Source organism: Marinobacter albus, assembly GCF_030238305.1.
Lineage (GTDB): Bacteria > Pseudomonadota > Gammaproteobacteria > Pseudomonadales > Oleiphilaceae > Marinobacter > Marinobacter albus.
Genome location: NZ_JASSQD010000002.1, coordinates 115,344 through 172,754, shown reverse-complemented (window position 1 = coordinate 172,754; position 57,411 = coordinate 115,344). Strand labels below are relative to the sequence as shown.

The following is a 57,411-nucleotide window of genomic DNA, read 5'->3' as shown; positions in this document are numbered from 1 at the left end:
AGTCGGCGAACGACAGCTTGTGGATGGCATCAATGTGCTGGATGCCGGCGTTGGCCAGGGCAATGTCGAGTCCGCCCCATTTGTCCACGATGGCAGCCACGCCCTCATCCACGGCCTTTTCGTCGGTGACATCCATGGCCAGCGCCATGGCGGTGCCGCCGGCCTGCTCAATGGCTGCCACGGTGTCCTGTGCCGCCTCGAGTGTCAGGTCAGCCACGGCGACCTTGGCGCCTTCGCGGCCATAGGCCTCGGCAATGGCCCGGCCGATGCCACGGCCGGCACCAGTAATCAGTGCAATCCGGTTTTCCAGACGCATGGTTATTGTCTCCTTAATCGTAAGCCACGCTGGGCAGCCAGGTCGCGATTTCCGGTACCACGAACACAATGGCCAGTGCTGCCAGCTGGATAATGATGAACGGAATAACGCCACGATAAATATCGGTGACCTTGATCTCCGGCGGGGCCACGCCCTTGATGTAAAACAGTGCAAATCCAACCGGCGGCGTCAGGAAAGAGGTCTGCAGGCACATGGCGAACAGGATGGTGAACCAGACCAGGTCGAAACCGAGGCTTTGCACAACCGGCGCGACCAGGGGCAGGATGATCAGGGTAATTTCCACCCAGTCCAGGAAGAAGCCGAGCAGGAATACGCCGAACAGAATGGTCAGAACGACGCCATAAGGACCAAACGGCAGACCCAAAAGCGCGTCTTCGATCACCTGGTCGCCGCCAAGCCCCCGCAGGACCACGGAGAACGCGGTCGCGCCCAGGAAGATGGCAAAGATGAACGCAGCCGTTCGGGTGGTCTGCTGCATGGAGGAATTGAGCACTTTCAGGTTCAATCGGCCAGCCATCAGTGCCAACAGCAGAGCACCCAAAGCGCCAACACCGGAAGCCTCCGTTGGGGTCGCAATGCCGGCAAAGATGGAACCGAGCACACCCAGGATGAGCGCGGCCGTCGGAACAACGGCTTTCGCCACTTCCCAGACGATGGCCCAGCTCACTTTTTCGGTGCCCGCCGGTACCGGCGCAATGTGGGGTTGCAGCATGGGTCGGATAATGGCGTAGGCCACGTACATGGCACCCAGCATGAGGCCGGGGAAGAAGGCGCCCATGAACAGATCGCCGACCGACGCTTCCGGAACGGCCAGCCGGTCCGCCATCAGCACGAGCATGATGGACGGGGGAATCAGGATACCCAGGGTCCCGGTGGCACAGGCCGTGCCCACCGCAAAGCCCTTGTCGTACTTGTTCTCCATCATCACCGGCAGGGACAACATGCCGAGCAGCACGACAGAAGCACCGATGATACCCGTGGTCGCGGCCAGCAGTACGCCGATGACAATAACGGTAACCGCATAGCCGCCACGGACGGCGCCAAAGAGTTTGACCATACTGTTCATCAGGCGTTCGGCAACACCGGACTGATCAAGCATAATGCCCATGAAGATAAACATGGGCAGGGCAACAAGGGTCTCGCTACTGACCACCTTCCAGATTCGTTCGGGGACCAGCCCCATGGAGGAGGAGTAGTCGAACCACAGATTGGCACCAAAATTCTCGACGGCGATGACACCAACAACGGTCCAGATGACCGCGGTGCCACCCAACACCCACGCAACCGGATAACCGGTCATCAGCAGCGCCCCGAACGTGAGGAACATGCCGATTACGAAAAGGGTTTCAAGCTCCATCAGGACGCATCCTCTTTCTTGTTGTCACAGGACTCGACCCGGATTGGCTTCGGGAAGCCGAAAAGCAGGGCAGCAACTTTCATCAGACGGGACAGGGCAGCGATTATCAGGAGCACAAAAGACAGTGCCAGAACGCCCTTGAGGATCCAGCGGTAAGGCAGGCCCGCCGGCGCCTGGCTGGTCTCACCCTGTTCCCAGGAGCTCACGGCATAGGGAATCATTTCGTAGACCGCCAGCACCAGAAACGGCAACAGCAGAAACACCAAACCCAACAGTTCAATCCACGCCTGGCCTTTGAGCGAAAGGCGTTCATGGATGACGTCCACCCTGACATGGTCATCGGTCACCAGGGTATAGCCCAACCCCAACAACCAGCCGGCACCGGCCAGATGCCACTGGACTTCTTCAAGAGTTACCGAACCCTGGCCAAAGGCATAGCGCCCCACTACCGCGTAGATGATCACGCCGGTAACCACAATCCAGAGCCAGGAGGCACTCTTGCCTATCGCAGAAATCACACCGTCCAGGACCTCGCTCAGCCGGGTGGTCGGAAACTCGGTGTGATGATGAATAAATTGACCGGCATCCGACGCCGATGCATGGACATCGGACGAAGAGCCCTTATCAGACACTGTCATACAACAGTTCCTCGTTCAGAAAGCCTGCCGTGAAACAAGGATGGCCCCGCAGGGCCATCCAGACTAAATCAGAGGGCACCGGCATAAGCTCCGGTGCCCCTTTTGGTCAGCCCCGAACCTTAGAGGTCCGCTGGAACATAGGCGCGGGTGTCCCACACCTTGTAGGATTCCATGAACTCCTGCTGACTCTCGTAAACACGCTTGAAGTCGGCATCCTTGGACGCTTCTTCCTCAAGCACTTCCTGAGTGACTTCCCTCAGCTTGAGCAGAACGTCGCGGGGGATCTGATCAGCCTGAACGCCCTTTTCCTGGAACTCGGCCAGAACCTTGCCGTTCTTGTACTCGCCCTCAGCCAGACCACGGGTGGTAGCCGCAGTACAGGAAGCCTCAACCAGCGCCTTCTGAGCCTCAGTGGCGCGTGCCCACTCATCCTTGTTGATCAGCATGTACTGGGCTGTGAATTGCTGGTGCCAGCCCGGGAACAGGTTGTACTTGACCACCTGGTTAAATCCGAGGATCTGGTCGATGGCGGGCATGGAAAACTCGGTGGCATCGATGGTGCCCTTTTCCAGTGCCTGGTAAAGCTCGCCGCCGGGCATCATGGTTACAGAGGCGCCCAGTTTTTCGAGAACCTTACCACCGAGACCAGCGAAGCGGATCTTCAGGCCCTTGTAGTCTTCCAGTGTTTCGATGGGCTCGGAATACCAACCCGCTGTTTCTGGCCCAATGATGCCGCACAGCTGGGCGTGAACATTGAAGCCCTTGTTGGCATAGGTTTCCTGCAGCATTTCATGACCGCCACCGAAGTAATACCAACCGATGTAGGCCGGTGGCTTCATTCCAAAGGGGACAGCGGCAAACAGGGGAATTGCAGGCACTTTGCCCTGGTCATACCCGATCCAGGTGTAGCCCGCCGATACCTTGCCGTCAGAAACGGACTGAAGAATGTCGAATGGCGGCACCAGCTTGCCCGGCTCATAAACCCGGACCTGGATGCTGCCATCAGAAGCGGTGGTGAGGTTGTCTGCAACCCAGGCTGCGGGAGAACCGAGGCCAGGCAGATTGGTGGCGAAAGCAACAGGCATTTTCCAGCGCAGATCGTCTGCGAAAGCGGAACCCGTCGTCAGGGCAATCGCACCGGCGATACCGGTGATGGCCTTCAAGAGTTTCATTGGCAAGTCTCCTAGCATTGTTGTTGTATACGGCCTGGCGGTCGCAAATCTGACAGGCCTGGTCTGAGTATAGCCAGACATCGCAGAAAACAGACCGACCTGGGTAATTTGGGGGTCCAACAATAAGCGTCAGTCTTGTTTTCTGCGTTGTTCTGACGTTCTGCATCCCGGTACTTGCAGACAACGTGCCAACCAAACTTTCACCTGTTTTTTCATAAAGATAGAGTGATCTGCTGGAAACAAGGCAGACGAAAATCGTCCGGATAACCGGACACATTTAGACATCAGTCGTAAGGGTTTGTACGGATTACAGGACATCTGTCCTGATTTCAGGACAGTTTTGCCAGCTTCTCGTAAAGTACGGACCGGGAAATGCCAAGCAACTTGGCGGCGCGGGTCCGGTTACCGCGGCTGGCCACCAGCGCCTCTTCAATCGCCTGGGCTTCGGCCTCCGCCAGGGTCCGGGCCAGGGGGCGCACGGGCTGTGGCGTCAGCGACGACACCAGGCGCTTGCCAGTTCGAGGCAGCACCTTGAAGACCGCATCGGCATCGAGCAGGCCACCTTCCTCCCCCATCGTCAGGGCCCGCTCCAGAACATTACGCAGCTCCCGGATATTGCCTGGCCAGTCATAGCTGCCCAGCGCAGACACCCCGGCATCGGTAATTTCGCCACGCAGCTCGAGCCCTTCACAGATCTCGCCCAGCAGAGCCTCGCACAGCACGCCCAGATCCGCGAGCCGGTCCCGCAACGGCGGAATGGGAATTTCGAGCACGTTGAGCCGGTAATAAAGATCCGAGCGGAAACTGCCTTCGGCGATCATGGCCTCGAGGTTACGGCTGGTTGCCGCGATCACCCGGACGTCCACCTGCTCGACCTTATTCGAACCCAAGGGCTCGATTTCGCCCTCCTGCAGGGCCCGCAACAGCTTGGCCTGCAAGGGTAACGGCATGTCACCAACCTCATCCAGGAACAGCGTGCCGCCGTTGGCAAGCTGGAACTTTCCCTCCCGGGTGCGCCGGTCGGCACCGGTGTAAGCGCCCGGTGCCACACCAAAGAACTCCGCTTCCAACAGGTTGTCTGGGATGGCCGCCACGTTGACCCCAACGAACGGCTTCTCGGCCCGGGTAGAGACCGAGTGGATGGCCTGGGCCAGAACTTCCTTGCCCGTACCGGTTTCACCCAACAGCAGCACCGGCATCTCACGACCGGCCGCCAGGCGGGCACGGCGTTTTACTTCCAGCGCCGCGGGACTGGCCCCGACAAAGTCCCCGAGACTGTAACGCGTCCCACGAACCTTCTTCGCCAACGCCTTTCGAGCGGCGGCCAGATCCTGATGCAGACGTCGGTATTTGGCCACCAGAGGGGTCAGAGGCTGCAGATCGTCATACAGCACGAACGCCACAGCGCCCACGATCCGGCCTTCCTCGTCATAAAACGGCAGGCGGGTGACCACCAGCTGCTGCTCGTTGTGCTCCATGATGTCCAGCAGCAGCGGCTTGCCACTCTCTACCACTTCCGGCATTCGGGTCTGGGGTATCACCTGGCGCACCGGTTTGCCCACCACCCGCGACGGGTCGCCCAGTCCCAGCAGATGGGAATAACTGCTGTTAATCCAGGTGATCCGGCTGTCCTTGTCCACCGCGATGGCACCGGCGCTTGCGGCCTCGAACATCGGGAACAGGGCTTCGATCAGATCACGGGTCAGCCCGCTCTTGTTGTTCTCGGTAAACAGCTGTGTCATGTACCCTGCACCACCACCGGCCTGGATATCGTTCATGGTAAAACCCCACGCACCCGGCAGTCCCGGATGCAGTCACGGAAGTATATGGGCCCCCTGAGGCGGGGGCAAACGGAGCCGCCCCGAAACTGAACAGGGCGGCGGTGGGCCGGAGCCTTACTCCGGAATGCGCAGCTGGTTATCCACGAAGCGGATACGGTCGGTCGCTGCGGGGTCGGCACTGATCGCAGGGAGGTTGGCCTCGGTCAGTGGCGTGGTGATGGCACCACGGGGTACCGTCCGGACCACCTGGCTCGGCGGCAAGGGCTGCCGGTCCGTCAGCTTCGCCCACACCAGGTCCAGCGCCTGGAAGTAGTAGTGGTGCAGGGGCACATAGCGGTCTGCGAACCCGGGAAACCCGTTCAACACATCCAGGTGGTGGGCGTTGAGGATTTCGTAGTAGCGCAGGTTGCTTTTCTGGCCCTCAACCCGCTGGTTCAATCCGAAGTACGGACGCGAGGTGTGGTTGATGGGCAGGATCGCATCCGCCCGCCCGGTCACAAACACCGCCGGTTTGCCGTGCAGGTCACCGGACGCCCGCACCTCCGAGATGCCCATGGCGATGGCATCCGCCAGGGCTGCGGCATCGCCACTGAGTGCGCCACCGGTGACCGCATCACTGCCCTGGGCCAGGCTTCTCAGGCAAAGCAACGCGTCCAGGCCGTAATCCAGCTGACTGGAACTGGGTGAGGCACTGGCGGCAAGATGGGTGGGCTGCCCGAGGGCACCGTCGTAGACCAGGTTAACGCCCGCTGTCGGCGGAATACCGTTGCTGGCGGAGAACAGTGCCGCCTCGGCCGCCGGGGCCAGAGGCGTCACGGCGCCGGAAGCATCGGTTGCCGCCATACTGAGGCCGCACACCCGATCCTCCACACCGGCCCGGCCGTAGGCGTTGGCGTAAGTCATGGAAATGCTCTGAGCCACCGCCAGGCCGAAGTGCACCGGCGCCAGCAGGTTCTGCTCCGGCTGGATACCGAAGTTCTCATTGAGAATCCGCAGCGCGTCGGTGGCCCGCTCATCCAGGGTGGCCCCGGTAACCAGCCCCTTGTTCGCCAGGGAATTGCAGATGTTCTCATCCACAACCGGTGAGTTGAACACGGCATTCAAGGGTGCGGTATCGCGTATCGCCGGCGCCAGGTTGGCGCAGCCCTGATACACCGCCAGCGCTGTGGTGTAATCCAGCAGACTCCGGCTGTGCTCGGTGATCACCGGCCCGTCGCCCTGGCGAATGGTAAAGCTGGTATCCACCCGGGGGTTCACGTTCGGCTCCGATACCGCGACCCCGTCAATCAGGCCTCGGTGATCCTGCTCCGCCGCCCGGACCGAGGAACCACCCCCGTTGGAAACGCTGGACGCGATGACCACCGTGTTTTCCGGCTTGATGGTAATCAGGGTTTCACCATTGGGCAGTGGCCGCCCGAATCGCTCATTGAGCACGTAAAAGCCAAATTCGATGGACTGCAGCACGTGCTGGCCCCAATCCGCCTCCGGGTTGACCTTGGAATGGGCGTGCTTGAAGGCAAACCGGTCCGGCCAGAGCGCGCTGAAATCTCCGCGGGCGGTATCCGACAAATCCGCACGGAACTGCACGGGCTCATCCGCATCGGTCAGCGTGCCATTGCGGCGTTGGGCCGAATCGGTTTCCAGGTTATGGGAGCCGGTTCCGGTGCCCTTGTCCGTGTAAACCACCGCACAGCCCTTTTTCAGGCCCCACTCGCCGGACGTGCCGATGGCCCCGTAGATGCCCCGCGAGCCGGAAGAGGGCGCGGTCACCATACAGGCGTTAGCGGGATCGAAGCTGTCCGGCACCTGGGCCATCACAATCACCGGCACGTCGCTGCCCGGCACGGTCATGTAGGCAAGGTATTCCTCGCCTGAAATCAAGCCTTCACCCGCCGCGCCGACACCGGGCCCGAAAAAGGTGCCGTAGCCACCACCCGGCACGGTATCGACCAGCGCCCGGTAATTGTTGTAGATCGCCAAACGCCGGAGTTCAGCAGGGGTTGGCGCGAGCACATCGTTGAACACCGGAGCGGGACCGGCGAGGCCGGAAGCACCGAGCCCTGCCGTCAGCAGGTCGTCGGTGATACCATCATATGCGGTCTGTGCGATTTCGCCCTGGATAAACCCGGGCAATGTGTTGAGGGCGGGATTGTTGGTCGCCCAGGCACTTGAGGCAAACACGGAGACACCGATGACGGTGCCCAGCATTATTCGTTTCATGGTCGTTCCTTGTTTGTTGTTTTTGACGAACAGGCACCGACCCCCGGGCCGAGCCCTGCGGAACTCCCCATGCGTATCCTGTGCCAATTGCCCAAGACACTGTTTTCTATAGGAAACCAGAAACCCTGCTCGAAAACCGTACAAATTAATCCGGGTTTCCGGACACCCCCCCCGGCAGGTGAGGCCCGGAAACCGGCACCACCCGGTTTTCAACCAGGCCGTCCTGCCTTCCGGACACTGTACTGAAACCCGGACAAGTCCGCCCCCGATGTGCCCCATACCCTCTCCGCATCCGCCAGGCGCCAATGATCGTACAATCGACCAACGGTCTCGAACGACAGACAGGAGAGGGCAAGCGGTGACGAACCGGTTCAGATGGTTACAGCAGGTGACGGAAGGGTTGCTGGTCGGTGCCGTACTGGCGTTGACTGGCTGTGCCAGTCATCAGAACGCCCCCAGTGGGGACGCGAGCGTTGAGCGAGCCCAGTTTTCCGTAGAGCGGAACCTGCAGTTTTCCCCGCCCGACTGGCCGCAGGCACTGTTTGCCGACCTCTACCTGCCGGATCGGACGGTGTCGCCGGTGGTGCTTCTGGTGCATGGCGGTGGCTGGGAGCGGCGGTCCCGGGACGACATGGACTGGATCGCCGAGGAACTGGCCATTCACGGTTTCGCGGTTATGAACATCGACTACCGGTTTGCGCCGGACCATACCTTCCCGGCGCAACTCCACGACCTGCAAATCGCGCGGTCGTGGCTGAACCGCAACGCGGACCGGTACCAACTGGATGCCTCAGCGGTCAGTGGCTTCGGGTTCTCTTCGGGAGCTCATCTGGTGACCTTGCTGGCTGTGGTGGCCAGCTCTGACAGTGAACTGAACCAGCCCTTCGGCGGGCCGGACACCCGGCTCCGGGCCGTCGTTGCCGGCGGGCTGCCCGCCGACCTGACGGCGTTTGACTCAGGCCCGCTGCTGCGCCAGTTCCTCGGGGGCGAGCAGCAGGAGATTCCCGGGGTTTACCGGGACGCCTCCCCGATAACCCACGTCACCCGTCAGACCCCGCCGGTCTTTCTGTTTCACGGCGCCATGGACGCACTGGTGCCCTTCAGCCAGGCGGAGCGGTTCCAGCAGGCCCTGGCAGCCCATGACATCGACAACGAACTGTTCAAGATGCACCTAAGGGGCCACATCACCAGTTTTCTGACCGCCGGTGACGCCGTGGATGAGGCCATTCAGTTTCTGGTGAGACAGGGCACAAGGGAGGGAACCGGCGCTAGCCGATCCGAAGGAAGGGCAGGAGGCTGATGCCGGCGATCACAACCACCGCCACCACCGCGGCCAGTGTGCGCACGGGACGCCGCCGGATCATTGACCAGATACCACTGCCTTCGCCGGCTGCCAGGCGTTCCCGGAACGCCTGACGCTGGGTCTCAAGACGCTGTTGCTGATACTCATTGAGCAATGCCCGGGCCCGGGCCGCCTCGTCATCGTCGTGAACCCAGAACCCTCCCATGCTGACCCCCCACCGGCTCGGCGGGGTCTCGTAGTAACGCACGTCGTGGGCCTCGAACAGTGCGCGGATCTCCTCCGCTTCATCATCGGGGACATGGCGCAGGTTCATCAGGTGGTGGGGCATGGGAGCTCGTTATCTGGTATCGGTAGCCGGAATCCCTATATCCTAGCATCAAAGGACAAGACACCGAATTCACCACCGGGATACTGCATGACCGAAAGCCCCCTCCACCTGTTGCTGGAGTTCGACGCCCGCAGCCAGCGGGACCAGGATCAGCCACCGGCCTTCCTCCATCGCCGGGACCGCAAGTTTGCCCTGAGTTGCGAGCAGCGGGGCGAAATCCCGGATGCCCGGCTCTGGCTCGAGCACATGGCGCGGCTGAGCGGTCCTGGCAATCACCCGTCCATCGCGGACACCACTGGCCGGCTCTGGAGCCGGATCAATGCCGGCTTTGCCACCGCTGGCGTTCTGCTGGGCATGCTGACGATGCTCGGCCTGCTGTTCTACGACGGCGGACAGCGCATCAACATCACGGTCTTTCTGGCCTTTGTGGTCCTTCAGCTGTTTCTGGCGCTGTTTACCACGGCCCAGGCACTGGTGGGCTGGCAACCCTGGCGGTGGCTGGCGCACCGGATTATCCCACGGGGCAGAACCGGGATGGTCAGCCGCCTGAACCCGGTTCTTATGGCCCGGGCGGCGCACTTCGGTGGGCTCGGTTTCGCGCTGACCGGACTGCTGACCCTGCTGGTCATGGTGGTGGTTCAGGATCTGGCGTTCGGGTGGAGCACCACCCTGGAAACCAGCGCACCCGGCTATCACCGGCTTGTGGTGGCGATAGCCACCCCCTGGGGCTGGCTGTGGCCGGCGGCGGTACCCGAGCTGGCCCTGGTTGAAGCAACGCGGTTCTTCCGGGCGGACATCGGGGCCGGCGCGATCGAACCCCAGCGTTGGGGCCAGTGGTGGCCCTTCGTCACCATGCTCTGGACAACCTGGGTCCTTCTGCCGAGAGGCCTGCTGACCCTGGTCTCGGTGGCACTCGTACGTCGCCGCGCGCGGCAGCTGCTGGCAGACCATCCCGGCATGCATGCGCTGATGTACCGGATGGAAACCCCGAGCCTTGACACCGGCAGTCAGCATAATGATGCCGCAGATATGCCGGACACCGGAACCCGGACGAACGTGCAGCCACTTCCGGACAGCGACATCCTGCTGTGCTGGGCCGGCGCCGGTGAACCCGAACTGCCGCGGACCCTCACCGGCGCGACCACGCGGATGCTTCAGGCCGGCGGGGCGGCGAGTCTGGAGGACGATCAGAAAGCGCTGAACCAGATCGAAGAATGGCTCCGGCAAGGTCCGGACCAGGCGGTCCTTGTCGTCACCCGCAGTTGGGAGCCTCCGACCGGAGAGCTGCAGGACTTCCTCACCGCCGCCCGAGAGCTCTGGCCCCGGGGCACCCGGGTAGCCCTCGTACCCCTGGGTCTGGACGCCCGGAAAGAACCGGAAGCCCACCAGCTTCGGCAGTGGCTGCGCTTCGCAGACCGCGTCGGTGAGGACTTTGTCGGTGTCAGCGTACCCAGCCTCGAGTGGCGCCCCCCCTATGCCGACCAGGGAGACCTGGTATGAACTCCGCCCCCGTGTTTGCCGTGGTCGGCCACCCCAACAAGGGCAAATCCAGCGTTGTGGCAACCCTGTCCCAGAACGATGCCATAGCCATTGCCCTCGAGCCGGGCACCACCCGCCAGCGACAGGCGTATCCACTGAGCGTCGACGGTCGGGCCCTGTACACACTGGTGGACACCCCGGGCTTCCAGCGCCCGCGCCGGGTACTCGAGTGGCTTCAGGCCCACAGCGTGTCCGCCTCCGATCATGCCGAAACCGTCCGGGTCTTTGTCACCCAACACCAGGGCGACGGACGGTTCACCGATGAGTGCGAACTCCTGGCGCCACTGGTCGACGGTGCCGGCATCATCTATGTGGTGGACGGCTCGGTGCCCTACAGCGCCGAACACGAAGCAGAGATGACCATCCTGCGATGGACCGGACGCCCCAGTCTCGCCCTGATCAACAGCATTGGCACCGATGACCACAGTGACACCTGGCAGGCGGCACTCGGCCAGTTCTTTCAGGTTGTAAGGAAGTTCGACGCAGTTCGTGCCCCGTTCGAGCAACATCTCAGCCTGTTGCGGGCGTTTGGCCAGCTTGAACCCACCTGGGAACACCCCCTGGCGCAGGCCACGGAGTTTCTTTCCGACCAGCGCCGGAAACGCCGGCAACAGTCAGCGGCACTGATTGCCAGGGCCCTGGAAGACATGATGGCGTACCGGGAGAAACGCACCCTGACCCTCGACCAAGTCGCCGGAACCAACGACGCGGACCTCGCCGGGCAGCTGCGCCAACGCTGGTACCGGCACCAGCGACAACGGGAACAGACCCTGCGCATCAACATCGAACACCTGTACCAGCATCAGCGCATTCAGCGCCAGGAGGCCGAGCTGCAGTGGCACAGTGACCATGACCTGTTTTCCGAGGACAGCCGCAAGCACTGGGCCGTGGGCAAGCGCTACCTGGCCACCGCCGGATTCGGTGCCGGCGCGGTCAGCGGTGCCGGTATCGATGCGCTGACCCTGGGCCATTCCCTGGGTGCCGGTGCCCTGGTCGGCGGTCTGATCGGTGCCGCCGGCAGCTATCTCTACGGTGACCGGCTGGCACTGCCGGCGTTGAACATCGGAGTCCTGCAGGATGGATTGAAAACTGCCACCTTCGGCCCTGTACAGGACAGCCAGTTCGGCTATGTTGTACTAGGGAGGGCCGTGGATCACTGGTGGCATATCAGCCAACGCAACCACGCCGGACGGGACCTTCTGGACCTGGAACCGGCAGATCACCACTGGCTCGAAAGCCTCGACAGAAAGTGCCGGCAGGATATCCAGCAGGCCTTCGACAAACGCCGAAAGGGCCGGCCGCTTGATGACCGGCAGCGTCAGAAATTCATCGCTGCCATCGAGCAGGGCATGGTCGCTTACGAGGATTGGCGGTTGAACCGGACCTGAAAGGGATGTTTATACTGTATGGCTATTCCATCACACAATGAGGAATGCTAATGAAGATTGTACGAGTGCAAGACATCATCGGTACCGAGCGGGAAGTGACGGGTCCGGGCTGGACCAGTCGCCGGATGCTGCTGAAGAAGGACGGCATGGGATTCTCGTTTCACGAGACCATCATCCCGGCAGGCGCCGAACTGAACCTCTGGTACAAGCATCACCTGGAAGCCGTCTATTGCGTTGCCGGCAACGGCAAAATTCTGGACAAGGCGACCGGTGAAACCCACGAGATTACAGACGGTACGCTGTACGCACTCGACAAGCACGATCAGCACACCTTGTACGGTGGCACCGAAGACATGCGACTGATCTGTGCATTCAATCCGCCGGTCACCGGCCGCGAAGTCCACGACGAAGACGGCGCTTACCTTCCGGATACCGGCGAAGACTGATCCTCGCCCGTGGCTGAAACCGGAGCCGCACCCGCACCGCCACCGCCAGCCCGACTGCTGCCGGTGGCGGTCTTGCTTTGGCTGGCCGGTGTGTATCTCCGGATTCCGATCCTGGTGGCGCCACCCCTGGCGCCCTTCATCAGCGATGAACTGGCCCTGTCCCAGGCCCTGACCGGGGCCCTGACGACCTTACCGATCCTGATGCTCGCCGTGGGCTCCATGCCCGGCTCCCTGTCGATAGCCCGCCTCGGGCCACGCAATACCCTGGCCCTGGCCCTGGTCATCATGGTGATCGGCTCCGCCGGCCGCGGCCTGGTCCCCGATACCCTGACCCTGATGGTGGCCAGTGCCGTGATGGGGCTTGGCGTGTCCATGATGCAACCGGCCCTGCCGGCCTTGCTGCCCCGGTGGCTGGAGCCACATCACCTGGCGCTGGGTACGGCGATCTACATGAACGGCATGCTCATGGGCGAGTTCATTGGCGCCGGCATCACCCTGCCGGTGCTCATGCCGTTGCTGGACAACAGCTGGCGCGCAACGCTGCTGGCCTGGTCCCTGCCGGCATTGCTGGTGGCCGGGGCGCTGTTCCTGCCCAAGCGGGACCGGGCTCGGCCCGTGCGCGACGTGGCCTGGCTGCCGGACTGGAACAATCCCCTGACCCTCCGAGTCGGCCTGTTGCTCGGACTGTCCGGCTCCCTGTTCTTCGGCCTTAACGCCTACATGGGCAACCTGCTGCAGTACCAGGGCCAGTTCGAACGACTCCCGGATGCCCTGTTCTGGTACAACCTGGCCCAGGTTTTCGCCTCCCTGACCATGCTGAAAATGGCCCGCTACTGGGTCGGCCGCCCCGGAGTCATCGCCACCCTGGCCAGCGTCGCCATTCTCGGCGCGATCGTTGCCGTCCTATCCAGCGGCTGGTGGTCGATCGTAAGCGCCACCCTCATGAGCCTGGTCGCCGGCATGCTGCTGATCCTGCTCGTGGCCATACCGCCCCTGGTCGTCTCCCCCGCTGAAACCGGCCGACTGTCCGCCGGCACCTTCCTGGTGGGCTACACCGTTGCCTTCACCGTGCCCATGCTCGGCGGCGTCCTGGCCGACTGGACCGGCGACGCCCGGCACGCCCTGATGGTGATGATCGCCTACGCCCTGCTGGTGCTACCCCTGGCCTTCACCCTCGACCTGGAACGAAAAAAGGGCCAACCCGAAAGCTGACCCTTTCAAAGGGACGCCCCACCCAAGCCAGCAAGCCGTGGGGGGCTCATTTCCCGCCAGAAATGGATGTCTGAGCGCAGCGAGTTCCATTTCCAATGGAAATGAGTCCCCGCCACGCGGCCACCTCTGGTTTCAGACGTAATAGTCCCTCAACGGAGGAAACCCGTTGAACTCCACCGCACTGTAGGTGGTGGTATAAGCGCCGGTGGACAGCCAGTACATCCGGTCCCCGATCGCCAGATTCAGCGGCAGCGGGTACTTGTGATGCTCGTACATGATGTCCGCACTGTCGCAGGTCGGCCCCGCAATCACACAGTCCTCGCCTTCACCCACCTTGTCCGTCCAGATCGGAAACTTGATGGCTTCGTCCAGGGTCTCGATCAGCCCGGAAAACTTGCCAACATCCGTGAACACCCAACGGTGCAGCGCTGTCCGCGACTTGCGGGAAATCAGTACCACCTCGCTCACCAGCACACCAGCATTGGAGATCAGCGAGCGGCCCGGTTCAATGATGATCTCCGGCAGATCGGCGCCAAAATCCTCGTGCAGGAAGCGCGAAATTTCCTCGGCGTACACCTTCAGCTCGTTGGTACGGGTGATGTAGTTGGCCGGGAAACCGCCGCCCATATTGATCATCTTCAGCTCAATGCCGTCTTCTTGCTTCAGGCGTTCGAAAATGACCTTCACCTTGCTCAGCGCAGCATCCCAGGCGCCGATCTCACGCTGCTGGGAACCCACGTGGAACGACACACCGTAGGGCACCAGGCCCAGGTCGCGGGCCAGGATCAGCAGATCCATGGCCATATCAGTCTGGCAGCCAAACTTGCGCGACAGCGGCCAGTCAGCCGTCAGCGTGCCTTCGGTGAGGATCCGGACGTACACCTTTGAGCCTGGCGCGGCCTTGGCAATGTTGCGCAGGTCCGCTTCGGAGTCGGTGGCGAACAGGCGCACGCCCTTCTCGTAGAAGGTGCGGATATCCTTCGCCTTCTTGATGGTGTTGCCGTAGCTGACCCGGTCGCCGGTCACGCCCAGAGCCAGCACCTTGTCGAGCTCGTACACCGAGGCGATATCGAAATTCGCGCCCTTGTCCCGCAACATGGTCAGAATCTGCGGGGCCGGATTGGCCTTCACCGCGTAATACACCTGGGCGTACGGGAATCCTTCCACCAGTTCGTTGTACTGACGATCGATGGTGGCGGTATCGATCACCACAAACGGGGTTTCCCGGGTATCGGCAAAGGCTTTGATCCGGCTAAAGGTCTCGGCGTCGTAGTAATCCGCGAGATTGGCGTTGGCTGACTCGGTCATGGATGATGTTTCCCTCCACAGGGCAAACAGGCATAAAAAAAGGGCGCTACAGCCTGGCTGCAGCCCCCCGGGAATTGACGCGATCATCGGGCTTTTTTTCAGGCTCCGATATGAGCATATCTACCCATACGCACGGGGTTCCGGCACACCGGGCCGTGGCCGGTTTTCACGATGGGAAACAGGGTCTTAAGGCGATCAGGCTCAGACCGCCGTCGACCAGACCTGTTCCGGGGCCGTCGGATCGTTTGGCCCGGCAGGTTCGTCCTGACGCTGCAGGTACTCGAGAATGGCGTCCTGCAGTTCGCTGCCCAGGCCAAGGCCCTGGTTGCCGAACAGGCGGTTGAACTCCAGCACGTAGGGATAACCTTCCACCAACGCGATGTCGAACCCGGCATGGTCCACCCCCAGCTCCCGCGCCAGCCTCAGAGCCAGATCCGTGACCACCGACGGCACCGGGCTGCTGTCGACGCGCCCGCCCCGCGCCAGGTTGTTGTAGAAACCCTGATCGGCCTGCGTCCGCCAGTAGGCTGTCAGTACCCTGTCACCAATCACCACGACTCGGGCATCCCGGTCGATCGGCAGGTATTCCTGAACATAAAGCACGTCCGTTGCTTCACAGTAACGCCGCCAATCCGCCCGGGTTTCAATCAGCCAGACACCCTCGCCCATGCTGGCCTTGGGCAGCTTGGCGACAAACGGGTGGGTCATGGTGTTCCAGACCTGGTCACGCTCATGGGGTCCGTTGGCCTCGATGAGGGTCCAGGGCGTATGGGCCGGCGCCACGGTCTGGAAAGCGCGGGTCATTTCCACCTTGTCGTGGCCGATGCGGTAGCTGGAAACGCTCGGGAAAACCCGGCACTTGAGGCCGTGAACCAGCGCATTCAGCTGCCAGTATTCCGGAAACAGCACCCAGTCAGCCTCGGTCAGAAGTTCCCGATGGCGCAGGAAATGGTCCGGTTTGAGAACCGTTGTGTTGGGTAAGCCGAGGGTGCGAAAAACATTGAAGGAGACCAGGTTCATGACTACGACCGGATAGGTTAAGAATTGCGCGATTGTATTCGGACTTCGCTTGCTGGCAAGTTATTTTTCGAAATGTTCACACCCCCCCGTCGACGCGGCCATCTGCTAGTCTGTTCTGTAACAGCACGAACCTACACAGCGCGAACTGGGGGAATGCCCATGGCCGACCAACCAACCAACCCGGTGCTGTCCAGACTCAAAAGCGATTGCCAGTCCGGCGCTACCCGATTGGCACTGCAAACCCTGGAGGATCTGGCGGACTACCTGCGCACCGCCCGACCGGGCGCCGAGGAGCGGGCCGGATTGCTGGCGGAGCTCCGGCAGGCGAGACCGAGCATGGTAGTGATTGGAAACGCCATTGACCGAGTGGAGCGAGCCCTGAACCGCAACGGCGACGAGCCCTGGAATCTGGTCGAGTCGGTACGGCGGGAGTTCGAGGCAACAACGGATCGGATTGTCGAAAACGCGCTGGGCCAGATTCACGACGGTGCGGTGATCATGACCCACAGCGCCAGCTCCGTTCTGATCCGGCTGTTTCGGAGAATGGTGGACGCTCAGATCGCGTTTTCGGTGATCTGTACCCAGAGCAGCCCCGGACAGGAGGGCCATGGGCTGGCCTCGACGCTGAATGAACTGGAAGTTCCCGTCACCTTGATCACCGATGCCCAGATGGCGCTGTTCATGAGTGACGCCGATGTGGTGATGACCGGTTGCGACAGCTGGCTGACCGACGGCCATTTTGTCAACAAGAGTGGCACCCATCTTCTGGCACTGGCGGCATACGCCCACAACGTCCCGTTCTGGGTGCTGGCCGACACCTTCCGCGACAGCCAGGACACCCGGGAGTCGGTGCACCTGGAGGAACTGCCGGCCACGGAGCTGAATGCCCCGGAGGGCAAGTGGATAACGCCTCGCAACGTCTATTTCGAGCCGGTTCCGGAGCAGCTGATCACGGGCCGGATCAGCGAGCTGGGCGTTTCTTTGTGCCCTGTTGAGCTTCAGCGGTAAGGGGATCCTCCGGCCAGGGATGCTTCGGGTACCGTCCGCGCATATCCTTGCGCACTTCCGGGTAGGCATTGCGCCAGAAGCTGGCCAGATCGGCCGTGACGGCAAGCGGCCGCTGGGCCGGGGAAAGCAGGTGAATCACCACCGGTATGCGGGCACCGGCCAGTCTCGGGGTTTCATTCCAGCCAAACATCGCCTGAAGTTTCGCCGCCAGAACAGGGCCATTGTCGGCAGTGTAGTCCAGCGACACCGTCTGACCGGTGGGTATGGTCAGCGATGTCGGTGCCAGCTCGTCCAGCCGTTGTTGTTCCCGGTAGTCGAGGAGGCTCTGGAGCGCCGGAATCAGGTCCAGGCGCTGCAGATCTGCCCACCTCTGCATGCCCGCGAGGAAGGGTGCCAGCCAGGTATCGAGGCAGGCCAGCAAGGTATCGTCGCTGACGTCCGGCCACTCCCCCGGAAAAGTCTGGGCAAGCAGCCGAACGCGTGCCTGCCACTGCCGGGCCGCCCCGCTCCAGGGCAGACTGTCCAGCCCCTTGTGCCGGACGGCATTCAGCAAGCCCTGCTGAATCAACTCCGGAGCCGGTTGGGGCAGGGCCGTTTCCTCCAGCACCAGCTCCCCGAGCCTGCGGACCCGGCGAGCGATCACCGTGCCCCGCCGGTCATCCCACATCGCCTCTGCGCGCTCGTCTATGTGGCTTGCCAGATCCTGCTCCAGATCCCGAACCTCGACCGGCGCCGCCAGATAAATCATCGACTCCCGGGTTTTCCCGTCCAGGTCCGCGGCCACCAGCCAGTCGTGGCGGGCAAGGGCATCGTCCTCGCGCAAGGTCGCGCCCTTGCCGTTGCTGAGCTGATACCGGGGGGCGTGCCGCGACCGGCGCCGGCCGATCCGGTCCGGGTAGGCCTGGGCCAACAGCCGGCCGACCTCGAACTCGGTCGGCACCGGACCCGGTTCATACGATCCGTTCACGAGTCTTTTTGCGGCCTGCCGGATGGACTTCAGGCGCGACGGGTCCAGGTTTCGGCGGCCTCCTTCGCCCTGCAACACCCGGACGCGTTCGTGCATATCGGCACCGGCCCCCGGTCCCAGCAGGTCTCGCTCACTGAGCAGCGCCGCCAGATCCGCCGCAAGCACGGGCAGTCCCAGCTCACGGCCCCGCAGGACCATGTGCGCCAGACGCGGATGCACGCCCAGCTCCCGGGCCGCCTTGCCATGCCCGGTGATGGCACCGTCGGCATCCAGCATATCCAGCCATTGCAGCAGCGTGACGGCCTGATGCCAGTGGGCCTGCGGTGGCGGATCGATCCAGGCCACCTGGTCCGGCGTTCGGGCACCCCATTGCGCCAATTCGAGCACCAGGGGTGCCAGGTCCGCTTCCCGAATCTCCGGCGGGGTAAAGTCTGCCAGCCCGAATTGCTCGGACTCACTCCAAAGCCGGTAACACACCCCGGGCTCGATCCGCCCGGCCCGGCCCTTGCGCTGCTCCGCCGAGGCCTTGGAAACCCGCCCCGTCATCAGTCTTGTCATCCCGCTATTGGGATCAAACACCGCCCGCCGCTGCTGGCCGCTGTCGATCACTACCCGGACGCCCTCGATTATCAGACTGGTTTCGGCAATCGCCGTGGCCAGTACCACCTTACGCTCGCCCTCCGGCGCGGGCGAGATCGCCCGGTCCTGCTCCTCGGACTTGAGGTTGCCATACAACGGCGCCAACACCACATCGTCGGCAACCCGCCCCCGCAATTGCTGTTCGACCCGTCGGATTTCACCAGCGCCCGGCAGGAACACCAGGACCGAACCGGATTGCTCCGCCAACGCCTCCTGAACGACCGCAACGACCCGATCCACGGTGCGGGTGGGTCGGACCTGGGACGGTGCCGGCCGATACAGAACCTCCACGGGGAAGGCCCGGCCCTCGCTGCTGATCACGGGCACATCCCCCAGCACCCGCGCAATGGGGGCGGTATCCAGCGTCGCCGACATCACCAGCAGCCGCAGATCCTCGCGCAACACCTGCTGGGACTCCCGCACCAGTGCCAGGCCGAGATCCGCCTGCAGGGAGCGTTCGTGGAACTCATCAAACAGCACGGCAGCGTAATCCTGCAGCATCGGATCGGCCTGAATCAGCCGAGTGAGAATACCCTCGGTCACCACCTCAACCCGGGTGGCCCCGGATACCCTGGTGTCCAGCCGTGTCCGATAGCCCACCGTCTGCCCCGGCTTCTCGCTCAGCTGGCTGGCCATAAACCGGGCCGCCGACCGGGCCGCCAGCCGCCTCGGCTCAAGCATCAGGATCTTCCGATCGTCCCGCCAGGGCGCATCGAGCAGCGCCAACGGCACCCGCGTGGTCTTACCGGCGCCCGGCGGCGCCTGCAGCAGCGCAGTGGCGGTTTGTTCCAGGGTTTGTTTCAGCTCGGGGAGGATCTGGTCTATTGGAAGCACGTCGGTCTGGCTTTGATTGTCGAATTCCGGTTGTCGTGACAGGTTACCACGGGCGCACCGCGATCAATCCCCCAAAACCAGCACTCCTAGAAAGAGCGGGCATGCCACTCCTCAGCCCGAGGCACAAAAAAGACAAACACCAGTCCGAATGCCAGAGCCGCCACCCCGATACCAAACGCCGATCCCAGGGTGCCCCCCATGTCCAGCCACTGCTTGGTCAACCAGGGCCCGACCATTTGGGTGAAGCCATAGAGCGCCACCATGGCAGCGGACAATCTGGGGCCCTGATGGGGATGAAGCGCCCGGCCAATGCGCTGGGTCAGCAGCACCGTGCCCAGAAAGGTACTGCCCACCAGGGCAGCGCACAGCACAAGGCCGACCGCCCCGGGCCAGAGCACCGCGGCCAGGACACCCAGTAGCTGAATCATGAAATTCAGCTTTAATGCAGGAAGATCGCCGATTTTCGCGCCCAGTTTGTTCCAGATCCAGGGAGCGGGGATGGTACACAAGGCCACAATCAGCCAGGTGCCATCGAGCATCCAGTGGTCGCCGGGGAGTTCCAGTGTCGCCAGCAGGGGCAGGAAGGTCATCGGCAGAATATAACCCAGCCCCGCGCCGGCGTAGGACAGGAACAGGGGAATACTGGCACGGTCCAGCAACGCCGTGGTGTCGGGCGTGTGACCGGACAGGTTTTGCGGTCGCACCGGAACCTCCAGTCTCATCAGCCTCGCGCCACCCCACCAGGCCAGCGGGATCGAGAGCAATGCCGCCGGCCACCAACGCTGGGCACCCGCCAGCAGATCGGCCGTGCCGGAAACCAGACCACTGGATACCAGCAGGCCAAGACCGACGCCGATGTACACCAATCCGCTCATGGCGGCTCGATTGCGAAGCACCAGCCATTCCAGAATCAATGCCGGGGCGTGAACAAACACCATGCCGTTAGCGACACCATTGAGCCAGCGGCCGGCGGAGATCACGGTCAGGTTATCGATCTGGGTGACCAGCAGGGTGGTAAGTACATGGACCGCCAGCGCCACCGGTAACAGGATTCGGATCTGGTCGATGCGGTACCACCGGATGGCCATCAGCGCCCCCACCAGGTAGCCGAGGTAATTCCACGTGGCAACGGCAGCGCCTTCCCCGGCGCCGAACAGGCCATCCTCAACCAGATGAGGCAGCAACGGTGTGTAGATGAATCGCCCCAGGCCGTGGACGACCATCAGCACGATGGCGCCGGCCGCGAGCACGGAGAGCAGTTGGCGAGGAGTGGTACAGCTTTGGAGATTGGAAGGCATGGGCTCGGCTCGTGGATTAACAGCCGGAAAGTCTAGGTCAGAACCGCAGGCCTGTCAGTTTGACCTTGGCCGAAGAGCCCGCTCAGGCGCTTCAGGAGCTGACTTTTAGCCGGTTGTCCCGGGCCCACTCATAGATCCGTTCGAACGCTTCCGCGAGTGCTTCGGGATCATGGGGCGGCTGGATGACCGCGGCCAGCCTGCCATCCGGGTTCAGCAGCGCGAAATGGCCACTGTGGTCCACCAGCAGTTCACCGTCCACCTGACGATGGACAAACACCGCATTCAGGCTCTTGGCGAGCGCCCGCAGGGTCTCCAGGTCACCGGTCAGCCCGTGGAAGTTGTCGCCGAAGAAGTCGGTGTAGGCCTTGAGCTTTTCCGGACTGTCGTGCTCCGGATCGGCGCTGACCAGCAGGTAATCCGGTTGTGGTAATTCGCTCGAAAGCAGTTGCTCGGTGCGCCGGAGGTTTGCCATGGCCGCAGGACAGATATCCGGGCAGTTGGTGTAACCAACGAACGCAAACGTCCAACGGCCCTTCAGGCTTTCCCGGGTCACGGTTTCACCCTTCTCGTTGGTCAGGGTGAACTCCACCAGTTCCCGGGGCTGGTCATAGACATAGGTATTCAGCTCGACCAGTTCAGGTGCCGGTTCCGGCTGCTGGTCTCCGACCAGGTAAACCTGGCGCCCGATCACCAGTCCGAAGATCAGAATCACCAGCAGCAGTAACAAAAACAGGGTCAGGCGAATCGAGCTGTTCATCTAGGTTCCAGTAAAACACCGTTCTGAGTCAGAAGAATACAAAATGATCCACCAGCAAGACCACGAACAGCGCCATCAGGTAGGTAATGGAGTACTTGAAGGTGGTCAGCGCAACCCGGCGGTCATCGCCTTTCAGCAATCGAACCGCATAGTGCAGGAAACGCAGGCCAAGGGCCAGGGCACCCACCAGGTAGATACCGCCGGACATGCCGGTCACAAAGGGCAGCAGGCTGACCGCCAGTAACATGAAGGTGTACAGCAGGATATGCAGCTCGGTGTACTTGTTGCCATGGGTGACCGGCAACATGGGAATACCGGCCTTGGCATACTCTTCCTTGCGATGGATGGCCAGGGCCCAGAAATGGGGAGGCGTCCAGGCGAAGATGATCAGCACCAGCAACAGCGCGTGGCCCTCCACCTGGCCCGTTACCGCGGTCCAGCCCAGCAGTGGCGGCATGGCACCGGCGAGACCGCCGATGGTGATGTTCTGCGGCGTCGCGCGCTTCAGGAACAGGGTGTAGACGCCCGCATAGCCCACCAGGGACGCCAGGGTCAGCCAGGCGGTCAGTTCGTTCACCTGCCACATCAGTACCGCCATACCGATCGTCGCCAGAAGCGTGGCGAACAGAATGGCGTCGATCGGGGAAATCTTGCCGGTGGCGACCGGGCGTTTGCGGGTCCGCGCCATGACGGTGTCGATCTTCTGGTCAACGACGTGGTTGACCACCGCGGCAGCACCTGCCAGCAGGGCGATACCGAGGTTGCCATACAGCAGAACCTCCCAGCCCGGCACCCCCGGCGCCGCCAGCAACATGCCGATCACGGAGGTCAGGATCATCAGTGCGACCACCCGGGGCTTGGTCAGCTCCAGGTAATCCCGCCAGGAAATGGGTGTGCTGGATTCGTGGGCCGTTGTCTGGGCCGGCAGTGCTTCCACTCGCTCACTCATGCCGTAACCTCCCGGTTAATTGTTGTTGGGTGTGTCGCGTCCGCGGTGTGCGCCTGAACAAGTTTGTGGTTCCGCCAGATCAGGTGGACCACGGTCAGCAGCAGGCCCGCACCCATGGCGTTATGGGCCACCGCGATACTCAGAGGAATATTGAAGAAGACATTGGCCAGGCCCAGTCCGATCTGGGCCGCGAGGGCCACGGCCACTAGACCGATGGCACCAGAGAGGCCCGACGTTTGGCGCCTGCGCCACATCAGTGCCAGCAGAACGGCGAAGTAGCCGAGTACCACCATCGCGCCAAGCCGGTGGGTGACATGAATCGCCACCCGGCCATCGTTGGTGAGCTGGCCTCCAAGGTAGTTCGGGCCCACGTGCTGGGTAACATCGAAACCGTGTTGGAAGTCCATATCAGCCGGCCACCACTGGCCCTGGCAGGTGGGCAGGTCGGTACAGGCTACCGCCGCGTAGTTGGCCGCGGTCCAGGCTCCCAGGGCAATCTGCACCACAATCAGGAACAGGCCGGCGTACAGCCACGGACTGAAGGCCGGGGAGGTTTGCCCGGACACCGGAGGGTCGCGGTACGGGCTCCGCGCTCTTAGCCGGAGTGCCAGCAAGGTCAGCAGGGTCAAAGTGGTGAAGCCACCGAGCAGGTGCAGGGCAACGACCTGGGGCCAGAGCTTCAGGGTGACCGTCCACATGCCGAAGGCTCCCTGCAGGATAATGAACCCGGCAATAAACAGCGGCAATTTGACCGGGACACCGGTTTTTCGATGGCGGACGGCGTAGGCCGCCAGCCCGAAGACGACAAGGCCCAGGGTGCCCGCGGCGTATCGATGGATCATCTCGGGCCAGCCTTTCTCCACATCCACCGGGGTCTCCGGAAAACGGGCATTGGCAATCGCAATACTGGAGTCACTCTGGGGCACCGTCAGGAAGCCGTAGCAGCCAGGCCAGTCCGGGCAGCCAAGACCGGCATGGACAAGCCGCGTCCAGGCGCCCAACATGATCACCACCACCGCCAGAAGAGCGGCGATCAGCGCCCAGGTCCCCATGCGGCGGGCGTGGGTGGACGGGATTGAAAACTGCTGGTTCAAGGCCGGATCCTCCAAGCCATTGCTCATCCGATCTGGGAAATCTTGAGCAGGTGCTTGAGGTCCTCAAGCAGCTCTTTGCCAGTGTTGCCGGCCCCGTAATGCATCATCAGGTTGCCGAACGGATCCACCAGCAGAATTCGCGGTTCAGCCTCGGGGTCGATACCCGCAGGCCAGGCCGGAGTGGTTCCCGGCGCGGGGATCAGCCGCTCCATCAGGCTGTATTCCGTCTGCCAGCGGGATGCCAGCTCCGCCGGCACGCTGCCCAGAGCGGCGGCACGGGACACCCGATTGGCGTTCTTGCCCAGGGCAATGTTGACCTGCCGGGCCAGGTACAGCAGCTCTTCACACTCGCTACCGCACTCGCCAGACACCACCATCAGCATCCATTGGGGCTCGACCTGGTCCGGCCCGAACCGTTCCGTCAGGGGCTTGCCTGCCGCGGTTTCCAGATTGAGTGTCTCGACCGGCACCACCGGCTGGATGAGAGTGCCATTGTTGGTGTGGCCAGCCGGATTCAGCCAGCCGGTGTAGAACATGATGGTGGCAAAGACCATCGGTCCAAAACCGATGGCGAACAGCAACAGAGCGGTGCGGCGTCCGCGCCGGACCTGCTCTGGTGAGGGTCCGTCGTTCTGGTCGGGTATCCGGTTAGCCATTGTCGTTGTCATTATTGGCTCCTGTCTTTCGGTAACTCGCTACTACCGTCAATATACTCAGTACAACCGCCAGCGCAAACCATTGAGTGGCGTATCCGTAATGGGTCTGTGGTCCCATCAGATCCGGTGCCCAGTCCGCGCGAAAGGCGCCCGGCTGGTCATTGCCGTCCAACCTCACGATGGCCGGCGGCAACGCCGGCACGTCCCGGGCGGCAACCGCCCTCGGCAGGCTCTGCACGCGCCGGGGCCATCCCTGCTCAGGGCCGGTCTGGTCCGTGAGGACCGGCGGTTCCGGGTAATCGCTGAGACGTCCCGCCAGCTCAACCTTCCCCTCCGGCGTACCAACCTCCGGCAATTCCTCCCGGGTTCGTGGAGCCTGGAGCCAGCCCCGGTTCACCAGGACCGGCGGGCCTTCGAGCGGGTAAAACACTGTTAGCACTTCGTAGCCCGGGGCGCCGTCCCGGGTTCGATTGTCCAGTAACCAGCTGCGCTCATCGTAGGTCCCGGAAAGGGCAACCGGCCGCCCTGCATCCAGGCCCTGGCGAACCAGTTCCGGCCATTCCAGATCCAGCGCGTCCTGCTGCCATTGGTCCAGCATCTGCTGCTTCTGACCTGCCCGGTCCAGTTGCCAGAACCCCAGTCCAATGAGCAGTGGCAAAAAAACACCGGCGAACAGCAACAGCCGCCAATCGAACTGCCAGTGACGGCGATTGCCCTGTGCATCAGACATGCTCTGCTATAGTGACCTCTGGGTTGTGTGGAACTCGCCAGCCCGCCGACCAACAATGCCTATGAATCCGGGAAATTCCATGCTTAAAGCCGTAATCGTTGTGTTGATGCTGGCCGTGATTGTCAGTCTGTTCAGCGGCCTGTTCTTTCTCATCAAGGATGGCGGAAAAACCAATCGGGTGGTGAACTCCCTGGCGGTCCGGGTCACGCTCAGTGTACTGCTCCTGGCGGTAATTCTGGTTGCGCTGTGGCAGGGCGCCCTGACACTGAATCCGACGCCCTGACCGGCATACTCAGAGGATGTAAACGAACACGAACAGGCCCAACCAGACCACATCCACAAAGTGCCAGTACCAGGCGGCTGCTTCAAAACCGAAGTGGTTGTCTGCCGTGAAGTGTCCCTTGCTGATGCGAGCCAGCATGATGATCAGCATCAGTGACCCCAGCATCACGTGGGCTCCGTGAAAGCCCGTCAGCATGAAAAAGGTACTGCCGTAGATGCCGGACTTCAGTGTCAGGTCCAGATCCTGGTAGGCATGCATGTACTCGTAGCCCTGAACGAACAGGAACACCAGGGCAAGGGCGATGGTCAGGCCGAGCCAGAGTTTGGTTTTGGCCCGATGGCCCGCTTTCAGGGCGTGGTGAGCAACCGTCACGGTGAACGAGGACGTCACCAACAGAATCGTATTCATCAGGGGCAGACCCCAGGCGCTGATCACCTCCTTGGGTCCGGGATAGGCTTCCGGATCCGGGTTGTTGATCAAAGGCCAGGTGGCCTGAAACCCTTCCCAGAGCATGTTGGAACTGCCGCGATCACCCTCGCCACCGAGCCAGGGCACAGCAAAAACGCGCGCGTAGAACAGAGCGCCGAAGAAGGCAGCAAAGAACATCACCTCAGAAAAGATAAACCAGCTCATGCCCCACCGGAAGGAGCGATCCATCTGGGGGCTGTAGAGCCCCGCCCGGCTTTCCCGGATCACATTGCCAAACCAGCCGAACAGCATGTACGCCATGATCAGCGCACCGATCATGAACATCACCCAGGAGCCTGTCGTGCTTTCGCCCTGGTTGCCGTTGACCATGATGGAGGCCACCCCGTACAGGGTTAACCCAAGCCCGACGGTGGCAATAATGGGCCATTTGCTCTGTTCAGGAACGTAATAGGTCTGGTTATCCGCCATGACACTCTCCGATGGCTTAGCCGTTTTCGTTTGTTGTTGTGATTGCTCGAACAGTCCCCGACACCTTTGCCTGTTTACTCTGGTCATACAGGGTATAGGACAGGGTCAGCTTGGTTATGTGCGCAGGCAGATCCCGGTCCACGATAAATACCAGAGGCATTTCCGTGCTTTCCCCGGCCGCCAGGGGCTGCTGGTTGAAACAGAAGCACTCGGTCTTGTGAAAGTACAGCGTGCCTTCCGAGGGTGAGAGACTGGGAACCGCCTGACCGACCATTGCCACTGCTGTGGGGTTTTGGGCGAAGAAATTCACCGTCACCGGCTCTCCCGGATGAACCTCGATGCTGCGGGTCACCGGCCGGAACGTCCAGGGCATGCCCGGCCCGTTCTGGGCCAGAAACTGGACCTGCACGGTGCGGGTCACATCGGCGTCGGCGCCCACGGTTGCCTCGTACCGGCCGCCGGTCTTGCCATTGATACCCGTCAGCTCGCAGAACACGTCGTACAGGGGCACCAGGGCAAAGCCGAACGCGAACATACCTATCACGCCCGCCATGCACCAGGTGATGACCCGCGCATTGCTGCGCGCGGGTCGTGCCAATGCCGATGTCCGATCGTCCACCCGCGGCCCCGCTTATTTCACTTCCGGTGGCGTGACAAAGGTGTGGTAGGGCGCCGGCGATGCCACCGTCCATTCCAGACCCTCCGCACCATCCCAGGGGTTGGCCGCTGCCTCCTTTCCGCCACGGATACACTTCACCACGATGAACAGGAACAACAGCTGGGTCGCCCCGAACATGAATGCCCCGACGCTGGAGACCATATTGAAGTCGGCGAACTGCAGCGCGTAGTCCGGAATCCGGCGTGGCATACCCGCCAGGCCCAGGAAGTGCATCGGGAAGAACGCCAGGTTCATGCCGATGAACGACAGCCAGAAATGGGTCTTGGCCAGGGTTTCGTCGTACATGTGGCCGGTCCACTTGGGCAGCCAGAAGTAGGCGGAGGCGAAGATGCCGAAGATGGCTCCCGGTACCAGAACGTAATGGAAGTGGGCCACCACGAAGTAGGTGTCGTGGTACTGGAAGTCCGCCGGCGCAATAGCGAGCATCAGCCCTGAGAAGCCACCGATGGTGAACAGGATGACAAAGGCCACCGCAAACAGCATGGGCGCTTCAAAGCTGAGCGCGCCGCGGAACATGGTGGCGACCCAGTTAAACACTTTTACCCCGGTTGGCACCGCAATCAGCATGGTGGCGTACATGAAGAACAGCTGACCGGCGATGGGAATACCCACGGTGAACATGTGGTGCGCCCAGACCACGAAAGACAGCAACGCAATCGCACCCACGGCATAAACCATGGAGGCATAACCGAACAGGGGCTTGCGGGAGAACGCCGGAATGATGTGGGAGACCGCCCCGAAGGCCGGCAGGATCATGATGTAGACCTCGGGATGCCCGAAGAACCAGAACACATGCTGGAACAGCACCGGGTCACCACCGCCGGAGGCATCAAAGAAGCTGGTGCCGAAGTTGATGTCCATCAGCATCATGGTCACGACCCCGGCCAGGACCGGCATGACCGCGATCAGCAGGAACGCGGTGATCAGCCAGGTCCAGACGAACAGCGGCATTTTCATCAGGGTCATGCCCGGTGCCCGCAGGTTGAGGATGGTGGCAATCACGTTGATCGCGCCCATGATCGAGGAAATCCCCATGATGTGGACGGCAAAGATAAAGAAGGTGGTACTGGGCGGCCCGTAGGTCGTCGAGAGGGGCGCGTAGAAGGTCCAGCCGAAGTTGGGTGCACCACCTTCCATGAAGAGGGTGGACACCAGAATCAGGAAGGCACAGGGCAGCAGCCAGAAGCTCCAGTTATTCATCCGTGGAAGTGCCATGTCCGGCGCGCCGATCATCAGCGGAATCATCCAGTTTGCCAGACCGACAAAGGCCGGCATCACCGCACCGAAGACCATGATCAGGCCGTGCATCGTGGTCATCTGGTTGAAGAATTCCGGCTGCACGATTTGCAGCCCGGGCTGGAAAAGTTCTGCCCGGATGACCATGGCCATGGTTCCGCCCAGCAGGAACATGGCGAAACTGAATATCAGGTACATGGTCCCGATATCCTTGTGGTTCGTGGTCAACAGCCAGCGGCTGAAACCTTTTGCCGGGCCGTGATGATGATCCTGGGCGTGGGTATCTGCAACCGCACTCATGAAAACCCCCGTTACCGCCATTTATTGTGGCTGGTGATATCTGTTATCTGGCGTTGATTACTGCTGGTTCTTGTAATCAAAAATTTCTTTCGGAGTGACCATTTCGCCGGTGTTGTTACCCCAGGCATTACGCTCGTAGGTAATCACCGCGGCCAGGTCCACTTCACTGAGCTGGCCACCGAAGGCCTGCATGGCCGTCCCGGACTTGCCGTTCACCACAATATCGATGTGGGCAGCCATGTCCTCGGTGGCAATCGGACTCCCCTTGAGCGCCGGGAACGCCGGGGGCGCGCCGCTTCCGTCGGCCTGGTGACATGCCGCACAGGCCGTTTGATAGGCCTTCTCGCCGCGCTCCATGAGTTCGGCCATGGTCCAGTCTTTCTGGGTCAGCTCGCGCTCTTTCTGGGCCGCAACTTTCTGCTCGGCCACCCAGGTGTTGTATTCCTCTTCCGGCACCGCCTTCACCACCACCGGCATGAAGCCGTGGTCCTTGCCGCACAGTTCAGTACACTGGCCGCGGTAGGTGCCGGGTTTGTCGACCCGGGTCCAGGTCTCGTTGATAAAGCCGGGAATGGCATCCTTTTTCACGCCGAAGTCCGGGACCCACCAGGAATGGATCACGTCGTTGGCGGTCAGCAGAAACCGCACCTTTTTACCCACGGGAATGATCAGCGGGTTATCCACCTCCAGCAGGTAGTTCTCACCCTTGGTCTGGCGGTTGTTGATCTGTTCCCGGGGCGTCGACAGGTTGGAGAAGTAGCCGAAATCCTCGTTGATGTACTCGTACTGCCATTTCCACTGGTAGCCCGTCACCTTGATGTCCACGTCAGACTCGGTGGTGTCGTACATGTCGACCAGGGTCGCGGTGGCCGGAATGGCCATTACCACAAGGATGACAAACGGAATGATGGTCCAGAGAATCTCTACCAGGGTGTTCTCATGAAAATTCGCAGGCTTGTGACCCTGGGATTTTCGATGGGCAAAGATGGACCAGAACATAACTCCAAAAACCACGACGCCAATGGCGACGCAGATCCAGAGAATGATCATATGAAGGCTGAATATCTCGTTACTGGTGCCGGTAACCCCCGGGGTCATGTTCAGAGTCCAGTCCGCCATGGACCAGGCGGGGAACATCAGACCGCCTAAAAGGGCACCTGCCCGCTGAGCGTGCACGCGCATACTGTGTCTCCACAGAGTGTTATTCTTGTCGGATTTGCGTTATCCCACTGACCTTTCCGGCGCTCGCATACACCTGAAAAATCAGAGTGGAAGCCTGCTTATGGATACCTCACAGTCGAGTATAGACACAGATCGGGAAAAGGCTAAAAAATCGGTTAAATCCAAAACTGCTAACCACAGGATCTTAAGAATCAAAGCGAATATGAAACCTTCCCTGCCGGCCACAGACCGGCGACTCTGGGCGCTGGCGTGGCCATTGATGCTGACCAACCTGACGGTGCCGTTGCTTGGTCTGGTGGACACCGCAGTCCTTGGCCATCTGGAGAGCCCGGAATACCTGGGTGCGGTGGCCGTCGGCGCCAATCTGTTCAGCATCCTCTACTGGACGTTCGGGTTCATGCGCATGGGCACCACCGGCCTCGCCGCCCAGGCCTGGGGCAAACGCGACAGCTTTGGCCAGATTGCCCTGCTGCTGCGCTCCGTCCTGCTGGCCGTCGGTATTGGCCTGCTGCTGATCCTGCTGCACCAGCCTCTGATCTCGCTGGGGCTGACCCTCATGAACCCCAGCCCGGACGTGACCGGCCTGGCCGCGGAATACGCCGCCATCCGGATCTGGAGCGCCCCCGCCGTTCTCTGCCAGTACACGCTGGTGGGCTGGCTGATCGGCACCCAGTTTCCGCGCGGCCCGATGATCATGCTGATCGTGGCCAACGGCGTGAACATCGCCCTCGACGTTCTGTTTGTCACCGGACTGGGCTGGAACAGCCGGGGCGTAGCCATCGCCACGGTCATTGCCGAGTACGGTGCCGCCGCAATCGGTTTTGCGATCGTGCTGTCCCGGATGCCCGAGGGTCAGACACTCACCCGCGCCCTGTTCGGGGAGCTGGCGGACTACCTGAGAATCCTGCGGGTTAACCGCTACATCATGGTCCGCACGGTGGCGCTGCTATTAGTGCTCGCCTTTTTCACCGCTCAGGGCGCCCGACAGGGCGATACCATTCTCGCCGCCAACGCGGTGCTGATTACCTTTCTGCTGATCATCTCCAATGCGCTCGACGGATTTGCCAACGCCGCCGAAGCCCTGGTCGGCGAAGCGATCGGCAAGGGCAGCCGGCGACGGTTCCGGGTGGTTTTCCAAAGTGCGCTGCGCTGGTCGCTCTGGGGAGCCCTTTTGCTGACCATCATCTTCGTCGTCGGGGGGCGTGGCCTGATTGCACTGCTGACCGGCATCGAAGCGGTACGCACTACCGCATGGCAATACCTGCCCTGGCTGTGGTTACTGCCATTTGCCGCGGTCTGGGGGTTCCTGCTGGACGGTATCTTTATCGGAGCCACCCGCACCCGAGACATGCAGAACACCATGCTGTTTTCGGCACTGGGAGTCTTTCTTCCGGTGTGGTGGCTGACGACTGACTGGGGCAATCACGGCCTCTGGTTCTCCCTGATCTGCCTGATGCTGGCACGGGCTCTCAGCATGGGCTGGCTGTGCTGGTCACACACCCGAAATGGGCGCTGGTTCAACGGACATTGAGACCCTGTTCAAGCTGTAACATTTCGCCTTCTGAATTTCGGGTCGGGGAACCGGCAAGGCGCAAAATGTCGACTACACTTGTCAGAAATGGCAGGCCTGTTGCGGTCCTTCAACCCCTGCTTTCCTGCCCTGTTACTCGTTTCGGACAACGGGAGGCGCCTTGCGACCTCAATTCGTTCAGACATCGGCTTCTCCTGAAATGACACCACAGGTAGTTCTCGAAATCATCGATCAGGCACGGCGCAAGGAAGCCCGTTCAGGTACCTTTCTCCAGCAGCTCCGTGAGAAAGCCGCCGGTCTGCCCGCGTCTGTAATGATTGAAGGCTACCAGCCTGCGACCTGCCTGTTCCAGTTCGCCGTTGAGTACATTGAAATGGCGCCACGCCTGATCGAATGCGTGGAAGCCTGCGCCCGGGAAGCGGGTAAAGCCGAGCTGTTCGAACCCTTCGTAGAGTCTGCCACCCGATACTTCACCCAGCCCTCAGCACTGCTCGTGAAATACGATGGCCTCGACGGCTTGCTGATCCGCGCCTACCTCTGCCATCGCCTGATGGAAGAAATGTATGAGAACAACCGTTCAATCCGGGCCAGTGAATTGGTGGATCTGGAAGCTACCCGTGCTAACCTGTTGGCTCACCAGCTTATTGGCGAGCCGTTTGCCAATGAGCTGGACGATTCCATTACCGTGACCGTGCTGCAGATTGCGGGTACGCCTGACTACTATGAACTGAACCTGGATCCGTTTGTTGATCAGGTCAACAATGCCGCCTGGGACTGGATGCGGCACTACTGGGAAAACCTGCTGGTAAGGAACCACATTCGATTTTCTCTGGGGTCCGGTTTGGCCTGAAAGGTTCAGAAGTTTGATAAAGAAACTGCTTGTCGTTGTGCTGGTACTCCTGACTTGGTCCACACCAGTTCTGGCATCAGAGCTCACTGTCACAGTGACAGACAGTGGCAGTAACGAGCCTGTTCCCGATGCTGTCGTCTATCTGGACCGCATTGATACGCTCACGCCGGTGACAGCAGAGATTTACCAGAAGGACCGCGCATTCCACCCGACCGTGTTGATCGTCCCGGTCGGATCCCTGGTCGAGTTTCCAAACCGCGACAACACCCAGCATCACGTCTATTCATTTTCACCCGCGAAGACCTTCAACATTGAGCTCTACGCCGGCAAGCCGGAAGCGCCGATCCTGTTCGACAAGCCGGGCGTTGTGGAGCTGGGCTGCAACATCCATGATCGGATGCGGGCGTTCATCATCGTCACCGACACCAACGCCATCGGGAGAACCGACGCCGAGGGCAGGATCACACTGGCAACGAGTGCCGAAACCGGCCCGCTCACGGTGAATATCTGGCATCAGCGCCTGCCCGACAATACCCGGCCGGTGGAGCGGAAACTGGACAACCTTGTCGCACAAACCCTGACCATTGATCTGGCTCCGAAGCCAGAAACGGATGACGCCATTAACCTCCTGCAGCAACGGTTTCGGGAACTCTGATGAGACTTGCTGAGCGCATGGGGTTCCGGGGTCGGCTGATTGCCGCGATGATTGCCCTGGTAGTGCTCGTCAGTCTCGTGATTGGTGCACTGTTGATGGTGTATCTGTTTGAGGACGAAAAAAGTCGCGCCGGGGAACAGCTCACGATCGGTGAACGGATGGCCCGGGAGATTCTGAAACGGCGAACAGATCTGAACCTGTCCCGGCTGTCGGTGGTCGTGCAGGATTTTGGCTTCCGCTCGGCAGTGGCCAGCGGCGATCCGGCGACCATCGACAGCGCTCTGGAGAACCACAGCCGGCGGGCCCGGGCGGATTTCGCACTGCTGGTCAGCAGCGCAGGCGACCTTCTGGCCTCCACCCTGAACCACCAGATTCCGGACGTCTGGAGCCCTCTGAACCAGCCGGGGTCGCCCCCCGGCAGTGCCCGAACCTTCATTCACATCGGCGGCGAGGGCTATGAAGTTCTCAACGTTCCGGTCGAAGGCCCGGGACTCCGGGCCACGCTCGTTGCCGGTTTTGCTCTTGACCAGCCGCTGGCTGACCTGATTGCCCGTCTGAGCGGAACCGAGGTCATTTTCAGGGCTCGGACAAATGCCGACGAGGCTTTCCAGGTGCTGGCGGCGACGGGTAGCCGCGAGATGCCCATGGAACAGGAACTGACCCCGGCACCCCAGGCCAGAAGCCTTCTGGATCCCGCCCGATATTTCAGTCGTACGATCAACCTCGGTGGCACTTCCGCGTCGGAGATCGAGATCGTCCTGATGATCAGTCGCGAAGCCAGCCTGCAAAACTACTACGCCCGGGCGAAGGAAATCGCCCTGCTGGTCAGCGCTATCCTTGTCTTCGCCATCCTGCTGGCCCTGATCATTGCCCGCTACCTGGGCAAACCCTTGCTGCAGCTTGCCGACTACGCCCGGGCCGTGGGTGATGGCGAGAACCCGACTCCTCCCGAATTCCGGACCGGGGGCGAGCTGAAACGGCTCAGGAACGCCCTTGGCGATATGCTCGTGGGTCTGCGCGAGCGAGAAGCCCAGATCCGCTACGCGGCAACCCATGATGATGTCACCGGCCTGGGGAACCGGAACGCGCTGATGCAGTCGGTCCGGGAACTGTTCGACGAGCAGGGCGCCTGTACCCTGATCGGGGTTCGGCTGGATGACCTGTCCGACGTCAATGACACCCTGGGCCTGGAGTTCGGAGACAAGGTACTGACCGGCATTGCCGAGCGCTTGCAGACGGAACTGCCCGATGCACGCATTATTGCCCGAACCGGCGGCGGCGAGTTCCTTGCCCTGGTGCCACCCCGGAGCCCCGAGCACGTTGACTCGCTGACCCGCCGACTCCATGGCGTTATCGAGTCGCCGCTCCAGATCAACACTACGCCATTCTCCATCCACGCCGTCATGGTCACCATGGAGCTGCCTGCGGACGCGGGCAACACCAACGAACTGCGCCGCCGGCTGAACCTGATCTTCGAGCAGGCCCAGGAACACCCGGAACCGGTCACCCGCTACCAGCCAGGCCAGGATGAAAGTCACCTGCGCGAACTTCAGATCATTTCAGATCTGCATACGGCAATCACGACCAACGGCCTGCACATGAACTATCAACCGAAGCTGGATACCCGATCCGGGCGGTTGGTGCAGGTGGAGGCCCTCGTTCGCTGGATTCACCCGGAACTCGGCTTCGTTTCCCCCGAGGAGTTCATTTTCCTGGCCGAGCAGTCGGGACAGATCCATGATCTCACAGCCCATATCCTGGAACGCGTTGCCGCCGATACCAGGGCCTGGATGGAGCAGGGCATCGAAGCCGGTGTCGCCATCAACCTTTCAGCGAAGGACCTGACCTGGCCCGCCCTGACCGACCACGTGGCCGAAAATTTCGCCGACTGGCACCCCGACCTCAAACGCATCACCCTGGAAGTCACCGAAAGTGCCCTGATGGAGGATCCCGCCGAAGCACTGGCGACTCTGGACCGGCTCAAGGCGCTGGGAGTGACGCTGTCGGTGGATGATTTTGGAACCGGGTATTCCTCCCTGTCCCAGCTCCGCAAGCTACCGGTTCAGGAATTGAAGATCGACAAGTCGTTCGTCCTGAAACTGGACACCGAGCCCCAGGACCAACTGATCGTGAAGTCCACGATCGACATGGCCCACGGTCTGGGCCTGAAAGTGGTGGCGGAAGGCATCGAATCCCTGCAAGCCTGGCAGTTACTGCAGCAATGGGGCTGCGACCTGGCCCAGGGGTTCTACCTGAGCCGTCCCGTGGCCGGCGCCGACCTGGCAGAAACCGCGAAGGCTCTGGCTGCGCGGCATCAGGAACTGACCCAACGCACCACGGAGTATTCTCAATGAAAGACGTCCCGGTGCTGCTGGCGGCACTGCTGTTGCTGACCGCCCAGAGTGCGTTCGCTGACATCGGCAGCCGGATCTGGGCAACGGGTGGCGTAACCACCATTGAAGGCAGCGCCGGCGGCGGGCTTGTGCCTTGGGCTCTGCTCGGCAGCTACGCCAGCGACGAAGAGTGGGGCGGAACACTGGCCCTGAGCCGCGCGGAAACGGACGACTATACGCTTGCCGTCACCGCCGCCGGCATTAACTGGAATAATCGGGTGGAACTGACCGTGGCCCGGCAAAGTCTGGATCTGGACGCGCTGGTGTTCACCCTCAGCAACGGTTTTGGCCTGGAACAGGACGAACTGAACCAGGACATTTTCGGCGCCAAGATCCGGCTTGCCGGGGATGTTCTCTACAGTCCCTGGGGACAGTGGTCAGCCGGAATCCAGTACAAGCGGCAACGGGACTTCACGGTGCCCGCAGCCATCGGTGCCAGGGATGACAGCGGCACCGATGTCTATTTCAGTGGCAGCAAGGTGTTCTTTGCCGCGCTGTTTGACCGCAACCTCCTGGTGAATGCCACCGCGCGGGCGACCCGGGCCAATCAGGGCGGACTGCTGGGCTTTGGTGGCGACCGCAACAACAGCTACGAAGTGATGGCGGAAGCCAGCGCTGGCCTGTTCCTCAACCGGCGCTGGCTGGTTGGGGCCGAATACCGGCAGAAGCCGGACAACCTTGGGTTTGCCGGGGAAGATGACTGGTGGGACCTGTTTGTCGCCTGGGTTCCGGACCGTCGCCTGGCGGTGACCGCAGCCGTGGTCAGCCTCGGCGACGTGGCAACACTGGAAGATCAACAGGGCCTGTACCTGTCACTGCAGGGGAGTTTCTGACATGACCCGCCTGATTTCCAAAGCGGCCATCCTTGGTCTCGTCGTTACCGCCGGCCTGACCCTGGCGGGCTGCCAGTCGGCTCCAGAAACGCCCGAGGCATCGCTGTACCAGCAGTTGGGTAAACGCGCCGGGATCGCTCAGATTGTCGAGGATCTGCTGTTTCTGATCGTCGACGACGAGCGCATCAATCAGCAGTTCAAGGGGGTGGACGTGGCCAGCTTCCATCGAAACCTGACGGACCAGCTGTGCCAGCTCAGTGGAGGTCCCTGCACCTACAGCGGTCGCGGGATGCGCGAGGTGCACGCCGACATGGCGATTACCGATACCCAGTTTAACGCCCTGACGGAAAACCTGATCCTGGCCATGGAGGAAAATGGCGTCGGCACCGGCGCCCAGAACCGGCTGCTGAAACGGCTCATTCCCCTGTACCCGGATGTCCGCAACCTTTGAGGGTCGGCCCCAACCGGGTATGCTTGCCAGCTGATCATTCACTGATATTGGGAGAACCCTGCCTTGCTAGAAAATGCCGATCTGGGGAAACTGATTATTCGCCTGACGCTGGGCGGCCTGATGCTGTTTCACGGCATTGCCAAACTGCTCAACGGCGTCGGTTTCATCGAGAGTGAACTGGCCAGCCATGGCCTGCCCGCCTTCTTCGCCTACGGCGTTTTCATTGGTGAACTGATCGCCCCGCTGATGGTGCTGTTGGGCTACCACACCCGAATCGGGGCCCTGTTGATCGTCTTCAACATGCTGGTCGCCATTGCCCTGGTACACAGCCACCAACTGCTGTCACTGGGTGGAAACGGTGGCTGGGCGCTTGAGCTCCAGGGTTTCTTCCTGTTTACCGCCGTGGGCCTGATATTCCTCGGGCCGGGCCGCTACAAACTGAAGAACTGACGCAAACTAGGGCTCATCCGCGGACGCCGTGTGCGCTCCGCGGAAGGCCATCACCCGGTTGCGGCCAGCCCCCTTGGCCTCGTACAGGGCTTCGTCCGCTCGCCGGATCAGTTCGTCGTATGTTTCCTCCGGCGGGGGAATCACGGTGGCCACCCCCACGCTGACGCTGAGGTTCACCGCAGCTTCCTGGGCGCCCGGATACACCGTCGCATTCTCAATGGCCTGCCTCAGCCGCTCGGCCACCTGCAGCGCCCCGTCTTCCGGAGTAGTCGGCAGCAACACCGCGAATTCCTCGCCACCGAAACGGGCCAACAAGTCCCCGGAACGCTGGATCTCATGGGCGCAGATAGCGGCCACTGTGATCAGACAGTCGTCACCCACCAGGTGGCCATAACGATCATTGACCGACTTGAAATAGTCGATGTCCAGCAACAGCAGGCTGAGGGGCTGCCCGTGGCGGCCCGCCCGGGACCATTCGTCGCGAATCCGTTCATCGAACTGTCTCCGGTTCGGGATCTGGGTCAGGCCATCAGTGAAACTGATGGCCTGAGCCTTTGGTTGGCCCGCTCCAGTTCCTCCGTACGTTCGCAAACCCGCTCTTCCAGCGTCTGGTTGGCCTGGCGCTGAATCGCCAGGGCCTGCTCCTGGGCTTTCAGCCGGCGCCGGCGTTCCAGGTTGATGCGATGGGCGAGGGCAAACGACAGCAGAATCACCTCCAGGGCGACACCGATCTGGGGCCCGAACTCGGTCAGGAAGGTCCGCGGCAGATAGCCAAGTTTGCTGACCGCGAGAATCAGGTGCCCCAGCAGCAAGGGCGTCCAGGCCAGCACGTAGAAGCCCGCCAGTTTCTGACCCCGACACCAGATGTAGATACCAATCACCCAGGCCGCCGGCGTGGCGATCGCCGCCAGCACGGCCACCAGGGCAATGCCGGACTGGTAGGGGCCGAACAAGCCATAGACCACGCTGAGCCCCGATCCGATCATCAGCGCCATCAGGAAGTGGTAGCAAAATCGACTGTACCGGGCTACCGCCAGGAACTGGATGCTGAACATGATTGCGGCCATCATGGCCAGTCCAATGATGGGAACCGTGAAGTACCGGTTCAGAATGGGCAGGTCCGGCCACCACCACTGGAACAACAAACCGTGAAAGTTCAGGTGGACCAGCCCGGACGACACCACGGTCAGGACATACCAGAGATAGGTGGTCTGACGAACGATGAGGAACAGAAAGAGGTTATACAGCGCCAGGGCCACAATGATGCCAAGGAACATCGCCTGCCAGCCGTAGGTCAGCTGCTCGCCGGCCAGGAAGTCGGCCGAGGGCACCACCTCAATCGGGATCTGGACCGCCCCCTGGGTTTTCACCCGGACAAAGGCGGTGACCGTGTCGGTATTCGACGGCACCAGGAACACGAAATTGCGATGGTACAGGGGGCGGCTTGAAAACGGCCGTGAATCCCCGCTCTCATAGCGCCGGATGATGTCGCCGTCCCGAACCCAGAAGATGTCGACCACGTCCAGCAACGGATAGCGGATTTCCAGCACCCGGTTCTTCGGTTGGGGCGGTACAGTCACCTTGAGCCAGAAGGCACCGTCGCTGAAGCCGAGATTGAGCACCTGGTTGGGGTCGAAAGCCCGCCACTGATCGGGTTCCAGGGCCATGACCTCCCTGGCGCTCAGCTGGTCATCCCGGTCCTCCAGCCAGAGATAGTCTGAAGTGGCAGCGGATACCTGCCCCGCACCTGACAACAGGACCAGCAACAGGTACGACAAGACCGCTTTGATCGCAGGGTGGCTCATAGCGGGTTCCGGTTTCCGGGCCAGGCAACTTGAACTACACTTCGGGGTCCCTGAATAGAGATTCCGGGCACCTGGCAATACAATGCCCAAGTGTAAACTGTTCAAGCCGGGACGTCCCCTATACATGGGTAGACACTGACTTGCTCGCAAAGAGACCGTACATGACCGAAAACAAACACCCGATTCGACCGGGCCGTTACCGCCACTACAAGGGCAAGGATTACCAGGTCATCGATCTGGCCCGCCACAGTGAGACTGAGGAGTGGATGGTGGTGTACCGATGCCTGTATGGCGACCACAGCCTCTGGGTCCGGCCTCTGTCCATGTTTCGGGAAACCGTGGAACTGGCCGGAGAACAGGTGCCCCGCTTTTCCCGCGTCGGCGACGACTGATCACCAGCCCCTGCGCAACCATCCCGCTTTGACTGTCGCGGTCAATTCCTGCACATTAGCGCGCTTTTCGTGAACCCGGCCCTCACGAGGGGCCGGATAATCCAGCTATTCCTACCCGGAGTCTGCCATGAATGCCGTTGTTGCCGCGGTTGCCATCATGCTCGTCCTGAGTTTGTGCCGCATTCACGTTGTCGTCGCCCTGATCATCGGAGCCATTTCCGGTGGCCTGATCGCGGGCCTGTCTCTGGAAGCCACCATCGAGGCCTTCAATAACGGTCTGGGTGGCGGCGCCACCGTGGCCCTGTCGTACGCCACCCTCGGTGCCTTCGCCGTCGCCATCGGCAAATCCGGCCTGGCCCATGCCCTGGCGGACAGGGCGCTGGCATTGGTGGGCCGCCAGGAGGACGGCGCTGCGGTTACCGGCGTCCGGTTCCTGATCATCGGCCTGCTGCTGGCCATTGCCATCTCCTCCCAGAACATCCTGCCGATCCACATCGCGTTCATCCCGCTGGTCGTCCCGCCGTTGCTGTACGTGATGGCAAAGCTGAATATGGACCGGCGTCTGGTGGCCTGTGTACTGACCTTTGGCCTGATCACGCCATACATGTTCCTGCCAATCGGCTTCGGCGGTATCTACCTGAACGAAATCCTGCTGGCGAACGTGGCCGAGAACGGCGTCGATGCCGCCGGCCTCAATGTCATGTCGGCCATGGCCCTGCCTGCCCTGGGCATGCTCTGCGGCCTTCTGGTTGCGGTGTTCTTCAGTTACCGTGGCGAACGCCGTTACAACATGGACGCCATCGCCCGCACCGAGCGGGTAGACGTGCAGTACAGCCCCCGGACCCTGATCATGGCGTTGATTGCGATCGTTACCGCATTCGTGGTGCAGCTCTGGCTGGGGTCAATGATCCTCGGCGCCCTGGCCGGCTTCGTACTGTTCAACCTGTCCGGCGTGGTGAAGTGGAAAGAAGCGGATGACCTGTTCACCGAAGGCATGAAAATGCTGGCCATGATCGGTTTCATCATGATTGCCGCCTCCGGCTTTGCCGAGGTAATGCGGGAAACCGGCGAGATTGCCACCCTGGTTCAGAGTTCGGTCGCCACCATCGGCGAGAACAAGCCGCTGGCGGCCCTGCTGATGCTGGTCGTCGGCCTGCTGATCACCATGGGCATTGGTTCGTCCTTCTCCACCATCCCGATCATCGCCGCGCTATACGTGCCGCTGGCCCTGCAGATGGGCTTCAGCCCGCTGGCCATCGTAGCCCTGGTGGGCACTGCCGGCGCTCTGGGTGATGCCGGTTCCCCGGCCTCGGATTCCACCCTCGGCCCCACGGCCGGCCTGAACGTCGACGGCCAGCACAACCACATCTGGGATACGGTGGTACCGACCTTCCTGCACTATAACCTGCCGTTGCTTGGCTTTGGGTGGTTGGCGGCTATGGTCCTCTAGCTATCGGAGCTGGCCTTCGGGACCTAGCCTGCTGATTTGGCGGGCTGCGGGGTCGCGGGGGTACTTTTCTGCCAGGATCCAAAAGGCCATAGAGCTGCAACGCTCTGAAGAGTTCTGACGTGAGGGGGTAGGGGGATTTTTTACCGCCAGAAAAGGATGTCTGAGCGCAGCGAGTTCCATTTCCAAGGGAAAACATTCCCCTGCTCCCTCGCAGCCCCCAGAACCATCAGGCCAGGCGAACAAAACTCAGTCGTCCTGACCAGCCTTGAAGAACACCACCTGCTTAACGGTGTGATCGTCCTCGTTACTGCGCTTGTTCACCCGCGTCTCCAGCTCGGGATTGGCCGACTGCTCGGTGTCGGACACCGCGTCGGTAAACCCGCAGGCCACGCATTCGCGCACCTGGTCCTCGTCATCGGTGGTAAACATCATGATCTTGTCCATCTCCGCACAGCGGGGACAGACAGCGCCGGCGATAAAGCGTTTCGGACTCGCCATAACTCAACTCCGCAATTGGGTACTCCAGCTGTCAATACGACCGCCGGAACACATTGGCTCAGGCGGCTTCGTCAGTGATGCCGGATTGTTTCAACAGGGCGTCCACTTGCGGCTCGCGGCCACGGAAGGCCTTGAACAGCTCCATTGGCTCCTGGGAGCCGCCCTTTTCCAGGATGTTCTGCAGGAATGCCTTACCGGTTTCCGGATCAAAGATGCCTTTCTCCTCGAACAGTGAGAAGGCATCGGCGGCCAGTACTTCCGCCCACTTGTAGCTGTAATAGCCGGCCGCGTAACCACCCGAAAAAATGTGCGAGAAGGAGTTCGGGAACCGGTTGAACGCCGGCGCCTCCACCACAGCGATTTCGTCCCGGACCTTGCGGTGCATGTCCAGCGGATTGGTGGGCGCCTCGTCGCTGAATTCCGCGTGCAGGCGGAAATCGAACAGCGAGAACTCGAGCTGGCGCACCATACCCATGCCGGACTGGAAATTCTTCGCCGCCAGCAACTTCTGCAGCAGATCCTCGGGCAGCGGCTCGCCGGTCTCGTGATGAGAGGCAATCAGCGCCAGGGACTCCGGGTTCCAGCACCAGTTCTCAAGGAACTGACTGGGCAGCTCGACCGCGTCCCAGGCCACCCCGTTGATGCCGGACACGTCCAGAACGTCCACCTGGGTCAGCATGTGGTGCAGGCCGTGACCGAATTCGTGGAACAGGGTCGTGACTTCGTCGTGGGTCAGCAGCGACGGCTTGCCGTTCACCGGGGGCGTGAAGTTACAGGTCAGGAAAGCCACCGGCAGCTGGAGCGTGCCGCGCAGGTTACGCCAGCGGACCCGGCAGTCGGCCATCCAGGCGCCACCGCGCTTGCCCTGACGGGCGAACAGGTCGAGGTAGAACCAGGCCAGGGGCTCGCCGTTTCGGCTGATGCAGTAGGCGGTGGCATCCTCGTGCCAGGTCTCTACTTCCGGCTTGGCCTCGATCTGGACGTCGAACAGTTTCTCAGCAACCCGGAACAGGCCGGGCACGACTTTGTCCACTGGGAACCAGGGCCGCAGGGTCTCGGGCGAGATGTCGTAACGCTGCTGACGGAGCTTTTCGCTGTAGTAGCCGACATCCCAGGCCTGCAGATCCTCAATGCCGTATTCGTCCCTGGCAAACGCCTTGAGTTCGGCAAATTCCTTCTCCGCCACCGGCTTGGACTTGTCCGCCAGCTGGTTCAGGAACTCGAGTACTTCGTCAGTGCTGCGTGCCATCTTGGTGGCCAGGGAACGCTCGGCGTAGTTGTTGAAGCCCAACAGCTGGGCGAGGGCATGGCGACGCTTGAGAATCTCAGCCATCAGCGGCGTGTTATCCCAGGTACCGGCATCCGGGCCCTGATCGGAGGCTCGGGTGACAAAGGCCTCGTACACTTCCCGGCGCAGGTCGCGGTTGTCGCAATAGGTCATGACCGGGTAGAAGCTCGGGAAATCGAGGGTGATCACATAGCCATCCAGCTCTTTCTGTCGGGCCGCCTGCCTGGCACCCTCGATGGCGGTCTCCGGCACACCCGCCAGCTCGTCGACGTCGGTGATGTGCTTGTACCAATGCTGGGTGGCGTCCAGCACGTTATCGCTGAAGCGATTGGACATTTCCGCCAGCTCCCGGGACAGGGCGGCGTAGCGCTGCTTCTGTTCCTCGGGCAGGTCCACACCACCAAGGTGGAAATCCCGCAGGGTGTTATCCACGGACTTACGCTGGGCCTCGCTCAAGTCCTTGAAATCATCCCGCGCGGCCAGTTTCTTGTAGGCCTCGCACAGAGCGGCGTTCTGACTGACTTCGGTGCTGTACTCGGTCAGCTTCTCCAGGCAGTTCTTGTAGACCTTGCGCAGGTCGTCGTTGTTCATCACCCCGTTGAGGTGGGAGATCACCGACCAGGCATTGCTGAGATAGTCTTCCATCGCCTGCATGGGCTGGGCGAGGGTCTCCCAGGTGGGATCGTCCTGCTGCGCCAATGTCGCGATCTTCACGCGATTTTCGCTGAGAATCTGGTCAATGGCGGTTTCCATGTGTTCGGTGCGGACATGGTCGAACTTCGGGAGCAGATCGTTCGTCAGTAGCGGGTTATTCATAGGTCCCCTTCTCAGCTCTTAATTTGTCAGGTAGCGTCTTTATATTCCGGTTCGGGGCAGGGCCATTCCCACAGACACTCCGATCCTCCGGGTAATTCGCGTAAAGGTATATGTAATGACGAATGTACGCTCACACAAGGGCAAAGCACCACAATTTGGTGAACGCAGCTGGGTTGACCCCAGTGCCGTGGTCATCGGTGACGTGCAGACCGGCGACGACTGTTCGATCTGGCCGATGACGGTGGTGCGCGGCGACATGCACCGAATTCGCATCGGCGACCGCTGCAGCATACAGGACGGCTCCGTGCTGCACATCACCCACGCCAGTGACTACAACCCCGGCGGATACCCGCTCACCATCGGGGACGACGTCACCATTGGCCACAAGGCGCTGCTGCATGGCTGCACAGTGGGCAGCCGGGTGCTCGTGGGTATGGGCTGCATCATCATGGACGGCGCCGTCGTTGAAGACGAGGTCATCGTCGCCGCCGGTTGTCTGGTGCCTCCCGGCAAAACCCTGGAATCCGGCCACCTGTACGTTGGCTCGCCGTGCAAGAAAGCGCGGGCGCTGACCGAAAAGGAACGGGGGTTCTTCAAGTACACGGCGGCGAACTACGTGAAGCTCAAGGATGAATACCTCAACGACGTCTGAATCATTGGTCTGAAGGCCCTCCGGCGACGTATCGACGCTACGCGATTCTCTGGAGAACGCCATGACCACTGGCTCCGGTGTTACCCGGGCACGGCTGCGGACACTGTTCTGGTTCCTGATCCTGAACACGCTCCTGCTGGTTCCGGCATTGGCCCTGCCCGGATCAATGCCCTGGCTGTCGGTTGAGGCCCTGGCGCTGTGGGGCTTGCTGTGCCTGGGACCGCGCCGGTGGCCGGGCCTTGGCAACGTCCTGACGCTCGTCTATAGCCTCCTGGCCCTGCTGGTTCTGGTTGATGTCCTGGTTCGCCAGAGTCTGGGTCGGGGACTGAATCTGTACCTGGAAGTTGGCCTGCTGGACGCCGCCTGGAACCTGCTGGATACCAACCTGGGGCCGGTAACCGCTGGACTGGCGCTTGCACTCCTGATAGGGCTGCTTGCTGCCGTGGGCCGGTTGTTCTCTATGAGTCTGGAACGCCTCCGTCAACAGGTCCCGGAAAGCCCGCTCAAGCCACTGCTGTTGGCCGCTACTCTGGCTCTGACCGGGGTCGCCACGCCCCTGATCGGGAGCCCGACGCTGGCGTTGATCGCCCATCAGGCCGAGCTTGTTACCGAGACCCATCAGGCCTTCGCAGCTTTCTCGGAACAGCTTCGCGACCAGCCCACCACCGAAGAAGCCCCGACGCCACTGCCCATGCTGGCCAACCGGGACGTGATTCTCGGCTTTCTGGAATCCTACGGCGTCAGCACCCTGACCGACAGCCGGTACCGGTCGGTGGTCGGACAACGGCTGGAAGCCATGTCCCGGGAACTGGCCGCCGCCGGGCTTACCGTTGCCACAGGCCGGCTGCAGTCGCCAATCCAGGGCGGGCAATCCTGGCTTGGTCACCTCTCCGTGCTCAGTGGCCATTGGATTCACAACCAGCTCACTTACGAGACCTTCCTGAGCAGCGGGCTCCCGACCCTGATCGACGACTTCCACGGCACCGGTCACCAGACCCTCGCGGTAATGCCCGCAATCACCCAGGCCTGGCCCGAGGGCCGACTGCTCCGGTACGGTCAAATCTACGCCCATGACGATCTGGATTACCAGGGCCCGCCATTTAACTGGGTAACCATGCCGGACCAGTACACCTGGCACCGGTTCCAGCAGCTGCGCGAGCAGGCCCCCGGGCCGCTGTTTGCCGAACTGGCGCTGATCAGCAGCCACGCGCCCTGGGTCCCGGTGCTTCCGGTGCTTGAGGACTGGGACGCCATCGGCAACGGGCGGGCGTTCGAACGCTGGCGGGACGCCGGCGAGCCTCCCGTATCGCTGTGGCGGGATCCGGACCGGGTGCGCACCCAGTATGCCCGGGCAATTGACTACACGCTCGCCGTGGCGAGCGGCTTCGCGGCGAGGAATGTGGGGCAGAAAACGCTGATGATCCTGCTCGGCGATCACCAGCCAGCGCCATTGATTACCGGCGATAACGCCAGTCGGGATGTGGTTGTCCACGTCATCAGCGGCGATCCTGCCCTGGTGCAGCCCTTTCTATCCGGTGAACTGCCGGGATTCCGGCTCGGGACCCGGCCGGACCTGAAAACGGCGGGCGCGCCCATGAGCCGTTTCCGGCCGTTCCTGCACCGGTCTTTTGGCAGACATTGAAGGCGGCTTGATGCCGGTCAAAATTCGATCAACTCCTCCCTTGAAAACCCTTAGATCGCGCCTACATTCGGTAGTAGCAGATGTTCACGGATTACCACCTGGCTAACGCCACCGGTGTTAGACAGTTCCGCGAGCGAAGCTGAGAGGTAATTTGCAGATTCGTTTTCGTGAATGAGGAGGGTGTTCCCATGAGCAACGTAACTCGCTGGAATCCGGTCAGTGAATTTGAAGACCTGATGAACCGGTACAATCGAATGTTCGGCCTGGCCCGCACCAACGAGCGTGAAAGCAAAGATATGTTCAGCCGGAGCGACTGGTCGCCCGCCGTCGACATCAAGGAGACCCCGGAGGCGTTCACCATTGACGCCGAGTTACCGGGCATGTCCAAGGATGACGTCAAGGTGACGGTACAGGATGGCGTGCTGACCATTGAAGGCGAACGGAAACACGAGGAGGAATCCGGGGACAAGAAGCACCACCGTGTCGAGCGGTTCTACGGTAGCTTCCTGCGCCGGTTTACCTTGCCCGACAATGTCGATGAGAACAGTGTCAAAGCCAGTTTCAAGGATGGATTACTGAGCCTGACCCTGCAGAAGGCCGAACCGAAGGAACCCAAAGCCATCGAAGTGGACGTGCAGTAAGCTACGCGGTCGGACCAGCCGCGCCGGGACTCAGTTCCCGGCCGCGGCGGTTCGTTTTGCTCCAGCCTGTTCCAGGGCCCGCGCGTAATCCACGCTCCGACGATGCTCGGAGATGATGTCCAGAATGGTTTCGCCGTTTTCATTCACTGCGTTCAAATCCCGTCCGGCTTCCACAAAGAAGCCGATAAAGCGTTCGAAGTCCCCGGCACGCATGGCCTGATAGGCTTTCAGCAGAGCATTGAAGTCAGGATTTTTCGCCGTATCGTAGGGTTCAATGGCGAGAAAGCTCTTTACGCGCTCGTCGCTCCACTCCTCACCAATCACTTTGGGCTTGTCAGGTCCGCTCATATTCGCTCTCTCAATTTCGGATGCTTGGGGTGACTGAGTTCGGGGTTACCGTGAGCCAGCCCCGGGCGCCCCAGTATAAGGATCTGAAACTGGGACAGTTATATGAATTGCGCATGAGATTCTTCGTCCCGGCTATAAGGCGTTGACGCTTTTGGTCGCTTCCATGTCGTAATGGTTCCACCTGCCGACGCCAAACCCCGTCACATTGAGGCTATCAGCAACACCCGCCAAAGGGGGACACAGACATGGCCGTCAAAATCGAACACGCACGCCAGGATAATCCACAACTGCGAGCCGGGGCCGCACGCCAGCCGGACTCGGTCGACCAGAGCAACCGCAAGGTACCGATCAATCTGCGCCAGTCCGGCCCGACGCCGGTGGAAATGCTGATTTCCACCCGGGTCCGCAAATCCCCGTACTGGCATCTCGCCTATGAGGCGGGCTGCTGGCGCGCCACCGTTTACAACCGGATGTACCATCCCCGGGGCTATGTTCGGCCCGAGCAGGGCGGCGCCATGCTCGAGTACGAATCCCTGGTCAATGACGTCACCCTCTGGAATGTGGCGGTCGAACGCCAGATCCAGGTCAAGGGTCCGGACGCCGAACGCTTTGTCAATTATGTGATTACCCGCGACGCCACCAAAATCAAACCAATGCGGGGCAAGTACGTCATCCTCTGCAACGAGGAGGGAGGCATTCTCAACGACCCGGTCCTGTTGCGGGTGGCAGAGGACGAGTTCTGGTTCTCCCTGTCCGACAGCGACCTGGAACTCTGGTTGCGCGGCGTTAACGTCGGCATGGGTTTCAACGTCAGCATTGCCGAGATTGATGTCTCCCCGCTGCAGATTCAGGGCCCGAAATCCGAAGCATTGATGGCCGACCTGTTTGGCGAGGCGGTCCGCGACATTCCCTATTATGGCCTGATGGCAGGCCGCCTGGCCGGGCACGATGTGATCGTTTCCCAGACCGGTTTCACCGGCGAGAAGGGTTACGAAATCTATCTCCCGGAGTCCACCACCTACGCCGAGGACATCTGGTACGCCGTGCTTGACGCGGGCGAAGCCCACAATTTGCGGGTAATCGCCCCCGCCCACCATCGACGGATTGCCGCCGGCATTCTTTCCTGGGGTCAGGATCTCGATGCCGAGACCTTGCCCTTCCAGTGCAATCTGGCCTATCAGGTGCCCCGCAATAAAGACGCGGATTACATCGGCAAGCAACGGTTGGAGGAAGTGCGCGCCCAGCTGGAGGCCGGACATTCGCCCTTCACGCACACGCTGGTGGGTCTCCGGTTCGGAGGCGGCGCGGTCACCGATTATGCCAACGACTTCTGGCTGATCAGCGGGCCTGACGGAGGCAAACCCCAGGGGTACGTCACCTCACCCTGGTACTCGCCGGAGCTGGAAACCAACATCGCCCTGGCCTACGTACCCCTCGCCCTGCAGGCCGTCGGTACGCGACTCACCGTGCACCTGCCGGTGGAGTACGCCGCCATGGACGGGTCGACAGACGTCGAGGCCGAAGTGGTGGACGTGCCCTTCCGTCCCTCGGTCAATCCGAATGCCAGAGAACGCGCACGCGCCAAAGGCATTGACTTTGCCGACTGACAGCCGGGCTTTCCGGATGAACGGCAGCTGCCGGTTACCACAGGATGATGCGTTATGACTCTGGCAAACCAATCCGAGGCCGGAAGGGCCTCGAGAGACCGCGGCGCTGATGCCGACGAGTGCCTTCAGGGCCTGGTGCGCTCCGCGTCGATTGAAGCAACACCACGGCAGATTTTTGCGGCCGAGGACCTGCCCCAGCTGTTGCCGGCCGGGACCCCGGTGTACGTGCCCTTTCTCCCGGGCGGGCAGTTTGATGACACCCTCGCGGCCTGTCGACGTCTGCTCGAGCAAGGTATGCAGGCCGTGCCCCACCTGCCGGCCCGGATGATGGAAAGCCAGGGGCAACTCGACGACTGGTTGGCGCAGTTGCAGGAAAGCGGCGTCGACCGCTTGCTGCTCATTGCCGGCGATCGGGATTCCGTTGCCGGCCCCTTTCCGGACACCCTGGCGGTGCTCGAATCCCACGTACTGTCCCGGTTCCGTTTCCATGGCCTTGGGGTGGCTGCCCACCCTGAGGGCCATCCGCGGGCAGACCGGGCGGCACTGACCCGGGCCCTGCGCATCAAGCAGGAATACGCCCGAACCACCGGCACCCACCTGTGGGTGGTCACCCAGTTTACCTTCGATGCCCAGATCGTCATCGACTGGCTGCAGGGCCTGGGCGCATTGCTGGAACAGGTCCCGGTCTACATTGGCCTGGCGGGCCCGACACGCATGAAGACCCTGCTGAGCTATGCCGCCCAATGCGGCGTTGGCGCCTCGAGTCGCATGCTGCTGCGGCGTCCGGGCAGCGCCAGGCTGCTCCGGGCCTGGAGCCCGGACGAGATGGTGCAATCCCTGGTTCGGTATTGTCTGGACAACCCCGAGACCCTGCTCAAAGGGATACACCTGTTTCCCTTCGGGGGGCTGCGCCAGTCGGCGCAGTGGATTCAAGAACACAGACGGCCCCTTGAGGACCCGAGGAGACAGGCCAATGGCTTCCCGGTACAGTGAGCAAACCTCCGAAACCCCGGTGCTGGACACCCGCCCGCTGACACCGCCCCCGGACATCGAAATTGCCCGGTCGGTTCAGCCCCTGTCGATCCTGCTGTTGGCACAACAGCGTTTTGGGCTGCCGGCGGAGAGTTTAGTGCCTTTTGGCCACTACAAGGCCAAGCTGGATATGGCCTATGTCGACACCTCCGACAAGGCGCCCCGCGGCAAGCTGGTCCTGGTCACCGCGATGACCCCTACCCCGGCAGGCGAGGGCAAGACGACCACCAGCGTCGGCCTCAACGACGGTTTGAACCGTCTCGGCCTGAGCTCGTCGGTGTGCCTGCGCGAACCCTCTCTGGGGCCCTGCTTTGGCATGAAGGGCGGTGCAGCCGGCGGTGGCTGGGCCCAGGTCATTCCCATGGAGGATATCAACCTGCATTTCAATGGCGACTTCCACGCCATCACTACCGCCCATAACCTGCTGGCCTCGCTGATCGACAACCATATCCACTGGGGCAACGAAGCAAGGCTGGACCCACGACTGGTCAGCTGGCGCCGGGTCCTGGACCTGACCGACCGCTCGCTCCGGAACCTGGTCTGTGGACTCGGCGGTAAAGCCCACGGCGTGCCCCGGGAAACCGGGTTCGACATCACCGTATCCTCCGAGATCATGGCCATTCTCTGTCTGGCCGAAGGGCGCGCGGATTTGCGCCAGCGACTGAGCAATATGATTATCGGTCGGCGCGCCGATGACAGCCCGGTCACGGTCGGTGACCTCGGCATGGAGGGGGCGCTTTCGGTACTCTTGAAGGATGCCCTGCAACCGAACCTGGTCCAGAGCCTGGAGCACAACCCGGTGTTTATCCACGGCGGGCCCTTTGCCAACATTGCCCATGGCTGCAACTCGGTCACTGCCACCCGGGCAGCGCTGGCGCTAAACGACGTCGTGGTGACCGAGGCGGGGTTCGGGGCGGACCTGGGCGCCGAAAAATTCATCGACATCAAATGCCGGCATTCGGGCCTGCGGCCCGACGCCGCGGTCCTCGTGTGCACCATCCGGGCCCTGAAGATGCAAGGTGGTGCCAGCCGCAGCCGACTGTCAGCGCCGGATCTGGCTGCGCTGCGCGCCGGCTCCGTCAATCTGGAGCGGCACATCCGGAACCTGCAGCTGTTCGGTCTGACCCCGGTCGTCTGCATCAACCGGTTCCCCGGGGATACCGAGGAGGAAACCACACTCATCAAGACCATCTGCCAGCACCTGGGCGTGCGCGCCGTGTCCGGGGACCACTGGGCCTCCGGCGGCGATGGTGCCACGGAGCTGGCGCAGGCGGTGCTCGACCAGCTCAGTGCCGACGAACCCGGGGTCCGGCTTCTGTATGAGGACAGCCTGCCTCTGGCTGACAAGATCGAGACCATTGCCGAGCGTATCTATCATGCCGACCGGGTCGAATACACCGCAGCGGCCAAGCGCCAGCTGCGGGAGTATGAAGCCATGGGCTACGGCCACCTGCCGGTCTGTATTGCCAAGACCCAGTACAGTTTTTCCGCCGATCCAGCCTTGCTGGGGGCACCGTCCGGTCACACCCTGCCGGTCCGGGAGGTGCGACTGGCAGCCGGCGCCGGGTTCGTGGTAGTGGTGTGCGGTGACATCATGACCATGCCGGGACTGCCTCGCCGGCCCGCTGCCCTGGATATCGGGCTGGATGAGAATGGCCTGGTGGTCGGGCTAACGTGAGCCGGCGTTCTTGGTAAGCATACCGTAGTTGGGTTCGGTACTGGCACGCCGTAGCGCCTCCCGCGAGGAGGACGCCGGGGCCGGACTGGCGTCGGTATGACCATCGGTAGCTGTGCCCGGCGGCCAGACGACCGTCCGCTCCTGCCGGGGTGCCCGCCCCATGGTTTTGCGATAGCAGCGGCTGAAATGGGTGGCCGAGACAAACCCACACATGGAGGCGATTTCGACGATTGAAAAGGATGTCTGTTTCAGGAGTCGACGGGCCCGTTCGAGTCGCACCCGCAGATAATACCGCGAGGGCGTGCAACCCAGGTGTTTCAGAAAGAGCCGCTCAAGCTGACGCCGGGAGGTGCCGGCCAGTGCCGCCAGTTCCCCGAGGTCCAGCGGCTCCTCGATGTTGGCCTCCATCAGTTGCGCGACTTCCGCAAGCCGGGGTTGCGAGCTGGCGAGCCTCGGCAGCACCGGCACCGGCTGCCGCTCGGATTCCTCGCGCAACCGGTCACAAACGAACATGTGCGATACCGCGTTGCTGAGTTCACGGCCGTGGCGGCGTGCGAGAAAACTGAGCATCATGTGCATTGGGACGGTGCCGCCGGTGCAGGTCATTCGCTCCTCTTGGACGGTAAACAGCCGGTTGTTGGTTTGGACCCGGGGAAAGCGTTCCTGTATAGCCTCCAGGCATTCCCAGTGCGCGCTGCAGGCGTAGCCATCGAGCAGCCCGGCACTGGCCAGGACATAGGCCCCGGTGCAAACCGCCGCCAGCAGGACATGACGGCGCGCCTGCTGTCGCAGCCAGCGCACCTGGACCGGAGAAAAACTGTGGATGACGTCCACGCCGGCCACGACGATAACCAGATCAAACTGGTCATCGTCCCGAATCCCGGCATCGGGCATCACGACCATGCCGTCGCTGGCACGCACCATACCGCCATCGGCGGTCAGCAGCGTCCAGGAATAGAGTTCGGTGCCGGAGAGGGTGTTTGCCACGCGCAGGGGTTCGACGGCCGTGGCCAGCGCGATCAACGTGAAGTTGTCGATCAGCAGAAAGCCCACCCGATAGGGCGTCTGGGAGACACGAGAACCTTCGTTCGTGGGCACGGTACCTCCTCCATAGGTTGGAGGGCCTGGTTGCGGCCTGGGCCGGTCATGCGAACGGGACCGCTTGCCCCCTAACAATAGTTTCCATTTTTTGATCAGGCAACGTTGATAAGGTTCCGTTACCACGACGTTCCCGGATCAGGCTTGCACCCGCTCATTGTCCGGATCAAGCAGGGCACGATACCCCACCGCCTCCACCCGAATTGGATACTGTTCCTGGAAGTATTCCAGCGTCAATTCCCGACCTTCCTGGGCGTATTCGTCGGGCAAATAACCCAGCAGGATGTTCTTGCCCAGCGACGGTCCCCAGACAATGCTGGTGCTGTAGGAGCGCCGGCCACACTGGTCCACCAGCACCTCACCGGTCTGCGGATCCAGAATGGGCCACTGGCCCACCGGATAACGCAATACCCCCGCCGAGTCGCGATGTTCGGTCATGGTCATGGTGCAGAGATAGGCCACTTGCCGGGACAGTTTACGCTGCTGTACGTAGGCCTCCTTGCCGAGGAAATCCGCATCCTTGACCTTGGGCCGGGCCAGCCCGGCCTCATAGAGGTTGTACTCCACTTCCAGGTCGACGTTCTGCAGGCGCAGACTCTTCTCCAGCCGACGGGAGTTGGCGTAGGTTTCGATCCCCACCGGGGTCGCGCCCGCGTCGTACAGCAGGTCCCAGATCCTCAGGCCATAACTGAACGGGAAATAAAGTTCCCAGCCCAGCTCCCCGACGTAGGATATCCGGAACGCCCAGACCGGCACCCCCTGGACTTCCAGCTCCCGGGCGGTGGCAAAAGGGAAGCGCTCATGGGACAGCTCGTCCGGGTTACTGACCAATGCGGCGAGCGTCGCCCGGGCTTTGGGCCCCCAAAGGCCAAGGGTGGCCAGGTCATCGGTACGGTCGTCGATGCGGACATTGTCAAAGCCGTGTTTCCTGGCCATCCGCGTCATCCAGCAGTAGTCCCGATACCCGGTATCGCCGCCGCAGACCACCCGGTAGTCGTCGTCGCTCCGCCGGATGATGGTCAGGTCGGACCGAACGCCGCCCCGGGCATCCAGGAAGTGCGTGTACACACCCTTGCCATGGGGGGTATTGCCGCCCACCTTGGCCACGGACAGGAATTCCAGCAACGCTTCGGCATCTGCACCGGACACGTCGAAGATGGCAAAATGGGACAGGTTGACCATGCCCACCGATTCGCTCATCTCCAGCTGTTCGGCGTTCGACACATCCCAGAAATGCCGCGCATCCCACTCGTTCTCCCGCACTGGAACCTGGTCGCGGAACTTGTTCAGAAGCGTTGCCTCGTTGGCAGCGTAGCCGTGTGCGCGCTCCCAACCCGCCGCCTCCATGAAGTAGCCTCCGAGTTCCACCTCCCTGGGATAGAACGGACCGGTGCGCATCTTCCGGCCGGTCAGATAGGGTTCGCGCGGATGAACCGCCGGCGTGTATATCTTCTTGGCGGTTTCGTAGCAGCGGCTGTAAACGTAAGCAGGGGTTTTCTGTAACGGGTAATGCCGGGCAATGTCGACACTGTGCGGGTCCATCTCCGGCATACCGGTGGTCATCCAGTCCGCCAGCAGTTTGCCGGCCCCCGGACCGTCCTTGACCCAGACCGCTTCGCAGAACCACAGGTTTCGCACCTCCGGCGACTCCCCCATCAGCGAGCCGCCATCGGGCGTCACCGACAGCAGGCCATTGAACGAGTGTTTCTCTTCCCAGCCCAGTTCTCCAAGAATCGGCGTCATTTCGATGGCTTTCTCGTAGGCATCCATGACCTGATCCAGTGACAGGTCCCGCATGGAAGGGGACATCCGGGCTTCACCAGGTTCGGCAATGGCGCCGGGGTAGACCAGCCTGGGGTTCTCGGCCTCGTAGTATCCCCATTCGATGCGGCCACCCTCGGTGGTGGTCGGGTCACCGGTGTCGCGGACGTAAGCGGAATTGCCCTGGTCACGGAACAGGGGATAGACAATCTGCTTGCCGGTGCCGGTCAACGCCTCGTAGGGGCCGAAGAACAACAGCGGGTGCTCCAGCGGCATCAGCGGCAGTGCCGCCTTCGCGGTGTAGGCCATCAGCGGTCCCCAGATCCCCATGGCAAGTACTACATACTCGGTTTCGATGTAGCCCTTGTCGGTCTCGACACCGCGCACCCGGCCATCCTGCACGTCGATGCGTGTGGCCGGTGTGTAGGGAAAGGCCTGCAGCTTGCCGGTTGCCACCGCCTCTTCCACCAGGTCGCCGGCCACTTTCTGGGAGCGCGGCACCACCAGGCCGGCATCCGGATCCCACATGGCGCCCTGGATCTGGCTTTCCTCCAGCAGCGGAAACAGTTCCTTGGCCTGGCTGGGGGAGATCAGACTGACGTTGGTGCCAAAGGCCTTACCCGAGCCGACCTTGCGGCGCAACTCGTCCATCCGTTCGTCGTCATCCACCCGCGCCACCTCCATGCCACCGCATTTCACATAGTTGCCGCGTTGCTCGTAGAAGGCCTGGCTGTATTTCGTGGTGTAGATGTTCAGCTTGTCGTGGGAGGTGGTGAAGCAGAAATCCGAAGCGTGTGACGTCGAGCCGATGTCGGTGGGAATGGCCGACTTCTCCAGCCCAACGATGTCCTCCCAACCCTGTTCAATGAGGTGGTGGGCTACCGAGGAGCCGACAATACCGCCCTGGCCAATGATCACCACTTTCGCGCGTTTGGGTAATTGTGCCATCAGTCTCTCCCCTTTCCTCAAGCCCGTCCTCAATCCCAACCCGCGCACCCTGACCGAGCGCGCCGAACTTCATTTCAATGTGGCTCTGATTCGGCACCCGAAGTGATTCCAATACGACATCGAGCCGTCCAAAAACGGCACCAGTACCTGGGTCAGGGGGAAAGGCGGGGGCACAGGTTTCGGGCAAACCGTTGAGGGTATCGCGAAACCGGACTTTACTTGCTGTATGAACAGGGTCGGCGTTCAACAGATGGCGTACCAGATCGGTGTGGTGACAGTGATGGCCATTGCCGTGGGTACGGCTGGCTCGCTTGCGGCCATCGGCTTTGTCGAGGCGGTCCACTATCTCAATGATCGTCTGCTGATTTCACCCTACGCCCGGGTGCAGGCCGACAACCAACCCGGACTGGTGGCGGCCGCAACGCTGCTGGTGCCGGCCCTGGGCGGGCTTCTGGTCGGTCTGGTGGTGCAGTTTCTGATTCGGGAAAGGCGCGGCCTTGCGCCGCCCGACGCCATCCTCGCGGCCCAGACCCCCGGGCCCACGCCGGGCCTGGGCAGCGGCCTCGCCTCCACACTGGCGGCACTGATCTCCCTGGGCAGCGGGGCGTCGGTCGGCCAGTACGGGCCGCTGGTCTACCTGGGCGCCCTGTTCGGCAATCTCGCCGGCCGCTTGCGCCTCAATCTCAGGCACCAACGGTCGATTGCCATCGCCTGTGGCGTGGCGGCGGCGATCTCCACCGCGTTCAACGCCCCGATCGCCGGACTGGTCTTTGCCCACGAGGTCATCCTGCGGCACTACTCGTTGCGGGCCTTTGCCCCGGTTACGGTGGCAGCGGCCACCGGCTACATCATCGCCAACGTGATTTTCGACCGCCCGGTCCTGTTCCTGGTGGATTTCACCCGTGTTGAACACAGTTACGAATTCCTGCTGTTTGCGCTGGAAGGCATACTGTGCGCCGGTCTTGCGTGGTTATTCGTGGTGCTGCTGAAATACAGTACCCACGCCGGCCGGCGCTGCATAGCACTGCCCTGGGCGCGACCGGCGGTCGCCGGACTGGTGGTGGGTATCGTGGCGTTGTGGTTACCGGAGATCCTCGGGATCGGACAGGAAACCCTGCGCTTTGCCACCATCCGGGACGCCTTCGGAATCGGTGAGCTGGCTCTTATCGTGACCGCCAAGCTTGCCCTGACAGCGCTCTGCGTCGGGTTCGGCTTTGTCGGGGGTGTTTTCAGTCCCGCCCTGTTGATCGGCATCCTTTTCGGCGCCCTGTACGGTATGGTCCTGCCGCACCTGGTACCTGTGCCTTACTCCGGCCTGGTGGTCTACGCTATCTGCGGAATGATGGCGCTGGCCAGCTCAGTCATTGGCGCCCCACTGACCACCATCCTGATTGTTTTTGAGCTGACCCGTAACTACGATCTGACCATTGCCGCCATGGTGTCGGTAGTCTTCGCCAATGTCATTTCCTACCGGGCAATCGGCCGGTCCCTGTTTGACCTTGACCTCCGCGACCGGGGGTTCGATCTATCCCTGGGACGGGACAAGGCCATTCTGGGATCCCGCCTGATCCGGGATTACCTGTCCACCATCTATACCACCGCCCGCGGCAGCCACACCGTCGAGGCCGTGCGTAAGCGGCTGGTTGACGAGCACCGCGCCGAGGCAATGATCGTCGACGAAAAAGGCGTTCTTCGGGGCATCGTGCGGTTACAGGGCATTCTCGACAGCCCCGAGGGAACCCCCATTGATCAGCTGGCAATCAGGGCGTATACCCTGTTCGACGAGCACACCTCGGTCTGGCAGTCCATGGAACTGTTACGGGGCTTTCTGGGCGAGGCGGTGCCGCTGGTCTCCGAGGATGGAAAACTGCTGGGGGTGGTGCCCGAGGAAGCGGTGATCCGTGCCTACCTGGAGATCGTCCACGAGCTGCGGGAGGAGGAAAATGAAGCGGCCTGAGGGGCGAGTGTATCTGGTACTGGCAGCGTGGCTGCTGAGTCCGGGGTTTGCCGGATCCAACCCGACCGGGGAGCAGGAAGCCGAGGTACTCACCGTGGCGACCTGGGGCGGGGCCTATGAGGAGAGTCAGAGGCGGGCCTATTTCGAGCCCTTCACCGCGGCGACCGGTATTGCGATCAGGACAGTGCCTTACGACGGCGGCGTCAAGGATCTGGAAAACCATCTGGCGGCTGGAGACGTGCAGTGGGATGTGATCGACATGATCCAGTCCGACGCCAGCGTGGCCTGTGACCGTGGCCTGCTGGAGCCGATCGACCCCGGAATCATAGCGCCTGCGCCCGATGGCGCGCCGCCGCAGGAGGATTTTATGGAGGGGGCGATCCAGCCCTGCTTCATCACCCAGATCGTATTTTCAACGGTCATTGCCTACAACGACCGGGCCTTTCCCGGGGAAAAACCGGACAGCGTCGAGGACTTCTTCGACCTGAAGGCCTTTCCGGGAAAACGGGCCCTGCGCCGATCACCGGTGGGGCTCTTTGAGTGGGCGCTGCTATCGCTGTCCGTGCCCCGGGAGCAACTCTACGACCTGCTGAGCACTCACCGGGGGCTGGAACTCGCATCCCGACGTCTGGACAGTATCCGGGACTCCATCCTCTGGTGGCGAAGTGGCGAGGAGCCGGCGGCGCTGCTGGCCAGTGGCCAAGCAACCATGGCAACGGGCTACAACGGCCGGTTTTTCCACGCCAGGGTGATGGAGGGCCTGCCCATTTCCGTGATCTGGGATGGACAGTTGATCGGCTTCAACAGTTGGGCCATTCCCCGGGGGACCGGTCAGGCCGAGCAGGCCCGGGCTTTTATCGGCTTTGCCACCCAAACCGAGCGAATGGCCGCACAGGCAAACCTGATCAGCTATGGGCCGACCCGGAAATCCGCCCAGAAACGAATCGGGCTGCACACCGATATGGGCGTGTCCATGCAGCCCCACATGCCGACCGCCCCGGCGCACATGGACAATGCGATCTTCCGGGACCACCACTGGTATTCGAAAACCCTCGAGCTGCGTGAACAGTGGTTCCA

At 61.9% G+C, this 57,411-nt stretch carries 51 protein-coding genes (2 of these 51 running past the window's edge); 24 read left to right on the top strand and 27 right to left on the bottom strand.

Translation table 11 applies throughout. The features are described 5' to 3' along the window. The 6 genes from QQF73_RS12310 to QQF73_RS12285 form a co-directional block, all read right to left on the bottom strand. Positions 1–316 carry the 5' portion of a 3-hydroxybutyrate dehydrogenase gene (locus QQF73_RS12310; RefSeq protein ID WP_219867545.1) on the bottom strand. 464 nt of this gene lie to the left of the window's left edge, so 316 of the gene's 780 nt are visible here — the first part of the coding sequence; its start codon is at positions 314–316; the stop codon falls past the left edge of the window. 13 nt (positions 317–329) lie between these two features. Continuing rightward, positions 330–1,694: a TRAP transporter large permease gene (locus QQF73_RS12305; RefSeq protein WP_219867544.1), complete on the bottom strand. Its 1,365-nt coding sequence runs from the start codon at positions 1,692–1,694 to the stop codon at positions 330–332. Beyond that, positions 1,694–2,332 carry a TRAP transporter small permease subunit gene (locus QQF73_RS12300; protein ID WP_219867543.1) on the bottom strand — a complete coding sequence of 213 codons (639 nt, stop codon included), beginning with the start codon at positions 2,330–2,332 and terminating at the stop codon, positions 1,694–1,696. The genes QQF73_RS12305 and QQF73_RS12300 overlap by 1 nt, the downstream gene beginning before the upstream one ends. A gap of 119 nt (positions 2,333–2,451) precedes the next feature. Beyond that, on the bottom strand, positions 2,452–3,504 hold the full coding sequence (locus QQF73_RS12295) for a TRAP transporter substrate-binding protein (protein ID WP_219867542.1): 1,053 nt from the start codon (positions 3,502–3,504) through the stop codon (positions 2,452–2,454). 329 nt (positions 3,505–3,833) lie between these two features. Beyond that, the gene (locus QQF73_RS12290) at positions 3,834–5,282 is read right to left on the bottom strand and encodes a sigma-54 interaction domain-containing protein (RefSeq protein WP_285368406.1); all 1,449 of its coding nucleotides are present in this window, start codon (positions 5,280–5,282) and stop codon (positions 3,834–3,836) included. A 117-nt stretch (positions 5,283–5,399) separates the two neighbouring features. Beyond that, positions 5,400–7,505: a 3-hydroxybutyrate oligomer hydrolase family protein gene (locus QQF73_RS12285; protein ID WP_285368404.1), complete on the bottom strand. Its 2,106-nt coding sequence runs from the start codon at positions 7,503–7,505 to the stop codon at positions 5,400–5,402. 358 nt (positions 7,506–7,863) lie between these two features. On the opposite strand from QQF73_RS12285, the gene QQF73_RS12280 reads away from it, so the two are divergent. Beyond that, positions 7,864–8,805, top strand: a complete 942-nt coding sequence (locus QQF73_RS12280) for an alpha/beta hydrolase (RefSeq protein ID WP_285368402.1) — start codon at positions 7,864–7,866, stop codon at positions 8,803–8,805. Here QQF73_RS12280 and QQF73_RS12275 read toward each other — a convergent pair. Then, positions 8,774–9,136, bottom strand: a complete 363-nt coding sequence (locus QQF73_RS12275) for a DUF6164 family protein (RefSeq protein WP_219867539.1) — start codon at positions 9,134–9,136, stop codon at positions 8,774–8,776. The two genes, QQF73_RS12280 and QQF73_RS12275, sit on opposite strands and share 32 nt — an antisense overlap. An 87-nt stretch (positions 9,137–9,223) precedes the next feature. On the opposite strand from QQF73_RS12275, the gene QQF73_RS12270 reads away from it, so the two are divergent. The 4 genes from QQF73_RS12270 to QQF73_RS12255 are packed head-to-tail and all read left to right on the top strand — an operon-like array spanning position 9,224 to position 13,721. Beyond that, positions 9,224–10,636, top strand: coding sequence for a DUF2868 domain-containing protein (locus QQF73_RS12270; RefSeq protein ID WP_285368399.1), 1,413 nt, complete (start codon positions 9,224–9,226; stop codon positions 10,634–10,636). Then, positions 10,633–12,063, top strand: a complete 1,431-nt coding sequence (locus QQF73_RS12265) for a GTPase/DUF3482 domain-containing protein (protein ID WP_285368397.1) — start codon at positions 10,633–10,635, stop codon at positions 12,061–12,063. The genes QQF73_RS12270 and QQF73_RS12265 overlap by 4 nt, the downstream gene beginning before the upstream one ends. Positions 12,064–12,113: 50 nt before the next feature. Then, positions 12,114–12,509, top strand: coding sequence for an ectoine synthase (locus QQF73_RS12260; RefSeq protein WP_058092911.1), 396 nt, complete (start codon positions 12,114–12,116; stop codon positions 12,507–12,509). 9 nt (positions 12,510–12,518) lie between these two features. Continuing rightward, a complete protein-coding gene (locus tag QQF73_RS12255) occupies positions 12,519–13,721 on the top strand; it encodes an MFS transporter (RefSeq protein WP_219867536.1) in 1,203 nt (400 codons plus the stop codon). 132 nt (positions 13,722–13,853) lie between these two features. On the opposite strand, the gene QQF73_RS12250 is transcribed toward QQF73_RS12255, so the two are convergent. Both QQF73_RS12250 and QQF73_RS12245 read right to left on the bottom strand, forming a co-directional pair. Then, complete coding sequence (locus QQF73_RS12250; RefSeq protein WP_285368393.1) at positions 13,854–15,029, bottom strand: type III PLP-dependent enzyme; 1,176 nt, start codon at positions 15,027–15,029, stop codon at positions 13,854–13,856. A 201-nt stretch (positions 15,030–15,230) separates the two neighbouring features. After that, positions 15,231–16,049: an ATP-grasp domain-containing protein gene (locus QQF73_RS12245; protein WP_285368391.1), complete on the bottom strand. Its 819-nt coding sequence runs from the start codon at positions 16,047–16,049 to the stop codon at positions 15,231–15,233. A 159-nt stretch (positions 16,050–16,208) separates the two neighbouring features. Here QQF73_RS12245 and QQF73_RS12240 point away from each other — a divergent pair, with 159 nt between their 5' ends. Beyond that, a complete protein-coding gene (locus tag QQF73_RS12240; protein ID WP_219867533.1) occupies positions 16,209–17,057 on the top strand; it encodes an eIF2B alpha/beta/delta subunit family protein in 849 nt (282 codons plus the stop codon). On the opposite strand, the gene hrpB is transcribed toward QQF73_RS12240, so the two are convergent. The 7 genes from hrpB to QQF73_RS12205 all read right to left on the bottom strand — a co-directional run bounded on the left by hrpB (position 17,011) and on the right by QQF73_RS12205 (position 24,981). After that, a complete protein-coding gene (hrpB, locus tag QQF73_RS12235) occupies positions 17,011–19,497 on the bottom strand; it encodes an ATP-dependent helicase HrpB (protein WP_285368388.1) in 2,487 nt (828 codons plus the stop codon). The two genes, QQF73_RS12240 and hrpB, sit on opposite strands and share 47 nt — an antisense overlap. A gap of 86 nt (positions 19,498–19,583) precedes the next feature. Beyond that, on the bottom strand, positions 19,584–20,795 hold the full coding sequence (locus QQF73_RS12230) for a YbfB/YjiJ family MFS transporter (protein WP_285368386.1): 1,212 nt from the start codon (positions 20,793–20,795) through the stop codon (positions 19,584–19,586). Between the two features lie 91 nt (positions 20,796–20,886). Continuing rightward, positions 20,887–21,552, bottom strand: a complete 666-nt coding sequence (locus QQF73_RS12225) for an SCO family protein (protein ID WP_285368384.1) — start codon at positions 21,550–21,552, stop codon at positions 20,887–20,889. Between the two features lie 28 nt (positions 21,553–21,580). Further along, entirely contained in the window at positions 21,581–22,501 is a 921-nt protein-coding gene (cyoE, locus tag QQF73_RS12220) for a heme o synthase (protein ID WP_285368382.1), read from the bottom strand. Then, a complete protein-coding gene (locus QQF73_RS12215; RefSeq protein WP_285368669.1) occupies positions 22,498–23,553 on the bottom strand; it encodes a COX15/CtaA family protein in 1,056 nt (351 codons plus the stop codon). Before QQF73_RS12215 ends, cyoE begins: the two co-directional genes overlap by 4 nt. Before the next feature lie 65 nt (positions 23,554–23,618). Further along, entirely contained in the window at positions 23,619–24,263 is a 645-nt protein-coding gene (locus QQF73_RS12210; RefSeq protein ID WP_228743365.1) for a hypothetical protein, read from the bottom strand. Beyond that, positions 24,244–24,981, bottom strand: coding sequence for an SURF1 family protein (locus tag QQF73_RS12205; protein ID WP_285368379.1), 738 nt, complete (start codon positions 24,979–24,981; stop codon positions 24,244–24,246). The genes QQF73_RS12210 and QQF73_RS12205 overlap by 20 nt, the downstream gene beginning before the upstream one ends. A gap of 79 nt (positions 24,982–25,060) precedes the next feature. On the opposite strand from QQF73_RS12205, the gene QQF73_RS12200 reads away from it, so the two are divergent. Next, complete coding sequence (locus tag QQF73_RS12200) at positions 25,061–25,264, top strand: twin transmembrane helix small protein (protein WP_219867527.1); 204 nt, start codon at positions 25,061–25,063, stop codon at positions 25,262–25,264. 9 nt (positions 25,265–25,273) lie between these two features. On the opposite strand, the gene QQF73_RS12195 is transcribed toward QQF73_RS12200, so the two are convergent. From QQF73_RS12195 to coxB, 4 genes are read right to left on the bottom strand one after another with little or no spacing between them, the layout of a single operon-like run. Continuing rightward, positions 25,274–26,161, bottom strand: a complete 888-nt coding sequence (locus QQF73_RS12195; RefSeq protein WP_219867526.1) for a cytochrome c oxidase subunit 3 — start codon at positions 26,159–26,161, stop codon at positions 25,274–25,276. Positions 26,162–26,177: 16 nt separating this feature from the next. After that, the gene (locus QQF73_RS12190) at positions 26,178–26,759 is read right to left on the bottom strand and encodes a cytochrome c oxidase assembly protein (protein ID WP_219867525.1); all 582 of its coding nucleotides are present in this window, start codon (positions 26,757–26,759) and stop codon (positions 26,178–26,180) included. Positions 26,760–26,792: 33 nt separating this feature from the next. After that, complete coding sequence (gene ctaD / locus QQF73_RS12185) at positions 26,793–28,376, bottom strand: cytochrome c oxidase subunit I (RefSeq protein ID WP_285368376.1); 1,584 nt, start codon at positions 28,374–28,376, stop codon at positions 26,793–26,795. 57 nt (positions 28,377–28,433) lie between these two features. Beyond that, positions 28,434–29,558 carry a cytochrome c oxidase subunit II gene (gene coxB / locus QQF73_RS12180; protein ID WP_285368374.1) on the bottom strand — a complete coding sequence of 375 codons (1,125 nt, stop codon included), beginning with the start codon at positions 29,556–29,558 and terminating at the stop codon, positions 28,434–28,436. Positions 29,559–29,760: 202 nt separating this feature from the next. Here coxB and QQF73_RS12175 point away from each other — a divergent pair, with 202 nt between their 5' ends. The 7 genes from QQF73_RS12175 (at position 29,761) to QQF73_RS12145 (ending at position 36,721) form a co-directional block, all read left to right on the top strand. After that, entirely contained in the window at positions 29,761–31,089 is a 1,329-nt protein-coding gene (locus QQF73_RS12175) for an MATE family efflux transporter (protein WP_285368372.1), read from the top strand. Positions 31,090–31,288: 199 nt separating this feature from the next. Continuing rightward, positions 31,289–31,939 (top strand): hypothetical protein, encoded by a 651-nt coding sequence (locus QQF73_RS12170; protein WP_219867521.1) that lies wholly within the window; start codon positions 31,289–31,291, stop codon positions 31,937–31,939. Positions 31,940–31,952: 13 nt separating this feature from the next. Further along, positions 31,953–32,594, top strand: coding sequence for a methylamine utilization protein (locus QQF73_RS12165; RefSeq protein ID WP_285368371.1), 642 nt, complete (start codon positions 31,953–31,955; stop codon positions 32,592–32,594). Beyond that, positions 32,594–34,948 (top strand): putative bifunctional diguanylate cyclase/phosphodiesterase, encoded by a 2,355-nt coding sequence (locus QQF73_RS12160; protein ID WP_285368370.1) that lies wholly within the window; start codon positions 32,594–32,596, stop codon positions 34,946–34,948. The genes QQF73_RS12165 and QQF73_RS12160 overlap by 1 nt, the downstream gene beginning before the upstream one ends. Then, a complete protein-coding gene (locus QQF73_RS12155) occupies positions 34,945–35,820 on the top strand; it encodes a DUF3034 family protein (RefSeq protein WP_285368369.1) in 876 nt (291 codons plus the stop codon). The genes QQF73_RS12160 and QQF73_RS12155 overlap by 4 nt, the downstream gene beginning before the upstream one ends. A 1-nt stretch (position 35,821) precedes the next feature. After that, positions 35,822–36,271 (top strand): group I truncated hemoglobin, encoded by a 450-nt coding sequence (locus tag QQF73_RS12150; RefSeq protein WP_285368368.1) that lies wholly within the window; start codon positions 35,822–35,824, stop codon positions 36,269–36,271. Positions 36,272–36,334: 63 nt separating this feature from the next. Beyond that, entirely contained in the window at positions 36,335–36,721 is a 387-nt protein-coding gene (locus tag QQF73_RS12145) for a DoxX family protein (protein WP_219867517.1), read from the top strand. Between the two features lie 6 nt (positions 36,722–36,727). Here the strand turns inward: QQF73_RS12145 and QQF73_RS12140 are convergent, their stop codons facing one another. Then, positions 36,728–37,312, bottom strand: coding sequence for a GGDEF domain-containing protein (locus QQF73_RS12140; protein WP_285368367.1), 585 nt, complete (start codon positions 37,310–37,312; stop codon positions 36,728–36,730). Further along, positions 37,243–38,526, bottom strand: a complete 1,284-nt coding sequence (locus QQF73_RS12135) for a 7TM diverse intracellular signaling domain-containing protein (RefSeq protein ID WP_285368365.1) — start codon at positions 38,524–38,526, stop codon at positions 37,243–37,245. Before QQF73_RS12135 ends, QQF73_RS12140 begins: the two co-directional genes overlap by 70 nt. A gap of 161 nt (positions 38,527–38,687) precedes the next feature. Here QQF73_RS12135 and QQF73_RS12130 point away from each other — a divergent pair, with 161 nt between their 5' ends. Both QQF73_RS12130 and QQF73_RS12125 read left to right on the top strand, forming a co-directional pair. After that, positions 38,688–38,918 (top strand): DUF1653 domain-containing protein, encoded by a 231-nt coding sequence (locus tag QQF73_RS12130; protein ID WP_219867515.1) that lies wholly within the window; start codon positions 38,688–38,690, stop codon positions 38,916–38,918. A gap of 127 nt (positions 38,919–39,045) precedes the next feature. Further along, positions 39,046–40,368: a Na+/H+ antiporter family protein gene (locus QQF73_RS12125; protein ID WP_219867514.1), complete on the top strand. Its 1,323-nt coding sequence runs from the start codon at positions 39,046–39,048 to the stop codon at positions 40,366–40,368. Between the two features lie 246 nt (positions 40,369–40,614). Here QQF73_RS12125 and QQF73_RS12120 read toward each other — a convergent pair whose 3' ends face one another. Beyond that, positions 40,615–40,866 (bottom strand): YheV family putative zinc ribbon protein, encoded by a 252-nt coding sequence (locus QQF73_RS12120; protein WP_219867513.1) that lies wholly within the window; start codon positions 40,864–40,866, stop codon positions 40,615–40,617. Positions 40,867–40,924: 58 nt separating this feature from the next. Then, the gene (prlC, locus tag QQF73_RS12115) at positions 40,925–42,970 is read right to left on the bottom strand and encodes an oligopeptidase A (protein ID WP_219867512.1); all 2,046 of its coding nucleotides are present in this window, start codon (positions 42,968–42,970) and stop codon (positions 40,925–40,927) included. 115 nt (positions 42,971–43,085) lie between these two features. Here prlC and QQF73_RS12110 point away from each other — a divergent pair, with 115 nt between their 5' ends. From QQF73_RS12110 to QQF73_RS12100, 3 genes are all read left to right on the top strand, one after another. Further along, positions 43,086–43,622, top strand: coding sequence for a gamma carbonic anhydrase family protein (locus QQF73_RS12110; RefSeq protein ID WP_285368363.1), 537 nt, complete (start codon positions 43,086–43,088; stop codon positions 43,620–43,622). Positions 43,623–43,683: 61 nt separating this feature from the next. Continuing rightward, positions 43,684–45,264: an alkaline phosphatase family protein gene (locus QQF73_RS12105; RefSeq protein ID WP_285368362.1), complete on the top strand. Its 1,581-nt coding sequence runs from the start codon at positions 43,684–43,686 to the stop codon at positions 45,262–45,264. A 188-nt stretch (positions 45,265–45,452) separates the two neighbouring features. Next, entirely contained in the window at positions 45,453–45,905 is a 453-nt protein-coding gene (locus tag QQF73_RS12100; protein WP_219867509.1) for an Hsp20/alpha crystallin family protein, read from the top strand. Between the two features lie 30 nt (positions 45,906–45,935). Here the strand turns inward: QQF73_RS12100 and QQF73_RS12095 are convergent, their stop codons facing one another. Beyond that, positions 45,936–46,253 (bottom strand): PA4642 family protein, encoded by a 318-nt coding sequence (locus tag QQF73_RS12095; RefSeq protein WP_219867508.1) that lies wholly within the window; start codon positions 46,251–46,253, stop codon positions 45,936–45,938. A gap of 245 nt (positions 46,254–46,498) precedes the next feature. Between QQF73_RS12095 and QQF73_RS12090 the strand changes: the two genes are divergently transcribed. Genes QQF73_RS12090 through QQF73_RS12080 form a run of 3 tightly spaced genes read left to right on the top strand, consistent with a single transcriptional unit; the run spans position 46,499 to position 50,570 of the window. Continuing rightward, positions 46,499–47,860, top strand: coding sequence for a glycine cleavage T C-terminal barrel domain-containing protein (locus QQF73_RS12090; protein WP_285368360.1), 1,362 nt, complete (start codon positions 46,499–46,501; stop codon positions 47,858–47,860). Positions 47,861–47,914: 54 nt separating this feature from the next. Continuing rightward, positions 47,915–48,853 (top strand): methylenetetrahydrofolate reductase, encoded by a 939-nt coding sequence (locus QQF73_RS12085; protein ID WP_285368359.1) that lies wholly within the window; start codon positions 47,915–47,917, stop codon positions 48,851–48,853. Further along, positions 48,834–50,570 (top strand): formate--tetrahydrofolate ligase, encoded by a 1,737-nt coding sequence (locus QQF73_RS12080; RefSeq protein WP_285368358.1) that lies wholly within the window; start codon positions 48,834–48,836, stop codon positions 50,568–50,570. Before QQF73_RS12085 ends, QQF73_RS12080 begins: the two co-directional genes overlap by 20 nt. On the opposite strand, the gene gbdR is transcribed toward QQF73_RS12080, so the two are convergent. Both gbdR and QQF73_RS12070 read right to left on the bottom strand, forming a co-directional pair. Beyond that, positions 50,562–51,668, bottom strand: a complete 1,107-nt coding sequence (gene gbdR / locus QQF73_RS12075) for a choline metabolism transcriptional regulator GbdR (protein WP_285368356.1) — start codon at positions 51,666–51,668, stop codon at positions 50,562–50,564. The genes QQF73_RS12080 and gbdR overlap by 9 nt on opposite strands. 138 nt (positions 51,669–51,806) lie before the next feature. Further along, positions 51,807–54,377 (bottom strand): GcvT family protein, encoded by a 2,571-nt coding sequence (locus tag QQF73_RS12070; protein ID WP_285368355.1) that lies wholly within the window; start codon positions 54,375–54,377, stop codon positions 51,807–51,809. 250 nt (positions 54,378–54,627) lie between these two features. On the opposite strand from QQF73_RS12070, the gene QQF73_RS12065 reads away from it, so the two are divergent. Continuing rightward, complete coding sequence (locus QQF73_RS12065; protein WP_285368354.1) at positions 54,628–56,334, top strand: chloride channel protein; 1,707 nt, start codon at positions 54,628–54,630, stop codon at positions 56,332–56,334. Next, positions 56,321–57,411, top strand: partial view of an ABC transporter substrate-binding protein gene (locus QQF73_RS12060; RefSeq protein ID WP_285368353.1) — the 5' portion only. It continues 19 nt past the right edge of the window; the window shows 1,091 of its 1,110 coding nt (coding positions 1–1,091); the start codon lies at positions 56,321–56,323; its stop codon lies beyond the right edge, outside the window. The genes QQF73_RS12065 and QQF73_RS12060 overlap by 14 nt, the downstream gene beginning before the upstream one ends.

Excerpts from the sequence above, each read along its gene's own strand:
- QQF73_RS12305 (WP_219867544.1), bottom strand. The coding sequence starts at position 1,694 with ATGGAGCTTGAAACCCTTTTCGTAATCGGCATGTTCCTCACGTTCGGG.
- QQF73_RS12300 (WP_219867543.1), bottom strand. The coding sequence starts at position 2,332 with ATGACAGTGTCTGATAAGGGCTCTTCGTCCGATGTCCATGCATCGGCG.
- QQF73_RS12295 (WP_219867542.1), bottom strand. The coding sequence starts at position 3,504 with ATGAAACTCTTGAAGGCCATCACCGGTATCGCCGGTGCGATTGCCCTG.
- QQF73_RS12290 (WP_285368406.1), bottom strand. The coding sequence starts at position 5,282 with ATGAACGATATCCAGGCCGGTGGTGGTGCAGGGTACATGACACAGCTG.
- QQF73_RS12285 (WP_285368404.1), bottom strand. The coding sequence starts at position 7,505 with ATGAAACGAATAATGCTGGGCACCGTCATCGGTGTCTCCGTGTTTGCC.
- QQF73_RS12275 (WP_219867539.1), bottom strand. The coding sequence starts at position 9,136 with ATGCCCCACCACCTGATGAACCTGCGCCATGTCCCCGATGATGAAGCG.
- QQF73_RS12270 (WP_285368399.1), top strand. The coding sequence starts at position 9,224 with ATGACCGAAAGCCCCCTCCACCTGTTGCTGGAGTTCGACGCCCGCAGC.
- QQF73_RS12265 (WP_285368397.1), top strand. The coding sequence starts at position 10,633 with ATGAACTCCGCCCCCGTGTTTGCCGTGGTCGGCCACCCCAACAAGGGC.
- QQF73_RS12260 (WP_058092911.1), top strand. The coding sequence starts at position 12,114 with ATGAAGATTGTACGAGTGCAAGACATCATCGGTACCGAGCGGGAAGTG.
- QQF73_RS12250 (WP_285368393.1), bottom strand. The coding sequence starts at position 15,029 with ATGACCGAGTCAGCCAACGCCAATCTCGCGGATTACTACGACGCCGAG.
- QQF73_RS12245 (WP_285368391.1), bottom strand. The coding sequence starts at position 16,049 with ATGAACCTGGTCTCCTTCAATGTTTTTCGCACCCTCGGCTTACCCAAC.
- QQF73_RS12240 (WP_219867533.1), top strand. The coding sequence starts at position 16,209 with ATGGCCGACCAACCAACCAACCCGGTGCTGTCCAGACTCAAAAGCGAT.
- QQF73_RS12230 (WP_285368386.1), bottom strand. The coding sequence starts at position 20,795 with ATGCCTTCCAATCTCCAAAGCTGTACCACTCCTCGCCAACTGCTCTCC.
- QQF73_RS12225 (WP_285368384.1), bottom strand. The coding sequence starts at position 21,552 with ATGAACAGCTCGATTCGCCTGACCCTGTTTTTGTTACTGCTGCTGGTG.
- cyoE (WP_285368382.1), bottom strand. The coding sequence starts at position 22,501 with ATGAGTGAGCGAGTGGAAGCACTGCCGGCCCAGACAACGGCCCACGAA.
- QQF73_RS12215 (WP_285368669.1), bottom strand. The coding sequence starts at position 23,553 with ATGGGGACCTGGGCGCTGATCGCCGCTCTTCTGGCGGTGGTGGTGATC.
- QQF73_RS12210 (WP_228743365.1), bottom strand. The coding sequence starts at position 24,263 with ATGACAACGACAATGGCTAACCGGATACCCGACCAGAACGACGGACCC.
- QQF73_RS12205 (WP_285368379.1), bottom strand. The coding sequence starts at position 24,981 with ATGTCTGATGCACAGGGCAATCGCCGTCACTGGCAGTTCGATTGGCGG.
- QQF73_RS12200 (WP_219867527.1), top strand. The coding sequence starts at position 25,061 with ATGCTTAAAGCCGTAATCGTTGTGTTGATGCTGGCCGTGATTGTCAGT.
- QQF73_RS12195 (WP_219867526.1), bottom strand. The coding sequence starts at position 26,161 with ATGGCGGATAACCAGACCTATTACGTTCCTGAACAGAGCAAATGGCCC.
- ctaD (WP_285368376.1), bottom strand. The coding sequence starts at position 28,376 with ATGAGTGCGGTTGCAGATACCCACGCCCAGGATCATCATCACGGCCCG.
- coxB (WP_285368374.1), bottom strand. The coding sequence starts at position 29,558 with ATGCGCGTGCACGCTCAGCGGGCAGGTGCCCTTTTAGGCGGTCTGATG.
- QQF73_RS12175 (WP_285368372.1), top strand. The coding sequence starts at position 29,761 with ATGAAACCTTCCCTGCCGGCCACAGACCGGCGACTCTGGGCGCTGGCG.
- QQF73_RS12170 (WP_219867521.1), top strand. The coding sequence starts at position 31,289 with ATGACACCACAGGTAGTTCTCGAAATCATCGATCAGGCACGGCGCAAG.
- QQF73_RS12160 (WP_285368370.1), top strand. The coding sequence starts at position 32,594 with ATGAGACTTGCTGAGCGCATGGGGTTCCGGGGTCGGCTGATTGCCGCG.
- QQF73_RS12155 (WP_285368369.1), top strand. The coding sequence starts at position 34,945 with ATGAAAGACGTCCCGGTGCTGCTGGCGGCACTGCTGTTGCTGACCGCC.
- QQF73_RS12150 (WP_285368368.1), top strand. The coding sequence starts at position 35,822 with ATGACCCGCCTGATTTCCAAAGCGGCCATCCTTGGTCTCGTCGTTACC.
- QQF73_RS12135 (WP_285368365.1), bottom strand. The coding sequence starts at position 38,526 with ATGAGCCACCCTGCGATCAAAGCGGTCTTGTCGTACCTGTTGCTGGTC.
- QQF73_RS12130 (WP_219867515.1), top strand. The coding sequence starts at position 38,688 with ATGACCGAAAACAAACACCCGATTCGACCGGGCCGTTACCGCCACTAC.
- QQF73_RS12125 (WP_219867514.1), top strand. The coding sequence starts at position 39,046 with ATGAATGCCGTTGTTGCCGCGGTTGCCATCATGCTCGTCCTGAGTTTG.
- QQF73_RS12120 (WP_219867513.1), bottom strand. The coding sequence starts at position 40,866 with ATGGCGAGTCCGAAACGCTTTATCGCCGGCGCTGTCTGTCCCCGCTGT.
- prlC (WP_219867512.1), bottom strand. The coding sequence starts at position 42,970 with ATGAATAACCCGCTACTGACGAACGATCTGCTCCCGAAGTTCGACCAT.
- QQF73_RS12110 (WP_285368363.1), top strand. The coding sequence starts at position 43,086 with ATGACGAATGTACGCTCACACAAGGGCAAAGCACCACAATTTGGTGAA.
- QQF73_RS12105 (WP_285368362.1), top strand. The coding sequence starts at position 43,684 with ATGACCACTGGCTCCGGTGTTACCCGGGCACGGCTGCGGACACTGTTC.
- QQF73_RS12100 (WP_219867509.1), top strand. The coding sequence starts at position 45,453 with ATGAGCAACGTAACTCGCTGGAATCCGGTCAGTGAATTTGAAGACCTG.
- QQF73_RS12095 (WP_219867508.1), bottom strand. The coding sequence starts at position 46,253 with ATGAGCGGACCTGACAAGCCCAAAGTGATTGGTGAGGAGTGGAGCGAC.
- QQF73_RS12090 (WP_285368360.1), top strand. The coding sequence starts at position 46,499 with ATGGCCGTCAAAATCGAACACGCACGCCAGGATAATCCACAACTGCGA.
- QQF73_RS12085 (WP_285368359.1), top strand. The coding sequence starts at position 47,915 with ATGACTCTGGCAAACCAATCCGAGGCCGGAAGGGCCTCGAGAGACCGC.
- QQF73_RS12080 (WP_285368358.1), top strand. The coding sequence starts at position 48,834 with ATGGCTTCCCGGTACAGTGAGCAAACCTCCGAAACCCCGGTGCTGGAC.
- QQF73_RS12070 (WP_285368355.1), bottom strand. The coding sequence starts at position 54,377 with ATGGCACAATTACCCAAACGCGCGAAAGTGGTGATCATTGGCCAGGGC.
- QQF73_RS12065 (WP_285368354.1), top strand. The coding sequence starts at position 54,628 with ATGGCGTACCAGATCGGTGTGGTGACAGTGATGGCCATTGCCGTGGGT.